The organism is Sulfuritortus calidifontis, assembly GCF_003967275.1.
Classification (GTDB): Bacteria; Pseudomonadota; Gammaproteobacteria; order Burkholderiales; family Thiobacillaceae; genus Sulfuritortus; species Sulfuritortus calidifontis.
This window is the reverse complement of the sequence record NZ_AP018721.1, coordinates 107,815-163,177: the sequence shown is the minus strand read 5'-3', so window position 1 is coordinate 163,177 and position 55,363 is coordinate 107,815. Positions and strand designations below refer to the sequence as shown.

57 protein-coding genes (2 of these 57 running past the window's edge) are annotated in these 55,363 nt (G+C 67.1%); 28 read left to right on the top strand and 29 right to left on the bottom strand.

Annotated features, from left to right (window positions below):
* The 5 genes from EL388_RS00910 to EL388_RS00890 all read left to right on the top strand — a co-directional run.
* On the top strand, positions 1 to 1,629 hold the 3' portion of the coding sequence (locus EL388_RS00910) for a transglycosylase domain-containing protein (protein ID WP_126458269.1). The gene continues 1,632 nt to the left of window position 1, outside the view; 1,629 of the gene's 3,261 nt are visible here — the last part of the coding sequence; its start codon lies beyond the left edge, outside the window; its stop codon occupies positions 1,627 to 1,629.
* Positions 1,630 to 2,035: 406 nt separating this feature from the next.
* On the top strand, positions 2,036 to 3,289 hold the full coding sequence (hemA, locus tag EL388_RS00905) for a glutamyl-tRNA reductase (protein WP_126458266.1): 1,254 nt from the start codon (positions 2,036 to 2,038) through the stop codon (positions 3,287 to 3,289).
* Between the two features lie 59 nt (positions 3,290 to 3,348).
* Positions 3,349 to 4,428 (top strand): peptide chain release factor 1, encoded by a 1,080-nt coding sequence (gene prfA, locus EL388_RS00900; protein WP_126458263.1) that lies wholly within the window; start codon positions 3,349 to 3,351, stop codon positions 4,426 to 4,428.
* A 163-nt stretch (positions 4,429 to 4,591) separates the two neighbouring features.
* The gene (locus EL388_RS00895; protein ID WP_126458260.1) at positions 4,592 to 4,957 is read left to right on the top strand and encodes a YbjQ family protein; all 366 of its coding nucleotides are present in this window, start codon (positions 4,592 to 4,594) and stop codon (positions 4,955 to 4,957) included.
* Positions 4,923 to 5,324, top strand: a complete 402-nt coding sequence (locus EL388_RS00890; RefSeq protein ID WP_126458257.1) for a hypothetical protein — start codon at positions 4,923 to 4,925, stop codon at positions 5,322 to 5,324. The genes EL388_RS00895 and EL388_RS00890 overlap by 35 nt, the downstream gene beginning before the upstream one ends.
* 47 nt (positions 5,325 to 5,371) lie before the next feature.
* On the opposite strand, the gene infA is transcribed toward EL388_RS00890, so the two are convergent.
* From infA to EL388_RS00875, 3 genes are all read right to left on the bottom strand, one after another.
* Complete coding sequence (gene infA / locus EL388_RS00885) at positions 5,372 to 5,638, bottom strand: translation initiation factor IF-1 (protein ID WP_126458254.1); 267 nt, start codon at positions 5,636 to 5,638, stop codon at positions 5,372 to 5,374.
* Positions 5,639 to 5,744: 106 nt separating this feature from the next.
* Positions 5,745 to 5,948 (bottom strand): cold-shock protein, encoded by a 204-nt coding sequence (locus EL388_RS00880; protein ID WP_126458251.1) that lies wholly within the window; start codon positions 5,946 to 5,948, stop codon positions 5,745 to 5,747.
* Between the two features lie 203 nt (positions 5,949 to 6,151).
* Entirely contained in the window at positions 6,152 to 7,678 is a 1,527-nt protein-coding gene (locus EL388_RS00875) for a methyltransferase regulatory domain-containing protein (protein ID WP_165919085.1), read from the bottom strand.
* Between the two features lie 59 nt (positions 7,679 to 7,737).
* Between EL388_RS00875 and prmC the strand changes: the two genes are divergently transcribed.
* Complete coding sequence (prmC, locus tag EL388_RS00870) at positions 7,738 to 8,616, top strand: peptide chain release factor N(5)-glutamine methyltransferase (RefSeq protein ID WP_232019144.1); 879 nt, start codon at positions 7,738 to 7,740, stop codon at positions 8,614 to 8,616.
* Between the two features lie 93 nt (positions 8,617 to 8,709).
* On the opposite strand, the gene EL388_RS00865 is transcribed toward prmC, so the two are convergent.
* The 16 genes from EL388_RS00865 to lipA form a co-directional block, all read right to left on the bottom strand.
* Entirely contained in the window at positions 8,710 to 9,081 is a 372-nt protein-coding gene (locus EL388_RS00865) for a hypothetical protein (protein ID WP_126458245.1), read from the bottom strand.
* A 77-nt stretch (positions 9,082 to 9,158) separates the two neighbouring features.
* Complete coding sequence (locus EL388_RS00860; protein WP_126458242.1) at positions 9,159 to 10,112, bottom strand: IS30 family transposase; 954 nt, start codon at positions 10,110 to 10,112, stop codon at positions 9,159 to 9,161.
* A 220-nt stretch (positions 10,113 to 10,332) separates the two neighbouring features.
* On the bottom strand, positions 10,333 to 10,638 hold the full coding sequence (locus EL388_RS00855) for a hypothetical protein (RefSeq protein WP_126458239.1): 306 nt from the start codon (positions 10,636 to 10,638) through the stop codon (positions 10,333 to 10,335).
* A 132-nt stretch (positions 10,639 to 10,770) separates the two neighbouring features.
* On the bottom strand, positions 10,771 to 11,082 hold the full coding sequence (locus EL388_RS00850; RefSeq protein WP_126458236.1) for a helix-turn-helix domain-containing protein: 312 nt from the start codon (positions 11,080 to 11,082) through the stop codon (positions 10,771 to 10,773).
* Entirely contained in the window at positions 11,066 to 11,377 is a 312-nt protein-coding gene (locus EL388_RS00845; RefSeq protein WP_126458233.1) for a type II toxin-antitoxin system RelE/ParE family toxin, read from the bottom strand. Before EL388_RS00845 ends, EL388_RS00850 begins: the two co-directional genes overlap by 17 nt.
* 160 nt (positions 11,378 to 11,537) lie before the next feature.
* Positions 11,538 to 12,569, bottom strand: coding sequence for a class 1 fructose-bisphosphatase (locus tag EL388_RS00840; RefSeq protein WP_172599372.1), 1,032 nt, complete (start codon positions 12,567 to 12,569; stop codon positions 11,538 to 11,540).
* A 235-nt stretch (positions 12,570 to 12,804) separates the two neighbouring features.
* Positions 12,805 to 13,686: an energy transducer TonB gene (locus EL388_RS00835; RefSeq protein WP_165919206.1), complete on the bottom strand. Its 882-nt coding sequence runs from the start codon at positions 13,684 to 13,686 to the stop codon at positions 12,805 to 12,807.
* A gap of 7 nt (positions 13,687 to 13,693) precedes the next feature.
* On the bottom strand, positions 13,694 to 15,532 hold the full coding sequence (locus EL388_RS00830) for a ribonuclease catalytic domain-containing protein (RefSeq protein WP_126458227.1): 1,839 nt from the start codon (positions 15,530 to 15,532) through the stop codon (positions 13,694 to 13,696).
* 8 nt (positions 15,533 to 15,540) lie between these two features.
* Positions 15,541 to 16,098: a YqiA/YcfP family alpha/beta fold hydrolase gene (locus tag EL388_RS00825; RefSeq protein ID WP_126458224.1), complete on the bottom strand. Its 558-nt coding sequence runs from the start codon at positions 16,096 to 16,098 to the stop codon at positions 15,541 to 15,543.
* 67 nt (positions 16,099 to 16,165) lie between these two features.
* Positions 16,166 to 16,786, bottom strand: a complete 621-nt coding sequence (locus tag EL388_RS00820) for an ABC-type transport auxiliary lipoprotein family protein (protein WP_126458221.1) — start codon at positions 16,784 to 16,786, stop codon at positions 16,166 to 16,168.
* Positions 16,783 to 17,655, bottom strand: coding sequence for an MlaD family protein (locus tag EL388_RS00815; RefSeq protein ID WP_126458218.1), 873 nt, complete (start codon positions 17,653 to 17,655; stop codon positions 16,783 to 16,785). The genes EL388_RS00820 and EL388_RS00815 overlap by 4 nt, the downstream gene beginning before the upstream one ends.
* A gap of 8 nt (positions 17,656 to 17,663) precedes the next feature.
* On the bottom strand, positions 17,664 to 18,437 hold the full coding sequence (locus EL388_RS00810) for an ABC transporter ATP-binding protein (protein ID WP_126458215.1): 774 nt from the start codon (positions 18,435 to 18,437) through the stop codon (positions 17,664 to 17,666).
* A 68-nt stretch (positions 18,438 to 18,505) separates the two neighbouring features.
* Positions 18,506 to 19,642, bottom strand: coding sequence for an ABC transporter permease (locus tag EL388_RS00805; protein WP_126458212.1), 1,137 nt, complete (start codon positions 19,640 to 19,642; stop codon positions 18,506 to 18,508).
* Between the two features lie 12 nt (positions 19,643 to 19,654).
* Positions 19,655 to 21,166, bottom strand: a complete 1,512-nt coding sequence (locus EL388_RS00800) for a Mur ligase domain-containing protein (RefSeq protein ID WP_126458209.1) — start codon at positions 21,164 to 21,166, stop codon at positions 19,655 to 19,657.
* Positions 21,167 to 21,239: 73 nt separating this feature from the next.
* Positions 21,240 to 21,527: an antibiotic biosynthesis monooxygenase family protein gene (locus EL388_RS00795; RefSeq protein WP_338057674.1), complete on the bottom strand. Its 288-nt coding sequence runs from the start codon at positions 21,525 to 21,527 to the stop codon at positions 21,240 to 21,242.
* A gap of 44 nt (positions 21,528 to 21,571) precedes the next feature.
* A complete protein-coding gene (gene lipA / locus EL388_RS00790; RefSeq protein ID WP_126458204.1) occupies positions 21,572 to 22,498 on the bottom strand; it encodes a lipoyl synthase in 927 nt (308 codons plus the stop codon).
* Between the two features lie 411 nt (positions 22,499 to 22,909).
* Between lipA and EL388_RS00785 the strand changes: the two genes are divergently transcribed.
* From EL388_RS00785 to hslV, 9 genes are all read left to right on the top strand, one after another.
* Positions 22,910 to 23,965, top strand: coding sequence for a CobW family GTP-binding protein (locus EL388_RS00785; RefSeq protein ID WP_126458201.1), 1,056 nt, complete (start codon positions 22,910 to 22,912; stop codon positions 23,963 to 23,965).
* Positions 23,966 to 24,556: 591 nt separating this feature from the next.
* The gene (dksA, locus tag EL388_RS14020; protein ID WP_197721841.1) at positions 24,557 to 24,934 is read left to right on the top strand and encodes an RNA polymerase-binding protein DksA; all 378 of its coding nucleotides are present in this window, start codon (positions 24,557 to 24,559) and stop codon (positions 24,932 to 24,934) included.
* A 37-nt stretch (positions 24,935 to 24,971) separates the two neighbouring features.
* On the top strand, positions 24,972 to 25,454 hold the full coding sequence (locus tag EL388_RS00775) for a hypothetical protein (protein ID WP_126458195.1): 483 nt from the start codon (positions 24,972 to 24,974) through the stop codon (positions 25,452 to 25,454).
* Positions 25,451 to 25,678, top strand: a complete 228-nt coding sequence (gene yidD / locus EL388_RS00770) for a membrane protein insertion efficiency factor YidD (protein ID WP_126458192.1) — start codon at positions 25,451 to 25,453, stop codon at positions 25,676 to 25,678. Before EL388_RS00775 ends, yidD begins: the two co-directional genes overlap by 4 nt.
* Positions 25,679 to 25,703: 25 nt before the next feature.
* The gene (locus EL388_RS00765) at positions 25,704 to 25,997 is read left to right on the top strand and encodes a hypothetical protein (protein WP_126458189.1); all 294 of its coding nucleotides are present in this window, start codon (positions 25,704 to 25,706) and stop codon (positions 25,995 to 25,997) included.
* A 65-nt stretch (positions 25,998 to 26,062) separates the two neighbouring features.
* Positions 26,063 to 27,394 (top strand): porin family protein, encoded by a 1,332-nt coding sequence (locus EL388_RS00760; protein WP_126458186.1) that lies wholly within the window; start codon positions 26,063 to 26,065, stop codon positions 27,392 to 27,394.
* A gap of 9 nt (positions 27,395 to 27,403) precedes the next feature.
* Positions 27,404 to 28,297, top strand: a complete 894-nt coding sequence (locus tag EL388_RS00755; RefSeq protein ID WP_126458182.1) for a metal ABC transporter substrate-binding protein — start codon at positions 27,404 to 27,406, stop codon at positions 28,295 to 28,297.
* Positions 28,294 to 29,049 (top strand): metal ABC transporter permease, encoded by a 756-nt coding sequence (locus EL388_RS00750; RefSeq protein WP_126458179.1) that lies wholly within the window; start codon positions 28,294 to 28,296, stop codon positions 29,047 to 29,049. Before EL388_RS00755 ends, EL388_RS00750 begins: the two co-directional genes overlap by 4 nt.
* Positions 29,050 to 29,059: 10 nt before the next feature.
* Positions 29,060 to 29,599 carry an ATP-dependent protease subunit HslV gene (gene hslV / locus EL388_RS00745; RefSeq protein ID WP_126458176.1) on the top strand — a complete coding sequence of 180 codons (540 nt, stop codon included), beginning with the start codon at positions 29,060 to 29,062 and terminating at the stop codon, positions 29,597 to 29,599.
* 33 nt (positions 29,600 to 29,632) lie between these two features.
* Here the strand turns inward: hslV and EL388_RS00740 are convergent, their stop codons facing one another.
* Complete coding sequence (locus tag EL388_RS00740) at positions 29,633 to 30,181, bottom strand: response regulator transcription factor (RefSeq protein ID WP_126458173.1); 549 nt, start codon at positions 30,179 to 30,181, stop codon at positions 29,633 to 29,635.
* Complete coding sequence (locus tag EL388_RS00735; RefSeq protein ID WP_126458170.1) at positions 30,178 to 31,431, bottom strand: ATP-binding protein; 1,254 nt, start codon at positions 31,429 to 31,431, stop codon at positions 30,178 to 30,180. Before EL388_RS00735 ends, EL388_RS00740 begins: the two co-directional genes overlap by 4 nt.
* A gap of 115 nt (positions 31,432 to 31,546) precedes the next feature.
* Between EL388_RS00735 and EL388_RS00730 the strand changes: the two genes are divergently transcribed.
* On the top strand, positions 31,547 to 32,008 hold the full coding sequence (locus EL388_RS00730) for a copper chaperone PCu(A)C (RefSeq protein WP_126458167.1): 462 nt from the start codon (positions 31,547 to 31,549) through the stop codon (positions 32,006 to 32,008).
* Positions 32,009 to 32,069: 61 nt separating this feature from the next.
* Here EL388_RS00730 and phoU read toward each other — a convergent pair whose 3' ends face one another.
* The 7 genes from phoU to EL388_RS00695 all read right to left on the bottom strand — a co-directional run bounded on the left by phoU (position 32,070) and on the right by EL388_RS00695 (position 40,181).
* Positions 32,070 to 32,768: a phosphate signaling complex protein PhoU gene (gene phoU / locus EL388_RS00725; RefSeq protein ID WP_126458164.1), complete on the bottom strand. Its 699-nt coding sequence runs from the start codon at positions 32,766 to 32,768 to the stop codon at positions 32,070 to 32,072.
* A 69-nt stretch (positions 32,769 to 32,837) separates the two neighbouring features.
* Positions 32,838 to 33,266, bottom strand: a complete 429-nt coding sequence (locus EL388_RS00720; RefSeq protein ID WP_126458161.1) for a hypothetical protein — start codon at positions 33,264 to 33,266, stop codon at positions 32,838 to 32,840.
* Positions 33,257 to 34,201 carry a Nudix family hydrolase gene (locus EL388_RS00715; protein WP_338057661.1) on the bottom strand — a complete coding sequence of 315 codons (945 nt, stop codon included), beginning with the start codon at positions 34,199 to 34,201 and terminating at the stop codon, positions 33,257 to 33,259. Before EL388_RS00715 ends, EL388_RS00720 begins: the two co-directional genes overlap by 10 nt.
* A 59-nt stretch (positions 34,202 to 34,260) precedes the next feature.
* Entirely contained in the window at positions 34,261 to 35,127 is an 867-nt protein-coding gene (locus EL388_RS00710) for an ATP-binding protein (protein ID WP_126458155.1), read from the bottom strand.
* 93 nt (positions 35,128 to 35,220) lie between these two features.
* Positions 35,221 to 35,487: a GIY-YIG nuclease family protein gene (locus EL388_RS00705; protein WP_232019143.1), complete on the bottom strand. Its 267-nt coding sequence runs from the start codon at positions 35,485 to 35,487 to the stop codon at positions 35,221 to 35,223.
* 75 nt (positions 35,488 to 35,562) lie between these two features.
* A complete protein-coding gene (gene argJ, locus EL388_RS00700) occupies positions 35,563 to 36,792 on the bottom strand; it encodes a bifunctional glutamate N-acetyltransferase/amino-acid acetyltransferase ArgJ (RefSeq protein ID WP_126458149.1) in 1,230 nt (409 codons plus the stop codon).
* A gap of 47 nt (positions 36,793 to 36,839) precedes the next feature.
* The gene (locus tag EL388_RS00695) at positions 36,840 to 40,181 is read right to left on the bottom strand and encodes a UvrD-helicase domain-containing protein (RefSeq protein ID WP_126458146.1); all 3,342 of its coding nucleotides are present in this window, start codon (positions 40,179 to 40,181) and stop codon (positions 36,840 to 36,842) included.
* A gap of 205 nt (positions 40,182 to 40,386) precedes the next feature.
* Between EL388_RS00695 and EL388_RS00690 the strand changes: the two genes are divergently transcribed.
* From EL388_RS00690 to EL388_RS00680, 3 genes are all read left to right on the top strand, one after another.
* On the top strand, positions 40,387 to 40,815 hold the full coding sequence (locus tag EL388_RS00690; RefSeq protein ID WP_197721840.1) for a pilin: 429 nt from the start codon (positions 40,387 to 40,389) through the stop codon (positions 40,813 to 40,815).
* A gap of 178 nt (positions 40,816 to 40,993) precedes the next feature.
* On the top strand, positions 40,994 to 42,604 hold the full coding sequence (locus tag EL388_RS00685) for a PglL family O-oligosaccharyltransferase (RefSeq protein ID WP_172599371.1): 1,611 nt from the start codon (positions 40,994 to 40,996) through the stop codon (positions 42,602 to 42,604).
* 318 nt (positions 42,605 to 42,922) lie between these two features.
* Complete coding sequence (locus EL388_RS00680; protein ID WP_165919205.1) at positions 42,923 to 44,638, top strand: O-antigen ligase family protein; 1,716 nt, start codon at positions 42,923 to 42,925, stop codon at positions 44,636 to 44,638.
* Here EL388_RS00680 and EL388_RS13780 read toward each other — a convergent pair.
* The gene (locus EL388_RS13780) at positions 44,571 to 45,008 is read right to left on the bottom strand and encodes a protein YgfX (RefSeq protein WP_165919204.1); all 438 of its coding nucleotides are present in this window, start codon (positions 45,006 to 45,008) and stop codon (positions 44,571 to 44,573) included. The two genes, EL388_RS00680 and EL388_RS13780, sit on opposite strands and share 68 nt — an antisense overlap.
* 69 nt (positions 45,009 to 45,077) lie before the next feature.
* On the opposite strand from EL388_RS13780, the gene dacB reads away from it, so the two are divergent.
* The 9 genes from dacB to EL388_RS00635 all read left to right on the top strand — a co-directional run.
* Positions 45,078 to 46,475, top strand: coding sequence for a D-alanyl-D-alanine carboxypeptidase/D-alanyl-D-alanine endopeptidase (gene dacB / locus EL388_RS00675; RefSeq protein WP_165919203.1), 1,398 nt, complete (start codon positions 45,078 to 45,080; stop codon positions 46,473 to 46,475).
* A gap of 312 nt (positions 46,476 to 46,787) precedes the next feature.
* Positions 46,788 to 48,962 carry a primosomal protein N' gene (locus EL388_RS00670; RefSeq protein ID WP_126458131.1) on the top strand — a complete coding sequence of 725 codons (2,175 nt, stop codon included), beginning with the start codon at positions 46,788 to 46,790 and terminating at the stop codon, positions 48,960 to 48,962.
* Between the two features lie 57 nt (positions 48,963 to 49,019).
* Positions 49,020 to 50,759, top strand: coding sequence for an arginine--tRNA ligase (argS, locus tag EL388_RS00665; protein ID WP_126458128.1), 1,740 nt, complete (start codon positions 49,020 to 49,022; stop codon positions 50,757 to 50,759).
* Between the two features lie 6 nt (positions 50,760 to 50,765).
* Positions 50,766 to 51,338 carry an SPOR domain-containing protein gene (locus tag EL388_RS00660; RefSeq protein WP_126458125.1) on the top strand — a complete coding sequence of 191 codons (573 nt, stop codon included), beginning with the start codon at positions 50,766 to 50,768 and terminating at the stop codon, positions 51,336 to 51,338.
* A 10-nt stretch (positions 51,339 to 51,348) separates the two neighbouring features.
* Complete coding sequence (locus tag EL388_RS00655) at positions 51,349 to 51,990, top strand: thiol:disulfide interchange protein DsbA/DsbL (protein WP_126458122.1); 642 nt, start codon at positions 51,349 to 51,351, stop codon at positions 51,988 to 51,990.
* A 75-nt stretch (positions 51,991 to 52,065) separates the two neighbouring features.
* On the top strand, positions 52,066 to 52,698 hold the full coding sequence (locus EL388_RS00650) for a response regulator (protein ID WP_126458119.1): 633 nt from the start codon (positions 52,066 to 52,068) through the stop codon (positions 52,696 to 52,698).
* On the top strand, positions 52,695 to 53,051 hold the full coding sequence (locus EL388_RS00645; protein WP_126458116.1) for a hypothetical protein: 357 nt from the start codon (positions 52,695 to 52,697) through the stop codon (positions 53,049 to 53,051). The genes EL388_RS00650 and EL388_RS00645 overlap by 4 nt, the downstream gene beginning before the upstream one ends.
* A gap of 329 nt (positions 53,052 to 53,380) precedes the next feature.
* On the top strand, positions 53,381 to 54,643 hold the full coding sequence (locus EL388_RS00640) for a TolC family protein (RefSeq protein WP_126458113.1): 1,263 nt from the start codon (positions 53,381 to 53,383) through the stop codon (positions 54,641 to 54,643).
* 10 nt (positions 54,644 to 54,653) lie between these two features.
* Positions 54,654 to 55,363, top strand: partial view of a heavy metal-binding domain-containing protein gene (locus tag EL388_RS00635; RefSeq protein WP_126458110.1) — the 5' portion only. 184 nt of this gene lie beyond the right edge of the window; 710 of the gene's 894 nt are visible here — the first part of the coding sequence; its start codon is at positions 54,654 to 54,656; its stop codon lies beyond the right edge, outside the window.

Sequence of the window (55,363 nt, the reverse complement as noted above, 5' to 3'; positions counted from 1 at the left end):
ACCGACAACCGCAGCCTCACCGCCATGCTCGAGGCGGCCATGGGCCGGATGTATTCGGCCGATCCCAAGGAGGGCTTCTTCACCGGCGGCGGCCTGCACCACTTCAACAACTTCAACAACGAAGACAACCGCAAGGTGATGGATCTGTGGGAGGCGACCCGCAACTCGGTCAACCTGCCCTTCATCCGCCTGATGCGCGACATCGTGCGCCACCTGATCTACCGCCAGCCCGGCGCCGCCGCCCAGGTGCTGGCCGATGCCGACCACCCCGAGCGCAAGACTTACCTGGAGAAGTTCGCCGACCGCGAAGGCCAGCTCTACCTCGGCCGCTTCTACAAGAAGTACAAGGGCCTGGCGCCCGAGCAGGTGATGGCGCAGCTGATCAACCACCTGGCGGCCAACCCGCGCCGGCTGGCGGCGGTCTATCGCTACATCCATCCCCAGCAGGACCTTGCGGCCTTCGGCGCCTTCATGAAGAGCCGCCTGGCCAATGCCGGGGCCTACGACGACAAGACCCTGGCCCGTCTCTACCAGGACTACGGCCCGGAAAAATACAGCCTGACCGACCGCGGCTACATCGCGCAGATTCATCCGCTGGAGCTGTGGCTGGCCGGTTACCTGATCGCCAACCCCAAGGCGCACTGGGATGACCTGGTCAGGAACGGCCGCGCCCAGCGGATCGAGGTCTACCAGTGGCTGTTCAAGGCCGCCGGCAAGGACGCCCAGGACAGCCGCATCCAGAGCCTGATGGAGATCGAGGCCTTCCAGGAGATTCACCGCCGCTGGCGCAGCCTGGGCTACCCCTTCGCCAGCATGGTGCCGTCCTATGCCTCGGCCATCGGCTCCTCGGCCGACCGGCCGGCCGCCCTGGCCGAACTGATCGGCGTCATCCGCAACGACGGCGTGCGCCTGCCGGTGGCCGCGATCAACCGGCTCGATTTCGCCGCCGGCACGCCCTATCACACCACTTTCGCGCGCAGGCCGCCGCAGGGCGAACGGGTGATCCCGGTCGCCGTCGCCCAGGTCGTGCGCAAGGCCCTGATCAACGTGGTGCAGGAAGGCACCGCCCGCCGCCTGAGCAAGTCGTTCCAGCTGCCCGAGGGCGGCCAGCTCGCCCTGGGCGGCAAGACCGGCACCGGCGACAACCGCTTCGAGGTCTACGCCCCGGACGGCTCGGTGCTCGAGTCGCGCGTGGTCAACCGGGTGGCCACCTTCGCCTTCTTTCTGGGCGACCGCTTCTACGGCGTGATCACCGCCTATGTCCCGGGCGAGGCCGCCGGCCAGTTCCGCTTCACCAGCGGCCTGCCGGCCCAGCTGCTCAAGCTGCTCGAGCCCAGCCTGCAGCCCCTGGTCCTCGCCGGCGGCCCGCAGCCCGAGGCGGCCAAGCTGCCGCCGCCGGCGGAGAAAGCGCCGGTGACCCAGCCTGTGCTGCCGGCGCCGGCCGCACCCGCAGTGCCGAGCGCCCAGCCCACCCCGGCCTTGCCTGAACCGGCCAAACCGGCCAAACCCGCGGCGCCCGCCGCCAAGCCGGAGGCAAAGGCCGAGCCAAGGCCGGAAAAACCGGAGCCGCCCAAGACACCGGAGCCGGCCTGGCCGAATCCGTGGCGAGGCGAGGGCTACTTCTTCTAACAGGCCGTTGAAAAACTACTGCGGCGGGCCGTCTGCGGCGTTGCGCGGTGTTGGCTTCGGCCGCTTCGCTTAACATCGGCTACGCCGATGTTAGCCTGCGCCGAAACTGCGTTTTGGCTTCGCCGAAACTGCGTTTTCGCTCCCTCGCCTATCTGCTTGATATGTGGCTGCGCCGAAACTCACTTCGTTCGTTTTCTCGGTCGCTGCGCCCCAATCGCCTTGCATCTGGCCATCCTCGCTACGTTTTCAACGGCCTGCCAAGCCCGCCGACGGGCCGATCCGGCCCGGCATCACGGGCAATTTCGCGTAAAATGCCGGTATTCTGTTTTTGCTGACTTTTTAGTTCCGGCATCACGTTTGCACGGCAAACATGAGCCTCCACTGAAATCTGACGATTTTCTGCCCGATGCAGCTATTCGCCTGCGGCGTCAACCACCATACCGCGCCCGTCGCCATCCGTGAGCGCGTCGCCTTCCCGCCCGACATCCTCGAGCGGGCGCTGGTCGACGTGACCGGCAATCGCGTCGCGCGCGAGGCCGCCATCCTGTCGACCTGCAACCGGACCGAGATCTACTGCAATACCGAGCAGCCCGAGGCGGTGGCCGAATGGCTGGCCGACTTCCATTCCCTGCCGGCGAAAGAGGTCAAACCCTACCTCTACCTGCTGCCGAGCGACCAGGCCGCCAACCACGCCTTCCGCGTCGCCTCCGGCCTCGACTCCATGGTCCTGGGCGAGACCCAGATCCTGGGCCAGATGAAGCAGGCCGCGGAGCGGGCGAAGGACGCCGGCACCCTGGGCCTGCTGCTCAACCGCCTGTTCCAGCGCACCTTCTCGGTGGCCAAGGAGGTGCGCACCGCCACCCAGATCGGCGCCAACACCGTGTCCATGGCCGCCGCCGCGGTCACCCTGGCCGAGCGCATCTTCCCCTCGATCGAGGACCAGTCCATCCTGTTCATCGGCGCCGGCGAGATGATCGAGCTGGTCGCCACCCACTTCGTCGCGCGCAAGCCGCGCCGGGTGATGGTGATCAACCGCACCATCGAGCGCGCGCGCGAGCTGGCCCATAAACTGGGCGGCGAGGCCGCGGCGCTCACCGCTCTGCCCGAGCTTTTGCCCGAATTCGACATCGTCGTCACCTCCACCGCCAGCCCGCTGCCCATCCTCGGCCTGGGCATGGCCGAACGGGCGGTGAAGCTCAGAAGGCACCGGCCGATGTTCATGGTCGACCTGGCCGTGCCGCGCGACATCGAAACCGAGGTCGGCGAGCTCAACGACGTCTTCCTCTACACCGTGGACGACCTGGGCGAGGTGGTGCGTGCCGGCCATGACTCGCGCCACGCCGCGATCAGCCAGGCCGAGGCGATCATCGCCGCCAACGTCAGCGAATTCATGCACTGGATCGACAGCCGCCGCGCGGTGCCGGTGCTGCGCAGCCTGCGCGACCATGCCGAGCGCATGCGCCGGCACGAGATGGACAAGGCCGTGAAGGCCCTGGCCCGCGGCGACGACCCGCAAGCGGTAATCGAGGCCTTGAGCCGCGGCCTGACCAACAAGCTGCTGCACGACCCCAGCCACGTCCTCAACCATGCCAGCGGCGAAGAGCGCGAGGCCCTGGCCCAGCACCTGGCCCGGCTCTACAACCTGCGCGACGACTTGTAGGTCGGGCCCCGCCCGCCTTCGGCCTTAGGGCCGGCCCGCAACCGGCTTTTCCCACAGACATGAAACCTTCCCTTGCCGCCAAACTGCTGAGCCTCGCCGAGCGCCACCAGGAACTCAACCTGCTGCTCGCGGCCGAAGACGCCGCCGCCGACATGGAACGCTTTCGCAAACTCTCGCGCGAGCATGCCGAACTCACGCCCCTGGTCGAGCATTACCAGGCCTACCGCCAGGCCCAGGACGATCTGGCCACCGCCGGGGAGATGCTGGCCGACCCCGAGCTGCGCGAACTGGCCGAGGGCGAGATCGCGGCCGCGAAGGCAAAGATCGCGCAGCTGGAGATCGAATTGCAGAAGCTGCTGCTGCCGAAGGATCCCAACGAGGAGCGCAACATCTTCCTGGAGATCCGCGCCGGCACCGGCGGCAACGAATCGGCCCTGTTCGCCGGCGATCTGTTCCGCATGTATTCGCGCTATGCCGAGCGCCAGGGCTGGCGCGTGGAGGTGGTGTCGGCGAGCGAAGGCGAGGTCGGCGGCTACAAGGAGATCATCGCCCGCATCGTCGGCCAGGGCGCCTATTCCAAGCTCAAGTTCGAGTCGGGCGGCCACCGCGTGCAGCGGGTGCCCGAGACCGAGACCCAGGGCCGCATCCACACCTCGGCCTGCACCGTGGCGGTGCTGCCCGAGGCCGACGCGGTGGGCGAGATCGACATCAACCCGGCCGATCTGCGCATCGACACCTTCCGCGCCAGCGGCGCCGGCGGCCAGCACATCAACAAGACCGATTCGGCCGTGCGCATCACCCACCTGCCCACCGGCCTGGTGGTGGAGTGCCAGGACGACCGCTCGCAGCATCGCAACAAGGCCCAGGCCCTGTCGGTGCTGGCGGCGCGCCTGAAGGACAAGCAGCTACAGGAGCAACAGGCGAAAGAGGCGGCCACCCGCAAGTCGCTGGTCGGCAGCGGCGACCGCTCGGACCGCATCCGCACCTACAACTTTCCCCAGGGTCGGGTCACCGACCACCGGATCAACCTCACCCTGTACAAGATCGACGCCATCATGGATGGCGACCTCGAGGAGCTGATCGGCGCGCTCACCACCGAGCACCAGGCCGAGCAACTGGCGGCGCTGGGCGGGGATTAAGTCATCCAGACGCACCGCGGCGCCAGCAGGCAATTCCGCGAATTGCCAAGAAAAATATTCTCCCGTATAACTGCCTCGCTGCTGGCTGAACGGCGGCGAGATTAGAGACAACAATCAAAGGGGATTCGTAATGAAATCTACACGGTCGAGCATCGCGTCCCGCTTGGCGCTTATTCTGATTCCGGCCGCCCTGAGCGGCTGCTCCACCTGGTCGGCAAGCGATGTCAGCAACGTCAAAGCCGCCGATGTCGCCCCGGTAAAGACCGCTCCGAACCAGGTCCTGGTCACCGAGGCCGACATTACCGATCGGCCCTATACCGTGCTCGGCGACATTTCCGTTACGGTCAACAAAACCACCATCTTCAATGCCGATCCGACGCGCGAGATGGTCAATGCCAAGCTCCGCGAAGAGGCCGCCAACCTGGGCGCCGATGCCGTGATCTTCGTTCGCTACGGCACGGTGGGCATTTCGATGATGAGCTGGGGCAGCCTCGATGGCAAAGGCCGTGCGATCAAGTTTACTCGCTAGCCTGCTGGCGCTTGCCGGCCTGGCCGGCTGTGCGCAGCCAGCAAGGGAATTGCCCCCGAACCTCAGCGCCAGGCCGGCACCCGAGCGCTTGTTGGCGGAGGACAAGCAGAGCAGGGAATATGCTTTGCCTTGCACTGAATTGCACCGTGAGCTGACCCTCGCCAATCATCAGGCTGCCGAACTGGATCAGCGCCTCAGGGCGGCGCAGTCCGACAACCAGGGCAAGGGCATCGCAGGCATCCTGATCTTTAGCCCCCTGATGCTGACCATGGATCAGCAAGAGGACACCAGGAAGCTTTTGCTCGAGCTCGAAACCCGAAAGGATCGCCTGCTGCGGATTTCACAGGCGAGGAACTGCCAGGCCTAAGCGGCTAGAAAAAAGGGGGCGCACGCGCCCCCTTTTTTCAACCGCCCTTAGCGGCGGCGGAACTGCGGCGCGGCGCCGGTCGCGGCCGGGCGTTCGTCCTTGTGGCGGAAGGTGATGCGGGCCTTGGTCAGGTCGTAGGGCGACATCTCCAGGGCAACCTTGTCGCCGGCCAGGATGCGGATGTGGTGCTTGCGCATTTTGCCGGCGGCGTAGGCGGTCACCGCCACGCCGTTCTCCAGCGTCACCTGGAAGCGGTTGTCGGGCAGCACCTCGGCGACCACGCCTTCCATTTCGAGCAGTTCTTCCTTGGCCATCGTTTCATGTCCTTCTGGCTGCCGGCGGGTTCTACCCGCCGAGCGAATTTCGAAAATGAAAAAAGCCCGGCGGGGCCGGGCTTTTCTCGCTGGGACGACAGTCCGGTCAGGCCGGAACGATGTTCGACGCCTGCTTGCCCTTGGGGCCGGTGGTGACGTCGAAGCTGACCCGCTGATTTTCCTTCAACGACTTGAAGCCGTTGCCCTGAATCGCGGAGAAGTGGGCGAACAGGTCCTCACCGCCCTCGTCGGGGGTGATGAAGCCGAAACCTTTGGAGTCGTTAAACCATTTAACGGTACCCAGTGCCATGGTGTGTATTCCTTATACAAAATTGAGATGCCGACAAAGATCGGCGGCTACGGACTCTCAGGACAGGGGAATAACGGACAACTGGACAACCGACTAGCAGCGAGACACAGCTGGCGAATTACTCTGACTACGAGAAGCGCCCACGCACTATGGGTGCCAATGGCAGGCGAGTCAAGCATTATTTCGCGCCGACCGAAAATAATTCAGGCCAGCAGCCCGGCGCGGCCCAGGGTCCACAGCAGTTGCTGGCAGGCCGGCCGCAGCGCCGCGCGCGCCGGCGCATGGCCCAGCCTTTGCAGCTCGGCCAGCAGCCAGTCGACCAGCTCGTCCAGGGCGCGCGTGCCATCCAGCTGCCGCACCAGCAGCGCGCCGAATTCGTCCAGCTCCACCGCGGCATGGCGCACCGAGGCGAGCACCCGGCCGCGCTTGGCCTGGGCCCGGGCCAGGGCATGGGCCGCCGGCCGCTCGGGCAGGTCGACCGGATAGGTGCGCGCCTCGGCTGCAATGCGCACGCTCTGATAGGCCACGAGGCTGAACCATTCGGTCTTGAACGCGGCCACCTCGCCTATGAACTTCTCATCGCCATGCTCGGCCACCAGGGCGCTGGCCGCCGCCAGCAGCGGGTACCAGCCCAGAGCGGACGGATAGCGCAGGGCCAGGGTCATCGCCGCGGCCTTGGCCAGCGGGTGGGCGATGCGGCATTCGCCGCCGCTGGCGAGACGGAAGCTCTGCGGCCTGTCGCTGGCAAGGTCGATCTCCTCATCCGTATTCAAATCGGCGTGGAAGGCCAGCGCCTCGAAGGCATCCAGATCGGGCGCCACGTTCACCGCCACTTCGCGCCGCACCAGCAGGGTGCGGCGGAATTTGCGCAGGCGGGCGTAGTCCATCAGCTGCTCGACCCGGATGCGGTCGTTCAGGCCGGAAAGCGCGCGCGCGGTCGCATCGCCCAGGGTGGCCGGCAGCATGGTCGAAAGCACGGCGTCGGCCAGGTAGGCCAGGCCCGCGGCATCCGCCCGCGCCATGAACTCGCTGAACCAGAGCGGCTCGTTGGTCTCTTCCAGGTACTCGTGATAGAGGTAGGAGGCCGGCGCACGGCGCAGGTATTCGATCTCCGCCAAAAGGCCGCGGGCCTCGGGCGTGTCCTGCAATTGCAGCGCCGGCGCCAGCAGGTCGAACAGGGCATGGGCCTCGTTCAGCCGCACCGAGGCGCGCGCGCGCTTGTCGCAGAAGGCCAGCAGCATGTCGCGCAACGGGGCGCGGGCGTGCCAGCCGGGCAGGGTGTTGTAGCTCACGTAGGCGATGCCGTGCTGCGCCAGCTGCCGACCGCACACCGCGAGCACCTTGTCCTGCACGACGCGCGGCACCCAGGAATACAGACCGTGGGCGACGATGTAGTCGAATTCGCCCAGGTCGGACAGATCGTCGGTCACGCTGCGGTGCAGCACCCGCACGTTGTTCAGGCCCAGCTCGGCGATCAGCGCATTGGCCTCGTCGACGTGCTGCCGGGCCAGGTCGATGCCGACGAATGAACTGCCCGGCAGATAGAAGGCCATGGGGATCAGGTTGCCGCCGCCGGCGCAGCCCAGCTCCAGCACCCGGCATTGGCCGGCCGGCCGGGCGTTCACCCCGAACAGCCGGGCGATGGCGCGCAGGCCGTCCGGGTGGGTGTCGGTGATCGGCACGCTGTCGTAGGGCAGGTCGTCGTAGCTGGCTAGCGTGGTGTCGGTCATGGTTATCGGTTCGCGCAATCGCCGCATACAATACCGCATCGCCCCCTGGAGACGCACCCGTGTCCACCCTCGACGACCTGCTGCGCCACGGCGCCCACGGCTTCCAGCACAAGCTCGGGCTCGACCCGGCTGCGGCCCGGCTGGAGGCCCAGGCCCTGGCCGCCCACGCCCTCGAGGTCACCCGCGTCTGGCTCGTCGCCCACGGCCGCGACCGCCTGGCCGGCGAGCTCACGGACAAGATCGAGGCCTTGTTCCGCCGCCGCTGCGCGGGCGAGCCGGTGGCCTACCTCATCGGCCGGCGCGAGTTCTACGGGCGCGAATTCCAGGTCGGCCCTTCTGTCCTCATCCCCCGGCCCGAGACCGAGCACCTGGTCGAGGCGGCGCTTACCCGACTGCTCCCCCTCTCCCCCACCCCTCTCCCAAAAGGTGAGGGGAATAAAATTAGCGTGCTCGACATCGGCACCGGCAGCGGCTGCATCGCCATCACCCTGAAGCTGGAGCGGCCCGACCTCAGCGTCACCGCCGTCGATGTAAGCCCCACCGCGCTCAGCCTCGCTCGCGCCAATGCCGAGGCATTGCATGCGGAGATTGAATTCATCGAGAGCGACCTGTTCAGCGCGCTCGCTGGACGCCGGTTCGAACTCATCGTCAGCAACCCGCCCTACATCCCCACAGCCGACGAACATTTGTCTCAAGGCGACCTGCGCTTCGAGCCGAAGAATGCCCTGGCCTCCGGCCCGGACGGGCTCGACGCCATCCGCCTCATCATCGACCAGGCGAAACGCCACCTCGCCCCCGGCGGCTGGCTGCTGTTCGAGCATGGTTACGACCAGGGCGAGGCGGTGCAGGCTTTACTGAAAACGGCGGGCTATGCCGAGGTGTTTCTGGAGCAGGACTTGGCGGGGCAGCCGAGGGTCAGCGGCGGGCATTTATTGTAGGGCGACAATAGGCGAAAGCCGTATTGCGCCGAATGGCGGTATGCCGCATACGGCGCAATGCCCTTCGGTTATTGCGCCCTACCTGAACTCAGCTCAAGTAGTAACCACTTTGGTTGCGAGATAAGCAAGCAGGCCAAGGCCAGTCCAGTGTGACAGAATTGCCAAGACGCCAAATGTCCACAGAATGTAATTGGCCTTCCTGGGCTGCTTCAGTTCGTTCTTTCTTCCTCCCCTGAGCCAACTTAGCCAGTGCCGGCTGTGTAGATCAGAAGCCAAGACGCCGCCAAAAACGACTGCCACTGCAAGAATCATTGAGGCGACAAGAAGAATCCAAGACAAGTGCAATAGATTGAGGCAGGCGGGGAAGAGGACGGGGTGCTCGGGCCGCAGGAATGCTCCAATTGAGAGAGTTAGGGCGCCGCCACTGATAAGTAATATGGCGCGCACCAAACCATCGGCGCGCATTCTTGTGTCGCGTGCGAAGGCGTTATACAACTCCCATGCTTTGTTTCGTTCCTCGGCTTTCTTTACCTCCGGCGGATTCAACCACGAAGTGCAACACGGCTGAATGATTGCATAAAAACCTGATGCGGGGTTTTCCAGCCCAGGCGTTTTCTGGGGCGGTGGTTCAGGCGCTCCATGATCATGGCCAGTTCCTCCTGGGTGACGGTGTGAAAGGGCCTGGATTTGGGCAGGTACTGCCGGATGAGGCCGTTGGTATTCTCGTTCGTGCCGCGTTGCCAGGAGGCATAAGGGTCGGCGAAATAGGACGTGGATTCGAGTGCCCGGTCGATCTCGCCATGGCGGGCGAACTCCAGGCCATTGTCGAAGGTGAGCGTCTTCACCCGGGCCTTGAAGGGTGAAAGCAAGCGGATGATGGCCTCGCTTACCGCCTCGCTGGTCTTGTTGCGCACGTGGGCCAAGAGGCAGAAACCCGACTTGCGCTCGGTGAGGTTGACGATGGCCTGTTTGCGGCCAGCGCCGATGAGGGTGTCACCCTCCCAATGGCCGACCAGGCTGCGCGACTCGACGGCCTGCGGGCGCAAGGCAATCGGCCTGCGACCGGGGATTTGGCCGCGCAGGCTTCGGCCCGAGGCATAGCGTTTGCGACGCTGTTTCTGGCATCGGAGGTGGCGCCACAATGTGCCGCCGGCTCGCTTGTCGGTATAGGCGCGCTGATAGATCGCCTCATGGCTGATCGGCAGATGCGCGGCGATCTGCTCGGGGCTGTGCTGCAGGGCAAGTCGTCTTTGGGCTTCCTCCCATACTTCCGGCAGGATGCGCGGCGCGTTGCGGCTATTGGCCGCCCGCGCCTCGGACAGGCGCTGCGCCTGCCGGGGCCGGTAGCCGCGTAATCCGCTGTTGCGGGCAAGCTCGCGGCTGATGGTGGAAGGGTGGCGGTCGAGCAACTGGGCGATCTCGCGCTGTGTATGGCCGGCTTTGAGGAGGACGTAAATTTGGTATCGTTCGTTCTGGGTCAGATGGGTGTAGTTCATTGGGCAACTTCGACTTGGCGGTTGATGGAGCAAAATGCTCACGCATTCTGACCCACCTTCCAGTTAATCAAAATTGCACTTCGAATTTGAATCCACGTCCAATTCTTGGCTCTTGATATGTAATTCAAGTTCTCTTAGGTTGTCCTCAATCCCCATGGCTACTCCCTATAATATTTGTCTGGCCGTTTACAAACCCCGGGGGTGCTCCTACAAGGCCAGCTTATTTGCTGAGCCGCATCGCTGGAATGGCAAGCAATTCGGCATCACTTTCAGGCTTGCGCTCGGCCTTTGTCTCTTTTCTGGGCCTCATTGCCGGAATGGCCAGCAGATCGGCATCGCTAACCGGCTTACGCTTGGCCTTCGCCTCTGCCGCTGCCTGCTCTTTGGCTGGGTCTTTTTTGCGCTTTACCTTCTTCGGTTGCTTTTTGATGGTGATTACAATGCTATTCTCATCTTCTACCACCTTTACATCATCGGCGAGAGCCGGGAACGCTACTAGACACAACAACAAAACCCATTTTTTCATCGTCTTCCTTTCTCTCCCTCTGGCTAGGGGCTACCTTGTCGCTTGGGGACGCACTGCGGATTATCTGGTAGAGCTCGTAGGGCACATTAGCCGACAGGCGTAATGTGCCGAATGTGCATCGCGTCACCGCACTCAGGCGGCCAACTCCTGCAGCACCTCCGGATGCCGCTCGGCCACCTTGATCAGGGTCTTGGCCGCGCCGCTCGGCTGCTTGCGGCCCTGCTCCCAGTTTTGCAGGGTGCGGACGGAAACGCCGATGAGCGCGGCGAATTGCGACTGGGACAGGCCGGTCTTCCTGCGCGCCTCGATCACCGGCGAGGTGACTACGGCGACCTTGCCGGCCTTCATTTCGCGCACGGACTGCAGCAGTTCGGCGCCGAGGTCGCGCTTGGCTTCGTAGGCGGCCAATTCGGCTGGGCTGAGTTTCTTACTCTTCGAGGGCACGGCGTATCTCCTTCAATTGGGGGCCGGTGAGGTTGTCGGTTTTCGACTTCGCATACAGCGTGAGCAGGACGACCTCGCCTTCGGCGTTGCGAACGAAATAGATCACCCGCACGCCGCCCGATTTGCCCGAACCCGCCCTGCCCCAGCGCACCTTGCGGATGCCGCCGGAGTCGGGCACGACATCACCGGCCTTGGGGTGCTGCGCGATGTAAGCGGCGAAGGCACCGCGTTCCTCTTCCGTCCAGTAGAGGGGCCATTGCCGCTGGAACAACAGGGTTTCGACGACGGTGTGCACGGTTCGTTTATACGCCTTGGGCGTATAGTTGTCCAGCGCCCAACCCCGACCAAAACAAAACGGCCCGCCTGTTGCCGGGCGGGCCGTTTTGTTAACCGCGGGAAGAACGGAAGCTCCCCCTCCCGGCCTCCCCCATAAATGGGGGAGGGGCGCTACCGCCTTAGGCGGCGGCGGCTTCCGGGCTGGTGTGGTAGCGGGTGATCAGCTCGACCTCGTTCTTCGAGCCGAGCACCACGGGCACGCGCTGGTGGATGCCCTTGGGCTGCATCTCCATGATGCGCTCGCGCCCGGTGGTGGCGGCGCCGCCGGCCTGCTCGACGATGAAGCTCATCGGGTTGGCTTCGTACATCAGGCGCAGCTTGCCGCCCTTTTCCTTCAGCTTGCTGTCCATGGGATACATGAAGACGCCGCCGCGGGTGAGGATGCGGTGCACCTCGGCCACCATGGAGGCGACCCAGCGCATGTTGAAGTCCTTGCCGCGCGGGCCGGCCGATCCCTTGAGGCACTCGTCGACATAGCGGCGCACCGGCTCTTCCCAGAAGCGGTAGTTCGACATGTTGATGGCGAACTCCTTGGTGTCGGCCGGGATGGTCATGTTTTCGTGGGTGAGCACGAACTCGCCGACGTTGGGGTCGAGGGTGAAGCCGTTGACGCCGTGGCCGGTGGTCAGCACCAGCATGGTGGACGGGCCGTAGATGGCGTAGCCGGCGCAGACCTGCTTGACGCCGGGCTGCAGGAAGGCCTCGACCGGGGTGGGACCGTCGACGTTCTCGCCGCCCGGGCAGCGCAGGATGGAGAAGATGGAACCGACCGAGACGTTGACGTCGATGTTGGAGGAGCCGTCGAGCGGATCGAACAGCAGCAGGTACTTGCCGCGCGGGTTGCCGGCCGGGATCTGGTAGACCTCGTCCATCTCTTCCGAGGCCATGGCGGCGAGATGCCCCGCCCACTCGTTGCGCTTGAGGAAGATCTCGTTGGACAGCACGTCCATCTTCTTCTGCTCTTCGCCCTGGACGTTCTCGGAACCGGCCGCGCCCAGCACGCCGAGCAGGCCGCCGTGGTTGACGCCGTTGGAGATCATCTTGCAGGCGGTGACGACGTCATTCAACAGGCCGGTGAAGTCGCCGGTGGCGCCTTTGACGTGGCGCTGTTCCTCGATCAGGAATTGGGTCAGGGTGGTACCGATATGCATGCTGCCCTCGCGATGGCTCAAAAATGAAGAATCGCGAATTTTATCAGAGCATTAGGGTTTTTTATAAGCATTCTGTGACTAGGGCGAAATCATCCCCCTCCCTGCCTCCCCCATAAATGGGGGAGGGGTTCGGGCCAAACAGGAGGCGGGCGCGAGGCGTTCCCTCCCCATTCATGGGGAGCCCCCGCTTCGCGAGGATAAAGGCCAGGGTGGGGATTGCCGGAGCGCCCCAGGCTTATTGCGTCGTCAGTTGATCGGACCGCGTGAACGACCAGGTGCGGGTGATGCTGAGGATGTCGACCTTCTTGCGCATCTCGACCGGGAAGGCGGAATAGGGCCCGGCGTTCTCGACGATCTTCACCGCGGCGGCGTCGAGCAGCTTGGAGCCGGAGGGGCGATCGACGTGGACGTCGATCACCCGGCCGTCCGAGCCGATCTCCACGGTCAGCACCAGTGTGCCGTACAGGCCCTGGCGCCGCGCCTCTTCCGGATAGTTGTTGTTGCCGTAGCGCTCGACCTTCAGGCGCCAGTCCTCGACGTAGCGGGCGAAGACGAACTCCTGGGCGCGGGCGCCGACGAAGGCGCGACGCGGTCGGTTCTGGTTGGCCTCCCACTCCTGGTCGATGCGGGCGGCGAGCTTGGCCATCTCCAGGCTGCGGGTGACCAGGTCGGCCGGGGCGACGTTGGGCTCGGGTGGCCGCGGCGCGCTGTCCGGCCGGCTCTTGGGGTCGCGCACGGCGTAATTGGATTTGGCCTGCTGCATGAGCAGCCGGGCCTGTTCCTCCAGGGCCTGAGCCCGGGCGGTCAGGCGGTTCTCGGCCGAGGCGGCGCTGTCCTGGGTGAGCGCGGGCAGGGGGTTTTTCGCCTGCAGCTTGGCGTCGACATCGCCACCGCCGTCGAGGTTGGCCTGGGCCAGCACGTCGGGCTTGAGCGGCTTGTCCGGGCTCATGCTGTTGACCAGCACCACCTCCATGGGCAGCTGGCTTTCGAACAGCTTGGAATTGGCCGGCACGAAGTGGATGCCGAAGATGACGACGACGTGCGCGATGATGGACAGGATGATCGCCTGACTGAAGCGGTCATCCCAATCGGTCGAGGTCATCTGCGTATATGTCACGCGCTGATTATGCCTCCAAACGGGTGACGAACTGGCAGGCCAGCTCAACATCGAGCAGGTCGATGGCACCCACCGTCAGCCGCACCCGCTCGCCCGGGTTGAGCGCCGGGGCGCCGGTGAGCTTGGCGATCAGCGGCATGCCGTCGAAGCGCACCAGGTTCTCGCGCCAGACCGTGGCCTCGGTCTCGTGCACGCCCTCCTGCTGCAGCCAGCGCAGGCACCAGTAGCGCTCCATCCGGCGCTGGAACTCGGCATAGGCGTCGTAGGCCAGCTCGAAGTCGCGCACGTGGGCGAACAACATGGGGTCGTTGCCGGCGTAGGCCGGGGGCTCGCCCCGGCTGACGGCCAGGATCTGGCGCTGGTTGATCAGGTCGACGTAGCGGCGCAGGGGCGAGGTGCTCCAGGTGTAATGCTCGACACCCAGGCCTTCGTGCGGGGCGGGCTTGAGGGTCAAACGCACCTTGCCCTGGATCTGGGCCCGGTAGATGCCGGTCACCCCGCTCTCGGCCAGCAGGCGGCCCCAGCGACTGTTGGCCAGGATCATCAGCTCGGACACCAGCTTGTCGATCGGGTTGCCGCGCACCCGGGGCAGGATCTGCACCCTGTCGTCCTCCACCTTGAACACGTAGTCCAGGCGTTGCACCTGATCGGCCTTGCCGCGCGCCGCCTCCAGGTGACAGGCGAAGCCCCAGAGCCATTCCAGCTCGCGCCGGAAGGGATAGTCCGCGCCACCGGCGCCGATGGTGTCCTCGTTGAACAAGGGCTCGAGGGTTTCGTGCCGCAGGTTGGCGGCGATGCGGATGACGTCGGCCTGGGTCTGCAGCTCGCGGATGCCGTAGTCGGGGCCGACCTCGACATAGAGCGAGAGCGCGGCGCAGTCGCGGTTCTCGGCCAGGGTGTAACGCTCGACCAGGGTCTCCGGCAGCATGGTGATCTTGCCGCCCGGCATGTACACCGTGGACAGCCGGCTGGCGGCGATGCGGTCGAGCTCGCTGCCGGGCGCGATGCCGAGCGCCGGCGCGGCGATGTGGATGCCGACCCGGACCGAGCCGTCGGGCCGGAAGATCACCGAGAAGGCATCATCGATCTCGGTGGTGGCGGCATCGTCGATGCTGAAGGCCGGGGCGTCGCCGGCCGGCAGCTCGGGCGGCGGCGGCGGCGCGTGCAGCTCGGGAAAGCCGATGCCCTTGGGGAAGTGCTCGAGCAGGAAGGCCTGCAAATGGTAGTCGTGGCTGGAGGGGATCGCACCGCAGCGGTCCAGGAGCCGCACCGGGGTGAGGCCGGTTTCGGCGCAGGCCTCGCTCAGGGCCTTGAATTCGAGGCTGTTCTTGTCCGGCTTGTGCAGCAGGTGGAAGACCTGATGGCGGAAGGGTTCGGGCAACTGGCCGGCCTTGAGCTGCGCCACCCATTCGGCCTTCTGCGCCGCCTCGCGCGCGCGCCGCTCGAGCGCGGCCTTGGCCGCGGCCAGGGCCTCGGCCGGCGCCGCCTTGTAGCGGCCCTTGCCCTTTTTGTAGAAGTAGATCGGCGAGCCGTGCAGCTTCATCAGCACCGCCCCGGCCTCGGGCGCGGTGGGCTCGTGGCCGTAATACTCGCGGGCGAGCTCGGCAAAGCCGAATTCGGCCTCGCCCGCCACTTCCCACAAAAAATCGGGGTCGAGCTCTTCGCCCAGCCGGCGCGCGCCCTCCATGGCGGCCGCCGGCGCCGGCTCCTTGAAGCGCAGCAGGATATGCGCGGCCTTCAGCTTGGTCCGCTTGCCGTGCTGCGATTCCAGCTGCACCGAGGCCTCGTTGTCGGCCAGGAGGGTGCCGGCCTTGATGTCGCCATCTTCCTCGTAATAGACGTACATGATGGCGTTCAGAACTCCAGGATGGTCGGGATGTATTCGGCGAAGCGGGAAAAGCCGTGGTCGCCGCCTTCCAGCACCACCTGCCGGGCGCCGGCGAAATAGGCCACCGCCTCGCGGTAGTCGAGCACTTCGTCGCCGGTCTCGACCAGCAAAAGATAGCGCTCGGGTCGGCTGATCGCCGGCACCTTGAGCGCCGCGAGCTCGGCCAGGTGCTGCGCGGTGAATGTGTATGCCTCGCCGCTGTGCCAGTTCTTCTGCATCTTGCCCACTTCGGCCGCCAGCTTTTCGTCGCAGCGCACGCAGGGATTGATCTGCACCGCCTTGAGGCCGTGCCGTTCGGCCAGATAGGTGGCGTAAAAGCCGCCGAGCGAGCTGCCCACCAGCTTGGCCGGGGTCGGGCTTTGGGCGATGAGGTTTTCCAGCAGGGCGATGGCCGCGGCCGGGCGGTGCGGCAGGTCGGGGCAGAGGCAGTCGCCGGCCCGGCCGCGCTCGGCCAGCCAGGCCTGAAGCTCGCGCGCCTTGCCGGACTGCGAGGAGCTGTTGAAGCCGTGGATGTAAATCAGCATGGATGGGCGGCAGCGCGGCGATGCCGCGCAGGAAAAGCCCGAATGCTACCCGAGCTGGCCCTCGGCGTCAGCCGCGCGGTTGCCTGGCCAACCAGGCCTCAAGCTCATCGAGCAGCCGGCCCAGGGCCTGGTTGAAGCCGAGGCTGGCGCCCTTGGCGTCATAGCTGGCGGCCGGCGCCGTCGCCCGGAAGGTCTTTTGCGCGATCAGGCGTCCGGCATCGCGCCGAACCAACTGGACGTCGAGCTCGATCACCGCCTGGCCCGGCTGGCTGGCGGCGTCGTGATACAGCTCGAGCAGGCGCAGGGAGAGCAACTGCTCGCCGGTCAGGCCCTCGCCGACCAGGGCGACCTGGCGATAGTGGCAATCCTGACGCAGGCGGTCGCGCAACAGGTGGCCGATCTGGCTGGTCGGGCGGTCGGTCCACTGGGCGTATTGATAGTGACCTCGGCTGCCGGGGCCGCGGCTGAAGGCGAGATTGGTGCCGTTGTAGAAGGTGGCCGGCATCTGCACGTCGATCAGCAGGCCGAGGCCGCCGGCCGGCTTGGGACAGGGACTGCGGCCACCGGCTTGGCCGCCATGGCCGTTGTCTTCGAGCACGTAGAACTGCTTGGCCTTGGGCTCGACGTCGAGATTGACACAAGCGGCGAGCAGGCCGGCCAAGAGCAAAGCGGACCAGATCTTTTTCATGGTGCCGTCTCCCCCGGGCCCAGACTGTCTTCGGCCGGGCCGAACAGGGCGCCGGCCGGCTCCTTCAAGGTGCGCGCGGCATCGCCCACGGCCTGGCTGGCGTTGCGCAGGGCGCGGCCGGTGGTCTGCAGCTCCTGCAGGCCCAGGTCGGTGGTCAGGCGCAGCTGGGCGGCGGCCTGGCGGGTGTCGTCCAGGGTCGCCTCCAGCTTGGGGCCGAGCCGGGCCAGTTGCTGGTTTGCCTGCACCGCCGCCTCGCGGCTGGCCTTGAGCGTCGCCTGCAACTCGGGCATGCCCCGGGCCACGGCGGCGCTGGTGTCGTTGAGATTGCCCAGGGTCTGCTCGACCGTCGCCAGATTGCGGTCGGACAGCAGGGTGTTGAGCCGACCCAGCGTTTCGTCCGCCCGCTCGGCCACGCCTTCCATGCGCTCGGCGAAGCGGGTGAGCTTGGCCTTGCCTTCGCTCAGCACCGGGTAGGGCTCGCCCTCGGGCGCCTTGGTCAGCAACGGCGCCTTGCCGGCCTGGTTGTTCAGCTCGATGCTGGCCAGGCCGGTGAGCAGGTTGCGGTTGACCATGGCCACGGCGCCCTCCATCACCGGGGCCTTGGCGTTGACCTCGATCACCACGCGCACGTTCTTGGCTTCGGTCGGCAGGATCTGATAGTCCACCACCTTGCCGACCTTGATGCCGTACATCTTCACGTCGCTGTTGAGCTGCAGGCCGTCGAGCGACTGCTGGCGGAAATAGATGGTGAAGCGGTTGAAGTCATGGTTGCCCAGGCCGCCGTGCAGCCAGAGCAGGCCGGCGGCGACCAGTGCGAGCAGGCCGACGATGACGGCACCGACCCAGGCGTAGCGCGCTTCCGATTCCATGCCTCCCCCTATCCGCCGCGATGCGGCACATGGGCTGAAAAATACGACTGAATCCAGGGCTCGGCAACCTTGGCCACCTCGGCCACCGGCCCGTCGGCGATGACCTTGCCGCCGCTCAACACGATCACCCGGTCGACCACGCCCCAGAGGGTGTCGAGATCGTGGGTGTTCATGTAGACGGTGAGGCCGAAACTGTCGCACAGGGTGCGCACCGTCTGGTCGAAGGCGCGGGCGGCGATGGGATCGAGGCCCGAGGTCGGCTCGTCGAGGAAGAGTATCTCCGGCTCCAGCGCCAGGGCGCGGGCCAGGGCGGCGCGCTTGCGCATGCCGCCGGACAGTTCGGCCGGCAGCTTGTTCAGCGCCGCCAGCGGCAGGCCGGCCAGGCTCAGGCGGAACTCGACCAGCTGCTGGACCAGGTGCCGGGGCAGCCGGGTGTGCTCGCGCAGCGGCGCGGCGACGTTCTCGGCCACGGTGAGCGAGGAGAACAGGGCGCCATCCTGGAACAGCACGCCGAAGCGCTGGCGCAGTTTATTCAGCGTTGGATGATCGGCGACGCCGACATCGACCCCGAGCAGGCGGGCGCGGCCGGCGGTGGGCCGCATGAGTCCGATCAATTCATTGAGCAGCACGGTCTTGCCGCTGCCGCTGCCACCGATGAGGGCGACCAGCTCGCCCCGGCGCACCTTGAAGCCGATGCCGTCGTGGACCCAGACCCCGCCCAGACGGGTGCGGATGCCTTCGGCCTCGATCACGCATGGCGCCCCGGCGTCGCCATGCGACACCGCGTCCCCCTCCCCCTTTGGGGGAGGGCCGGGGTGAGGGAAACGGGCAGGGCCCTGACCGTTCGGGTTCACAGGTCGAGCTCGCTCAGCAGGATGGCGAAGAAGGCGTCGATCACGATCACCGCGACGATGCTCTGGACCACGGTGGCGGTGGTGGCGAGGCCGACGCTGCGGGCATCGCGGCTGACCCGCAGGCCGTTGTGGCAGGCGATGAGGCCGATGGCGGCGGCGAAGAACGGCGCCTTGCCCAGGCCGATGATCACGGTCTTCATCTTGAGCACCGCCTGCATGCGCTCGAGGAAGGCGAGGTGGCCGATGTCGAGCTGGACATCGGCGACCAGCATGGCGCCGTAAATGCCGGCCAGCCCGCCGACGAAGGTGAGCAGGGGCATGACCAGGACGAGGGCGAGCAGGCGCGGCAGCACCAGCACCTGGAAGGCCGACAGGCCGAGGGTGATGATGGCGGCGATCTCGTCGGCGACCTTCATGGCGCCGATCTGGGCGGTGAAGGCGGCGCCCGAGCGGCCGGCCAGCAGCACCGCCACCAGCACGGGCGCCAGCTCGCGGAAGATGCCGAGGCTGGCGGCATCGACGATGAAGATGTTGGCGCCGAACTTCTGGATCTGGATGCCGGTGAGATAGGCGATGACCATGCCGATCAGGAAGTTCATCGCCATCACGATGGGGATGGCGCGCAGCCCCACCTGCTCGAGCTGGACGAACAGCTCGCGCGGCCGCATCTGGCGCGGCTGGTAGAGGGCATGGGCGAAGGTGGCCGCGGCGTGGCCGAGAAAACGCAGGCGGCTGTGGGCATCGCTCAGCTGCATCGACACCCAGCGGCCGAGCCGGGCCAGGCGGCCCAGTTCCTGGCGCGGCTGGTAGACCGCCTGCTCGAAACGCTCGTCGACCAGGTTGAGCAGCTCGACCTGGCGCGGCGGAATGGCCTGGAAGCGGACGTTGGCCCAGGCCACGCCGGCCTGCCAGAGCCGGCGCACCAGCAGCATGGCGCCGGCGCTGTCGAGTGCCGCAAGTTCGCTGCCGTCGAGGGTGACGATGGCGTCGCGCGGGATGCTGAGGCCGGGAATGGCGGCATCGAGGACGGCGAGCTCGTCCAGGCACCAGCGGCCGCGCAGGCTCAGGGTGCAGCCCGCGGCCTCTTGCCGCAGTTGATGCCAGGGTGTGGATGCCGCCGCTTGTGCGCCCAAGCCAGCTCCCGCTTAGTGGGCCAACCTCGCCAGCAGTTTGTCGTGAATGCCGCCGAAGCCGCCGTTGCTCATGATCAGCACATGGTCGCCGCTCTTGGCCGCGCGCGCAATGGCCTCGATCAGGGCATCGAGGTCCTGCTGGACCATGGCCTTGTCGCCCAGGGGCGCCAGGGCACCGGCCACGTCCCAGTCGACCCCGCCGGCATAACAGAACACCGCATCGGCACCCTTGAGGCTGGCGGGCAGCTGGGCCTTCATGGTGCCGAGCTTCATGGTGTTGGAGCGCGGCTCCAGCACCGCCAGGATGCGGGCGCCGTCCACCTTGGCGCGCAGGCCGGCCACGGTGGTCTCGATCGCGGTCGGGTGGTGGGCGAAGTCGTCGTAGACGGTGATGCCATTCACTTCGCCGCGCAGCTCCAGCCGCCGCTTCACGTTCTGGAAGCGGCCCAGGGCCTCGATCGCCGCCTTGACCGGCACCCCGGCGTGACGGGCGGCGGCGATCGCCGCCAGGGCGTTCATCCGGTTGTGCTCACCCAGGAGTTCCCACTCGACCCGGCCCTGCAGCTGGCCGCAGAACAGCACGTCGAAGGCGTTCGGCCCCTGCTCGACGGCCTGCCATCCCCCTCCCTGCCCTCCCCCACAAGTGGGGGAGGGTAACTGCCCTTGGCCCCCTCTTTCGCAAGCGGGAGAGGGCTGGGGCGAGGAGGAACCAAAACGCTCCACCGGCGTCCAGCAGCCGCGGGCGAGCACCCGCTCCAGGCTCGCCTCGCGGCCGTTGGCGATGATGAGGCCGTTGCCCGGTACCGTGCGCACCAGATGGTGGAACTGGGTCTCGATCGCGCCGAGGTCCGGGAAGATGTCGGCGTGGTCGTATTCCAGGTTGTTCAGCACCACCGTGCGCGGCCGGTAGTGGACGAACTTGGAGCGCTTGTCGAAGAAGGCGGTGTCGTATTCGTCCGCCTCGATGACGAAGAAGGGCGATTCGGTGAGCCGGGCGGAGACCCCGAAGTTGCGCGGCACGCCGCCGACCAGATAGCCGGGGTTCAGCTTGGCGTCTTCCAGAATCCAGGCCAGCATGCCCGAGGTGGTGGTCTTGCCGTGGGTGCCCGCGACGGCAAGCACCCATTTGCCTGGTGTGCGCACGTTTTGGCTTCGGCCGCCGCTCTGCGGCTTAACATGCGCTTCGCGCATATTAGCCTGCGCCGAAACATCCTGGGGTCCCAGGATGTTTTCATACAACCACTGCGGGCCGGAGATGTAGGGCAGGCCGCGGTCGAGGATGGCCTCCATCAGGGGCTGCTTGCCGCGGGTGACCACGTTGCCGATGACGTAGACATCGGGCTTGAGTTCGACCTGCTCGGCGCCGAAACCCTGGATCAGCTCGATGCCTTGGGCTTCGAGCTGGGTGCTCATCGGCGGATAGACATTGGCGTCGCAGCCGGTGACCCGGTGGCCCGCCTGCTTGGCGATGACGGCGATGCCGCCCATGAAGGTGCCGCAGATGCCGAGGATGTGAATGTGCATTTGTAGTTATCGAATCAGAAAATCCGTGGGCGCATTATCCACCATGAAGCCGCGCCCAGCGTGCAGGATGCCTCTATTCATGTTTGCCATAGGCCCGCTCGACCTTGGCCACGCGCACCTCGTAGTCTTCGTACCAGGCACGCTTGCCCTTCTCCTGGGCGACAAGATGTTCCGCGTTCACCTGCCAATGCCTGATCGCCTCAATCGAGGCCCAGTAGGAGACCGTGATGCCGAAGCCGTCCTGCTCGCGCGCGCTTTCCATGCCAAGGAAGCCGGGTTGCGCTGCCGCCAGCTCGACCATCCTCTCGGCCATTTGCCTGTAGCCCTCATCGCCGGGGCTGCGCCGCGAGGAAAAGATCACGGCGTAATAAGGTGGCTCCGGCGTCCTGGCGATGCCCGGCACGATTACACCCCTGCCGCCTGCCGGTCAGCATGATAGGAACTGCGCACCATCGGCCCGCAGGCGGCATTCCTGAATCCCATCGCATAGGCCTGCCGTTCGAACTCGGCGAACTGCTCGGGCGTGACGTAGCGCTCTACAGACAAATGGTGGCCCGAGGGCTGCAGATACTGGCCGATGGTGAGCATGTCCACATCGTGCGCGCGCAGGTCGCGCATGACCTCGATGACTTCTGCGTCGGTCTCGCCCAGGCCGAGCATGATGCCGGACTTGGTCGGCACGTTCGGCAGCCGCGCCTTGAACTCCTGCAGCAGCTTCAAGGAATGGGCGTAATCGGCGCCCGGCCGGCAGGCCTTGTAGAGGCGGGGCACGGTCTCCAGGTTGTGATTCAGCACGTCCGGCGGCGTGGCGGCCAGGATGTCGAGGGCGACCTCGAGCCGGCCGCGGAAGTCCGGCGTCAGGATCTCGATCCGGGTGCCGGGCGAGGCCTCGCGCACGGCGCGGATGCAGTCGGCGAAGTGCTGGGCGCCGCCGTCTCTGAGGTCGTCGCGATCGACGCTGGTGATGACCACGTATTTGAGCCGCATCGCGGCCACGGTCTCGGCCAGGTGGGCCGGCTCCTTGGGATCGGGCGGCAAGGGTTTGCCATGGCCGACGTCGCAGAAGGGACAGCGCCGGGTGCATAGGTCGCCCAGGATCATGAAGGTGGCGGTGCCGTGGCGGAAGCACTCGCCCAGATTGGGGCAGGAGGCCTCCTCGCACACGGTGTGCAGGCCCTTGTCGCGCAGCACGGCTTTCAACTCGGCCACCTCGGGCGCATTGGGCGACTTGGCGCGGATCCAGGCCGGCATCTTGAGCCGGGGCTTGGCCACCACCTTGATCGGGATGCGCGCGGTCTTGGCCCGGCCCTTGTGCAGTTCTAAATCGGCCATATCTGGAAATGTCTTGAAAAACCGCATTTTACGGCAATCGGCTATCATGACCCGCCTTTTCAACCTCCCCACCCCTGCCCTCCCCACAAGTGGGGAGGGAGTTTTGCACCTCCCCACTCGTGGGGGGAGGCCGGGAGGGGCTCAATCCAGGCCCAGCCTCAGACCCCTCCCCCATTTATGGGGGAGGTCGGGAGGGGCTCAAACCCAGCCCAGCCTCAGACCCCTCCCCCATTTATGGGGGAGGTCGGGAGGGGGAGCTTGTGAATTGTCCGCATAGATGAACGAACCCATTCCTGTCACGCTTTTGACGGGTTTTAGCTCCGGCCGGCCTGCGGCCTTTAACATGCCTTCGGCATGTTAGCCTGCACTGAAACCCGTCAGGGCCTGAGTTAACACTACATCATCTCGACTATGAACGATCCCATTCCTGTCACGCTTTTGACGGGTTTTCTGGGCAGCGGCAAGACCACCCTGCTCAACCACCTGCTGCGCCAGCTGCCGCTCACCGCCGTGGTGATGAACGAGTTCGGCGAGATCGGCCTCGACCATCAGCTTTTGGAAGAGAGCCGCGGCCCGCTCGCCCTGCTCTCGGGCGGCTGCGTCTGCTGCCAGGTGCAGGGCTCGCTCGCGCCCACCCTGAAGAACCTGTACATGGCACGCGAGAAGGGCGAGATCCCGAAATACGAGCGCATCATCATCGAGACCACGGGCATCGCCGATCCGGCGCCCATCCTCGACACCTTATTGAATGACCGCTGGCTGGCCAGGCGTCACCAGCTCGACGGCGTGGTCACCACGGTGGACGCGGTGCTGGCCGAGCCGCAGCTCGACAGTTATTTCGAGGCGGTGCGCCAGGTGGCGGTGGCCGACCGGCTGCTCATCACCAAGAGCGACCTGGCCGGGCCCGAGCTGACCGAGGCGGCCAGGGCCAGGGTGGCGGCGCTCAACCCGGCCGCCCCCATCCACACCGTGCTCAAGGGCGAGATCGATCCCGCACTCATCCTCCACGTCGGCCTCTACGACCCGGAGCGCAAGCACCCGGACGTGCGCCGCTGGCTCAACGCCGAGCGCTACAAGCCGGCACGCGCGGCCGGCCTGCTGGGCAAGCCGGCGACGGCCGGGCTGCACGACGAGCGCATCCGCGCCTTCAGCCTGCGTTTCGACCGGCCCCTGGATTGGACCGGGGTGCACAGCGCCCTGGAGATGCTCACCGCCTTTCGCGCCCAGAACCTGTTGCGCATGAAGGCCATCGTCAACATCCAGGGCGAGCCGGGGCCGGTGGTGCTGCATGCGGTGCAGCACGTGGTCTATCCCCCGGAGCGCCTGACGGCCTGGCCGGATGCCGACCACAGCAGCCGTTTTGTCTTTATCGTCAGCGACTTGGAAGAGGCCTTCGTGGCCAAGCTGCTGGACGACTTCACCCAGGCGGCCGGCCAGGGGGTTCTCAATCGACCATCCGTGGCATAATGCACCGCCAATTTTGTACCTTCATACAAAAGCAGGAGGAACGCCGTGGCTACTGCAAGCAAGAAGGCATCCGCTAAGGCCGGCAGCAAACCCGCTGCCAAGAAGGCCGCGCCCGCGAAAGCGGGCAAGCCCGTGGCCAAGAAGGCGGCACCGGTGAAGGCCAGCGCCAGCAAGAAGGCGGCGCCCGCGAAGGCGAGCAAGCCGGCGACCAAGAAGGCCGCCCCCGCCAAGGCGAGCAAGCCCGCTGCCAAGAAACCGATGCCGGCCAAGGCCAGCACAGCCAAGAAGGCGGCGCCCGCGAAGGCGAGCAAGCCGGCGGCGAAAAAGGTCGTGGCCAGCAAGGCCGCCCCTGCCAAGAAGGTCAGCCCCACCCAGGCCGTTGCCAAGCCAGCGGCCAAGAAGCCGGCACCCGCCAAGGCCGCCGCCAAGCCGGTGGCCAAGAAACCGGTGCCAGTGAAAGCAACCCCGACCGTGAAGAAAGCAACACCTGCCGTGACCAAGACTGCAACCGCCGCCCCGGCCAAGCCGGCCAAGGCCGCTCCTACCAGCCAGCCCAACGCCTCCGGCCTGAGCGAGGCCGATATCCTGAAGATGTCCGACAAGGACTACATGAACGACAAGCAGCTCGGCTTCTTCAAGGCCAAGCTCTTGGAGATGCGTGCCGAGATTCTGGACAACGCGCGCGAGACCGGCGAGCACCTCAAGGAAAACGAGGTCTTCGCCGACCCCAACGACCGCGCCACGGTGGAAGAAGAGAACATGCTCGAGCAGCGCGTGCGCGACCGCGAGCGCAAGCTCCTGAAGAAGATCGAATCCGCCCTGCGCCGCATCGAGTCGGGCGAATACGGCTACTGCCTGGAGACCGGCGAGCCGATCGGCTTGGCCCGCCTGATCGCCCGGCCGACCGCCGAGTTGTCGATCGAGGCCCAGGAGAAGCACGAGCGGCGCGAGCGGCTGTTCGCCGACTGAAACCCGGCCGCCCGGCCGCCGCCGTGGCACAAGCATCGTGCTGAACCTGGAAACCTGGGAGTTCCTCAGCTACGTCGTCACGGTGGTCGGCCTGCCCCTGGCCATCTTCGTCTTCCTCTGGGAGCAGCGGCGCGAGCGCCTGGCCGAAGAGGAAGAGCTGCACCAGCGACTGTCCAACGCCTACACCGATTTCCTCAAGCTGCTGCTGGACAACGCCGACCTCCACCTGCTGCGGCAGCGGGCCGAGCCACCGGTGCTGAGCGAGGAACAGGAGGAGCGCCGCTTCCTGCTGTTCGGTATCCTGATCTCCATCTTCGAGCAGGCTTACGTCATGGTCCATGAAGCGCGCATGAGCCACCAGCGCCAGCGCCTGTGGCAGAACTGGGCCGACTACATGGAGGAATGGTGTGCCCGCGCCGACTTCCGTGCCGCCCTGCCCGAACTGCTGCGCGGCGAGGACCCCGAGTTCGCCGACTACCTGCGCCGCATGGCGGCATCGGCCCAGACCAAGCAACCATGAACCCCATCCAACGCCTGCTCGTCGGCCTGATCCGCCTCTACCAGATCGCCCTGTCGCCCTACTTCGGCAGCCAGTGCCGGTTCACGCCGACCTGCTCCGAATACGCCAAGGAGGCGGTGAAGCGACACGGCGCGCTCAAGGGCGGCTGGCTGGCGATCCGCCGCATCGGCCGCTGCCACCCCTATCACCCCGGCGGCCACGACCCGGTGCCGCCGCCGAAGTAAGACCGGCAGCCGTTATAATCCAGCCATGATCGGCCAGGCCCTGCGCATTTTCTCGCTGCTCCTGCTCCTGCTCGCCCTGCAGTGGGGCGGAGCGGCGCATGCGCTCTCCCATTTCGACGACGACCACGATCGTGCGCACACTCCCTGCGAGCTGTGCGTGGCCTATGCCGCACTCGACCACGGCCTGGCCGACACCACGGCCAAGCCCGAGGCCGTTGCCCAGGCCTATCCACTCGTCCAGTCCTCGGCCTATCGGGCGCTGCAGGCCGTCGAGGCCCGGCCCTACCTCAGCCGCGCCCCGCCCACCCACCTCATCTGAACTCTCGACCCGACCGACGTCACCACGCCGGTCGATTGCATTGTCGTTCATGATGAGGATGACCCATGTTCAAGCGCACCCTGCTTGCTTGCGCCCTTCTGACTGTGGCGCAGCCCAGTTCCGCCGAAGGCGATCTCGATGCCATCCGCCAGGAGATCGCCCAGATGAAGGCCCAATATGAGGCCCGCATCGCTGCCCTGGAGGCCAGGCTGAAAGAAGCCGAGGGCCGGCCCGTCGGCAGCACCGCCAACACCGCGGCCAGCCACGATCACGACCACGGCCGTGGCTTCAACCCCGATGTTTCGCTGATCCTGCAGGGCCAGTATGCCCAGCGCAAGGACATCCCGGAACGCACCATCACCGGCTTCCTGCCGGCCGGCCACGTCCACGGCAGCGAGCGTGGCTTCAGCGTCGACCACACCGAGCTGGTGCTGAGCGCCGACATCGACCCGACCTTCCGCGGCTATGCCAACTTCGCCCTGATCGACCAGAGCGTGTCAGTGGAAGAGGCCTGGTTCCAGACCCTGGGGCTGGGCGAGGGCTTCAGCCTGAAGGCCGGCCGCTTCTATTCCGGCCTGGGCTATCTCAATGAGCGCCATCCCCACGCCTGGGACTTCGCCGACGCCCCGCTGATGTACCAGGCCCTGTTCGGCGAGCGCTTCGCCCACGACGGCATGCAGCTCAAATGGCTGGCGCCGACCGAGACCTTCCTCGAATTCGGTGTCGAGGCCGGCAACGGCAATGCCTTCCCCGGCGCCAACGGCAACAGCAGCGGCATCGGCGCCTTCAGCACCTTCGCCAAGATCGGCGGCGATCTTGGCGCCTCCCACAGCTGGCGCGCGGGCCTGGCCTATCTCTCGGCCAATCCCAAGGCGCGCACGGCGCACTGGGAAGACGCCAACGGCGACGCGGTGGGCACGACCTTCACCGGCGATTCCAAGGCCTGGATCGCCGACTTCGTCTGGAAATGGGCGCCCCAGGGCAATCCGAAGACGCGCAACCTGACCTTGCAGGCGGAGTATTTCCGGCGCGAGGAATCGGGCCGGCTTGCCTGCGACGGCGCCGGCACCCTGTGCGCGGGCGATCCCAGCGATCGCCACCGCTCCAAGCAGTCCGGCTGGTATGCCCAGACCGTCTACCAGTTCATGCCACGCTGGCGTGCCGGCCTGCGCTATGAGCGGCTCGACTCCGGCACGCTCGACTTCGGCGGCCTGCCGCTGGATGCGCCCGACTACAACCCGGACAAGACGAGCCTGATGCTCGACTGGTCGCCCTCGGAGTTCTCCCGCATCCGCCTGCAGTTCGCGCGCGACCGCTCGATGCAGGGCATCGACGAAAACCAGGTGACCTTGCAGTACATCATGAGCCTGGGCGCCCACGGCGCGCATAAGTTTTAGGAGGCGAACATGCGCAAGTACTTGTTGCTTTGTCTTGCCGCGCTGGCGTGGCCGGCCCAGGCCGCGCTCAAGGTGCTGGCCTGCGAGCCGGAGTGGGCGGCCCTGGTCACGGAACTGGCGGGCGAGCGTGCGGAGGTGGCTGCGGCCACCAGCGCCTGGCAGGACCCGCACCGGATCGAGGCCCGACCCTCGTTGATCGCCCGTGCCCGCCGGGCCGACCTCGTGGTCTGCACCGGCGCCGGGCTGGAGATCGGCTGGCTGCCGGTGCTGCTGCGGGAATCGGCCAACCCCCGCATCCAGCCCGGCCGGCCCGGCTATTTCCTGGCGGCCGATTTCGTCGCCCTGCTCGACAAGCCGCAGCGCGTGAGCCGGGCCGAGGGCGATGTCCACCCCGAGGGCAACCCGCACATCCAGACCGACCCGCGCCAGATCGCGCGCGTGGCCGAGGCCCTGGCCCAGCGCCTGGCCCGGCTCGAGCCGGATCAGGCGGCCTGGTACCAGGCCCGGCACGCCGACTTCACCCGGCGCTGGCAGGCCGCGCAACAGCGCTGGGAGACCCGGGCGGCCCGGCTCAGGGGCGTGCGCGTGGTGTCGCAGCACAACGGCTTTCCCTATCTCTACCAGTGGCTGGGGCTGGTCGAGGTGGCCACGCTCGAGCCCAAGCCGGGACTGGAGCCCTCGGTCGCCCACCTGGGCGCGGTCACCGAGGCGCTCAAGGCCCGGCCCGCCAGCCTGATCGTGCGCGCCGCCTATCAGCCGGCGCGGCCGAGCGAGTGGCTGGCCGAGCGCACCGGCCTGCCGATCGCGGTGCTGCCCTTCACCGTGGGCGGCTCGGACCGGGCGAGCGATCTCTTCGGCCTGTTCGACGACACCCTGGACCGCCTCTTGGCGGCGGCGCGATGAACTGGCAACTCGATCTGCCGCTGCTCGCCGCACCCTGGCTCGCCGGCCTCTTGGTGCTGGCCAGCCATGTGCCGCTGGGGCGCGAGGTGTTGCGCCGCGGCGTGGTCTTCGTCGATCTGGCCGTGGCCCAGATCGCCGGCCTGGGCGTGATTGCCGCCCACGCTTTGGGCTGGGAGCCGGCCGGCTGGCGCGTGCAGGCCGCCGCCTTCGGCGCGGCGCTCGTCGGTGCCGGGCTGCTGGCCTGGCTCGAGCGCCGCTGGCCGCATCTGGCCGAGCCGCTGATCGGCGTGGGCTTCGTGCTCGCCGCCAGCCTGGCCGCCCTGGTCTCGGCCCACGACCCGCATGGCGGTGAACATCTGCGCGATCTGCTGGTCGGCCAGATCCTTTGGGTGAACTGGCCCCAGGTGGCCTGGCTCGGCCTGCTCACCGGCCTGGCCCTGCTTGCCTGGCGCGTTTTGCAGGGCCGGCGCTGGGGTTTCTATCCGGTGCTGGCCCTGTGCGTCACCGCCTCGGTGCAGGTGGTCGGGGTCTGGCTGGTGTTCGCCAGCCTGATCCTGCCCGCGCTCGCCGTCGGCCGGCGGCGCGGCGGCGCGGCCTGGGGCATCGGCCTCGGGCTCGGCGCGCTCGGCTATGGTGCCGGGCTCGCTCTGTCGGCCTGGCTCGACTGGCCAGCCGGTGCGGTGATCGTGCTCATGCTCGCCCTCTGCGCCCTGTTCGCCGCGCGTATAATCGCGGCATCCCGCAACGACTGAAGCCCATCCCATGCGCAGCGACACCTGGCACGGCACCACGATCCTCAGCGTCCGCAAGGGCGAGGCCGTCGCCATGGGCGGCGACGGCCAGGTGACTCTGGGCAACGTGGTGATCAAGGCCACCGCGCGCAAGGTGCGACGGCTGTATCAGGACAAGGTGCTGGCCGGCTTCGCCGGCGGCACGGCCGATGCCTTCACCCTGTTCGAGCGCTTCGAGGCCAAGCTGGAGAAGCATCAGGGCCAGCTGGTGAAGAGCGCGGTGGAACTGGCCAAGGACTGGCGCACCGACCGCATGCTGCGCCGGCTCGAGGCCATGCTGATCGTGGCGGACAAGACGGCCACCCTGGTCATCACCGGCAGCGGCGACGTGCTGGAGCCGGAATACGGCATCGCCGCCATCGGCAGCGGCGGCGCCTATGCCCAGGCCGCGGCCCGGGCCCTGATCGATCACAGCGCGCTGGCGCCGCGCGAGATCGTCGAGAAATCGCTGGAGATCGCCGGCGACATCTGCATCTATACCAACCGCAATTTCACCATCGAGACTTTGTAAGCGCCGGACGGCGGCGGCTTCGTCGCGCCGGCTTCAATCGTCGGCACCGACCGGCTTCTTGCCCAGTTTCCGCTGCAGGGTGCGCCGGTGCATCTTGAGCGCGCGCGCCGTGGCGGAGATGTTGCCGTCGTGCTCGGCCAGCACCCGCTGGATGTGTTCCCATTCCAGCCGCTTCACCGGCAGCGGCGCCTCGGCCGGTTCCACCCCGGCATCGCCCTGGTCGCGCTGCAGGGCGGCGAGGATCGCGTCGACCTCGGCCGGCTTGACCAGGTAGTGCGTGGCGCCGAGCTTGATCGCCTCGACCGCGGTGGCGATGCTGGCATAGCCGGTCATAAGCACGATGCGCATGTCCGGCCTGAGCGCCTTCAGGCGTTCGATCAGCGTGAGGCCGGACTCGCCCGGCAGGCGCAGATCGAGCACGGCCGCCTCGGGCGGCTGCGCCTCGGCCAGCTGCCAGGCCGCTTCGACATCGGCCGCCTGGCGCACCGTCAGGCCGCGCCGGCTGAGGGCGCGCGCCAGCACCAGGCGCAGGGCCTCGTCGTCGTCGACCAGCAGCAGGTCCTTGAACGGCAGCTTTTTCATCGCGCCTTTAGGGCAATCAAGGGCACGGTCACCCGGGCCAGGCTGCCGCCGCTTGCGCGCGGCAGCAGGGTCGCTTCGCCGCCCAGGTGCTCGATGCCGGCATGGGTGAGCAAGAGGCCAATGCCGCGGCCCGTGCCCTTGCTGCTCCAGGCCAGGCGGCCGGCCGCCTCGGCCAGTTCCGGACTCAGGCCCGGACCGCGGTCGAGCACGCGCACCTGCAGGCGCGTGGCATCCCACTCGGCCTCGATCGCCACATCATCGGGCGAGGCATCGGCCGCATTGTTGTAAAGACTCACCAGGGCCTGGGCCAGCACCGGGTCGGGCCGGATCGACGGCACCGGCCGTACCCCTTCGATCCGGCGAACCACGACGATGCTCGGCCGCATCAGCTGCCAATGTTCGATGGTTTCGTTCAGCCAGGCGTCGAGCGGCACCGGCGCGAGTTCGCGGCCGACGCCGGCGCTGACGGTGAGCCGGGTGAGCAGGGTCTTGCAGCGCTCGGCCTGCTGGATGAGCAGGTCCAGGCCCTCGACCAGTTCGCCGTCCTGCCGGTGCTCCTCCTTCAATTCGCGGGCCAGCACGGTCATGGTCGCCAGCGGGGTCGACAGCTCGTGAGCGGCACCGGCGGCCTGCATGCCGAGAGCGAAAACGCCGGCGTCGCGCAACGCCCTCTCGCGCTCGGCCGCCAGCTCCTGCTCGCGTCGGCGCAGACTGCCGGCCAGCTGCACGACGAACCAGGCGACCAGGGCGGCACTGATCAAGAAGTTGAACCACATGCCGAGCAGGTGCAGGTTGAAGGCATCGAGCTCGCCTGCCGCCGGCAGCGGCACATGCCAGACGATGAGCAGGCTGTAGACGGTGCCGGTGAACAGGGCGGCGAGCCAGGCGTAGCCGGCCGACAGCGCGGTGGCGGCGAGAATGACCGGCAGCAGCAAGAGCGAGACGAAGGGATTGGCATAACCGCCGCTGAAGAAGAGCTGGCCGGCCAGGGCCATGGTGTCGGCGGCGAGCTGGGTGAACACCTCCGGCTGGCTCGCCGGCCAGGGCTGTTTCAAGCGCCACCAGGTCAACGCATTCAGCAGCAGCAGCAAGCCGGTAATGGTCAGCATGGGCGCCAACGGCAAGGGCATGCCCAGGCCGAGGACGACCACGACGATGGCCAGCAGCTGGCCGACGATGGCCAGATTGCGCAGCCAGGCCAGGCGCCGAAGCAGGGTCGCGGCCGGGGCCGGGGGGTCTCGGGTCAACATGGCCGCATTGTACTGTCCCGTCGCGGCGCCGCGCGGTGCGACGAAATGCCGCAGCCGTTGCTAGTGGTTTTCCCTACAATTGCGGCATTCGATGCGCACCCTTCAGGAGAAACCTATGTCTTTGCGCCACTGGATTGTCTTTGCCGGCCTGCTCGTCTCGACCGCCGCCAGCGCGGCGGGGATCAAGATCGAGAACGCCTGGGCCCGGGCCACGGCCCCCGGCCAGAAAGTCGGCGGTGCCTTCCTCACCCTGACCGCCGATACCGATGCCGCCCTGGTCGGCGCCGCCAGCCCGGTGGCGACCGAGGTCGAGCTGCACAGCATGGCCATGGACAAGGGCGTGATGGTGATGCGCCGCATGGAGCGGATCGACCTGCCCATGGGCAAGGCGGTGACCCTGGAGCCGGGCGGCCTGCACATCATGCTGATCGGGCTCAAGGCCCCGCTCAAGGTCGGCGAACCGCTGCCGCTGGTGCTGACGGTGCGCGATGCCAAGGGCAAGACACAACAGATCAAGGTCTCGGCCGAGGTGCGCGAGCCGGGCGGCATGCCCATGCAGCACGGCCATCAGCACTGAGCCTCGCGCCCACAACGAAAAAGCCGGCAATGCCGGCTTTTTCGTTTGGCGGGAAGGCCGGTCAGGCCTCTTTTTCCAGTTCCTCGATCGAGGTGTGGCGCACGTCCTTGCCCTTGACCATGTAGACCACGTATTCCGACATGTTCTTGGAGTGGTCGCCGATGCGCTCCAGCGCCTTGACCACGAACAGAAGGTCGATCACGGTGGAGATGGTGCGCGGGTCTTCCATCATGAAGGTGATCAGGTGGCGGGTGATCATGTGGAATTCCTCGTCCACCTCCATGTCCGCCCGGGCCAGCTGCGCCGCGACCGAGGTGTCGAGCCGGGCGAAGGCGTCCAGGGCGTTGTGCAGCATCTTGATGGCGAGGCCGGCCATGTACTTGATCTCGCTGTAGCGTGGCCCGGTCAGGCGATCGCCCTCGTAGATCTTCTTGGTCATGCGCGCGATCTTCGAGGCCTCGTCGCCGATGCGCTCGAGATCGGTCACGGTCTTGATGATGGTTAGGATCAGGCGCAGATCGCTCGCCGCCGGCTGGCGCAGGGCGATGATGTGGGTGCAGTCCTCGTCGGTCGCCACTTCCAGGGCGTTGACCTTGTGGTCCATGGCCATCACCTGGTCGGCCAGGTCCATGTCGCCACTGACCAGGGCATCGACCGCGCGGTTGATCTGTTCTTCGACCAGACCGCCCATTTCGAGGACGCGCGCGCGCACCGCCTCTAGTTCGGCATCGAATTGTTTGTAGGTATGTTCCGTGGGCATGACGTCCTCTCTGTAGTTCTACCGGCGGCAGGGCCGCTCACCCCATTATAAACGCGGCCGGCAGGCGCATTATGACAACTCGGTGACAAAGGGCAGCTCGATTCGGCGGCCGTCGATTTCCAGCGACATCACCCAGTCGCGCCGACCGCTGACGCAGACCGGCAGCACGATGCGGGCGCGGAACACCCCGTCGGCATCCGGCCGCAGGGTATAGAGGTTGAAGCCCATGTCCATGCCGGCCATTGTGAAATGGGCCTGGACCCGGCGCGCGCCCGGCGCCTTGAGCCAGAGCTGGAAGGGCTTGAGCACCCGCAGCTCGCCCTCGACGCCGACCGTCGCGCCATCCAACGGCAGCGAGCAACCTGCCCGGAGATCGGGGCACGACACGACCCTGGCCGGCTCGGGCGCGCGCATCTGCCAGGCGGCGAGCAGGGCGACGATGAGGCCGATGACCAGCCAGGGCGCCGCCAGCAACAGTTGTCGACGGCTCAGCGCCATGCCCAGCCTTTGAGCGCCACGCCGTGGGCGCCATGGCGGCGGGCGAGGTCGAGGTCGTTTTCCGCCAGGCCACCGAGTGCGAAGACCGGGATCGGGCTATGCGCCACCAGCTCGGCAAAGCGCGGCCAACCCAGGGTGGGGGCGCCCGGATGCGAGGCGGTGGGCAGCACCGGCGAGAGCACGGCCAGATCGGCGCCGAGTTCGACGGCGCGCGCGAGTTCCCCGGCATCGTGGCAGGAGGCGCCGACCCAGCTCAGCTCGGGCCGCTGCTTCAATTCGAGCCACTGCTTCGAGCCGAGGTGGACGCCGACGCCCAGCGCGCGCGCCAGTTCGATGTCGCCGTTGATCAAAAGCTGCGCCCCGGCGGCGCGGCAGCGCTCGGCCACGGCGCGCGCCAGCGCCTCGAAGTCCCTGGATGGCATGGCCTTCTCGCGCAGTTGCACCAGGCGCAGGCCGGCCGCGAGGCGCTCGTCCAGGCGCTTGAGGAAGATGTCGACGCCGAGGTTCTCGGCATCGGAGATGGCATAGACCAGCGGCAGCGACAGCCCGCGCAGGATGGGGCCGTTGGCCGGCAGGATGGGTTCGACCTCGGGCCGGCTGGCGTGGGTCCAGGCCAGCTGCTGGCCCTCGTGCGGCTGCGGCTCGCCCTGCCAGCCGGTGACCCGGAAGAAGCGCAGGTTCACCTGGGCGTGGGGGTAGTCGTAGCAGCGGCTGATCCAGGGATAGGCGCCGGTCACCGCGATGCCGAGCTCCTCCTCAAGCTCGCGCACCAGGGCCTCGCGCGCGGTCTCGCCGGCCTCGACCTTGCCGCCGGGGAACTCCCACCAGCCGGCATAGGCCTTGCCCTCGGGCCGGCAGGCCATGAGGAAGCTGCCGTCGGGCCGCTCGATCACCGCGGCCGCCACTTCGGTACGAGGAGCGTCGCGCAGCGACACCGCGTCCCCCGCTCCCGCTTGCGGGAGAGGGCAGGGGTGAGAGGGCGCAGGCCGTTGATTCATTTCTTCAACCCCCGCCGCCCGACCCAGTCGGCGGCGAACTGGCGCGCCACCCGGCCGCTGCGGCCGCCGCGCAAGATGGCCCATTGCAGGGCCTCGCGGCGCATGGTCGCGTCGACCTCGCCGCCGAGCGCGACAACCCAGCTTTCGACGATGTCGAGATAGGCGTCCTGGTCGAAGGGGAAGAAGGACAGCCAGAGGCCGAAGCGGTCGGCCAGCGACAGCTTCTCCTCGGTGCTCTCGCCCGGATGCACCTCGCCGCCGTGCCGGCTCGCCTCGGCGTTCTCGCTGAAGAACTCGGGCATCAGGTGGCGTCGGTTCGAGGTGGCGTAGATCAGCATGTTCTCGGGCGCGCCGGCGATGCTGCCGTCGAGCGCGGCCTTCAGCGCCTTGTAGGCGGGGTCGTCGGCCTCGAACGAGAGATCGTCACAGAAGACGAGGAAGCGATAGGGCTGGCCGGCGATGGCCGCGGCGATCTCGGGCAGGTGCACGAGGTCGGCCCGGTCCACCTCGATCAGGCGCAGGCCCTGTTTGGCATGACGGCCGAGCATGGCGCGCACCAGGGAGGATTTGCCGCAACCGCGACTGCCGGAGAGCAGGGCGTTGTTGGCCGGCAGGCCGGCCACGAACTGCCGGGTGTTGCGGTCGAGTTCCCTCTTCTGCTCATCGATGCCGCGCAGGCTCTTCCAGGCCACGAGCTGCGGCGCGACCACCGGCAGCAGGGCGCCGTGCTGGAAATGGCGCTGCCAGCGCGCCGCCAGGGTTTTTTTCCAGTCGATGGCCGGCGCTGCCGGCGGCAGCCAGGCATCGAGCCGATGGAGCAAGGTTTCAGCACGTGCAAGAAATTGGGAAAGCGGGTCGTTCATAATCGTCATTATTCTGGATTCCCGCCTACGCGGGAATGACGGGATGCGTTGACGAGTAACCATATCGTCGCTCCCGCGCAGGCGGGAGCCCAGTCAGGCAATGGTTTCATACAAATCCTGCCACTCCGGGTTCGATTCCTCGATGAGTCGCAATTTCCATGCACGGTTCCATTTCTTCAATTGCTTTTCCCGGACAATGGCCGACTCCATGGTCTCATGAAGTTCATGCCAAATCAGGGTGTGCACAGCATGGCGGCTCGTAAAGCCCTCGACCAAATCATTCTTGTGCTGCCAAACACGCTTGACCAGATCGGATGTCACGCCGATATAAAGCGTCCCATTCCTTCGGCTGGCGAGCATGTAAACACAGGGCTGCATGGCCTAGCACTCCCGTAGTCTGCCCCCGAGCGCTTGAGTCGGGGGCGGGAATGACGATTAGGTGCGGTACTCGGCGTTGATCTTGACGTAGTCGTAGGAGAAGTCGCAGGTCCACACCGTGGCGGCGGCCGGGCCGCGATTGAGTTCGATGCGCACCAGGATGTCGGATTCGGCCATCACCCGGCGCCCGTCCTCGTCGCGGTAGCTGGCGGCACGGCCGCCGTTTTCAGCCACCACGACGTCACCCAGATACAGTTTGATCTTGCCGACGTCGAGGTCGTTGATGCCGGCATAGCCGATGGCCGCGAGGATGCGGCCGAGGTTGGGGTCGGAGGCGAAGAAGGCGGTCTTCACCAGCGGCGATTTGGCCACGGCATAGGCAACCTGCCTGCACTCGGCCTCGCTGCGGCCGCCTTCCACCCGCACGGTCATGAACTTGGTGGCGCCTTCGCCGTCGCGCACGATGGCCTGGGCCAGTTCGATCATGAGATCGGTCACCGCATCGCGCAGCGGCACGAAACGCGGGTCGCCGTCGTCCATCAGCACCGGTGCCTGGGTCACGCCGGTGGCGATGAGGAGGCAGGAATCGTTGGTCGAGGTGTCCCCGTCGACGGTGATGCAGTTGAACGATTTGTTCACGGCGTAGCGCAGGATGGCCTCGAGCGCCTCGCAGGACACCGGCGCGTCGGTGGCGACGAAGGCCAGCATGGTCGCCATGTTGGGGTGGATCATGCCCGAGCCCTTGGCGATGCCGGTCACCACGAACTCGACGCCGTCGAGCGTGACCTTGCGCGAGGCGGCCTTGGGCACGATGTCGGTGGTCATGATCGCCTCGGCGGCGCTCGCCCAGTTGTCCGGCCTGAGGTCGGCGCTGGCGGCAGGCAGCGCGGCGATGATCTTGTCGTGCGGCAGCGGCTCCAGGATGACGCCGGTGGAGAAGGGCAGCACCTGCTGCGGCTTCAGCGCCAGCTGCCGGGCCAGGGCGGCGCAGGTCTCGCGCGCGCGCATGAGGCCATCCTCGCCGGTGCCGGCGTTGGCATTGCCGGTGTTGACCAGCAGGGCGCGGATACCCGACTCACCGTGCAGATGCTCCCGGCACAGTGTCACCGGCGCGGCGCAGAAGCGGTTCTGGGTGAACACGCCGACCACCTCCGACTCGGGCGCGAGCCGCATGACCAGCACGTCCTTGCGGCCCGGCTTCTTGATGCCGGCGGAGGCGATGCCCAGCTCGACGCCGGGCACGGGCAGAAGACTGGCGGGATCGGGGGCGGAGAGTTTGACCGGCATGTTCGCTGCGCTTTCGAAAGGGACGAAAGCGCCATTTTACGCCGGCCTCAGTCGGCGACGTAGAACCGGCCGTCGGTGAAGACCAGGGCGGCGCGCACCGGCCGCTCCGGGTAAAGCGCGGCCACCGCCTGGCGGTAGTCGGCGATCTGGGCCAGATGCGGCGCGGCGCGGCGGGCGAGGTCGGGCTCGTCCAGGCCGCCGGTCTTGTAGTCGAGCACCCAGACCTCGTCGTCGAATTCGACCAGCCGGTCGATCCGGCGCAGCGCGCCGTCGGCGCCGAGGTATTCCAGCTCGTTGCGGGCGCGGCGGTATCGGCCGGCATCGAAGAAGCGGGCCAGCGCGGGCTGCGCGACCATGCGCTCGGCGGTGAGGCGCGCCTCCTCCTGCAGGGCCGGCGCCGTCGCCAGCTCCTGCGGCGCCAGGGCCGGACCGCCGGTCAATGCCTCGAGATGGCGATGCACCCAGATGCCGAAATCCGCCTCCGCACCGGCCGTCGGGCGCAGGCGGCCGACCGGCCGGCTCGGGGGCAAGCTGATCGGCCCCGCCGTTGCCAGGGACGGCGCCGCTGCGTTTGCCTGCCAGGCCATTTCGGGCCAGACGGCCTTTTGGGCCATCTCCAGCGCCGCCTGCAGTCCCGGCAGCCAACCCTTGCCGGTATCCAGCCCGGTGACGAACAGCGCCTGCTCGGCCCGGGTCAGCGCCACATAGAGCAGGTTCAAGCGCTCGCGCTCATACAGCTGCCGCTCCTGCTCGAACAGGGCATCGCGGCTGCGGCCGCGCCAGTTTCTGGCGCCGAACAGCGAGAAATGGCGCGGCCTGTCCTCGGCCGCCGGCCAGTCGATCAGGGCGCCGTAGTGTTCGCGCTCGCCGCCCTCCTCGTCGGCCTTGATCAGGAACACCACCGGCGCCTCCAGTCCCTTGGCCGCGTGGATGGTGAGCATGCGCACGGCGTCGCCGTGATCGGCCACCGCCTCGTCCGGCGCGTCGCCGCCGGCCTTGTCGCGCAAGGCCTTGAGTTCGTCGAGCAGGCGCGGCAGGCTGGGGTAGCGGCCGCCGCCGACCTCGAGGCTAAGGGCGAGGAAGGCGCGCAGATTGGCCAGCACGCCGGGGCGCAGGCGCTCGGGCACGGCAGCCGCGTAGCGCGCTTCGAGCTCGGCCTCGTGGAAGATGCGGTCGAGTAGGTCGTGCGCCGGCAGCCGGCCGGCCTCGGCCAGCCAGCCGGCGAGCAGGCGGGCCGCGCGCTGGATGGGTGCCATCGCCTGCGGCGCCCAGGCCTGCAGCCGCGCATACCAGGGCCCTGAGCCGCCTTGCGCCAGGGCCATCAGGTCCGCGTCGTTCAGGCCGAAGATCGGGCTCTTCAGCACCTGGGCCAGGGCGAGGTCGTTGAACGGCATGGTCAGGAAGGTGAGCAGGGCGATGAGATCGCCCGCCTCCAAGGTGCCCAGCAACTCGCCGCGCCGGTTGCCGACGAAGGGGATGCCGGCCTGCTTGAAGGCCGCCTCGAACACCTCAAGCTTCGCGCGCGTGGCCGAGAGCACCAGGATGTCGCCGTAGCGGGCGGGGCGCGGCTGCGCGCCGACCTGCAGTCGACCGACGATGGCCTGGATCTTCGCGGCCACGGCCTCGGCTTCGTTGGCACGTTTTTCCGGCTCCTCCGGCGCGGGCGTGGTCAGCGGGTTGCGAAACTCCCCACCCCTATCCTCCCCGCCAGCGGGGAGGGGGTTTTCCCCTCCCCCACACGTGGGGGAGGCCGGCAGGGGGACCGCGATCACCTCGCACCAGCCAGGCAGTTGCGCCTGGTGCGCTGTATGTTCGGCGAAGATCGGGTAATCCGCCCGGCCGCCCAGCATGGCGTTGACCCAGGCGACCACCCTGGGCGCACAGCGCCAGGTCTCGTTCTGGGGAAAGTATTTCGCGTCGAAGTGGCGTTCGAGAAAGCCGCGCGCCTCGGCCAGCACCCGCGGCTCGGCCCGGCGGAAGCGGTAGATCGACTGCTTGGGGTCGCCCACCACGAACAGCGTCGGCCGCTCGCCGGCGCCGCCGTAGGCCGCGAGCCACTGGCGCAGGATGCGCCACTGCAGCGGGTTGGCGTCCTGGAATTCGTCGAGCAGCAGGTGCTTGTAACGGGCGTCCAGCTTCATCTGGATCGCGGCGGCGGTCTCCTCGTCGCCGAGCAGGCGGCAGGCCTCCCACTCGGCATCGGTGAAGTCGAGGCCGTCGCGCTCGGCCTTGAGTTGCTGGTAGAAATCGAGAAAGGCGAGGCCGGCGGTCAGGCCCCAGCGGTTGAGTTTCAGCGCGTCCTGTTCGTCGAGTCGCGCTTGGGTGGCGAGCACGCGATCGCACAGACGGCCATGCAGCTCCAGGAACTGCGCGCTCGTGGCCGGCGCCAGGCGCTTGTCCATCTCTTTCGAGGCCTTCCAGGCGCGCGGCTCGCCTTTTTGGGTGAGCAGAGCGGCCTGCAACAACTCAAAACACTCCCTCACCCCTACCCCTCTCCCGGAGGGAGAGGGGATGTTCCCCCCTCCCCCCTCGGGGGAGGGGCCGGGGGTGAGGGAAGGGTTGCCAGCCAAGTGGCTTAACGCCTTTTGTAAATGATCCGCCCGCTCCGCGGCCTCCTTCACGCCCTCGCCGTTCTTGGCCAGCAGCGGCAAATACTCGCGCAGCGCTGCCGCGAAGATCTCATCGGCCATAAGCGGCGTCAGCACATCGTCCGATTCGTCGACGCCGGCCAGTTCACTCAACCCGGCCACCGCCTCGGCCAGCGGCTCGGTCCGGCCCTCGGCCCAGGCCCACCACTCGGCCCGCTTGTGCACGAAATTACTCAAGAGCTCACGCACGCTGGCCAGCGGCAGCTCGGTGACCAGGGCGCGGAAGGCGGCCTCCTCGGGCGCGCCCGGCTTGTCGCGCAGCGACTCGGCAAAGCCCAGCCAGGCCTCGTCCAGCAGCAAGGCGGTGCTCTCGATCAGCATGGCCGGCGGCCGCTGCATGAGCGGGGCGTGGGCCAAGAGCTTCAAGAACCAGCCGTGGAAGGTGGTGATCTCCGGCCCCGGCCGGGCATCGACCACGGCGGCGAACAAGCCGCGCGCCTTGGGCAGCAGCGCCTTCGCCTCGGCCGCGCTCAAGCCGCGCTGGGTGAGGAATGCGAGCACCTCGGCCTCATCGGCCAGTGCCAGATGTTCCAGCCATTCCAGCAACCGCGCCCGCATCTCGCCCGCCGCCTTGCGGGTGAAGGTGATCGCCAGCAACTCCGAAGGCTCGACCCCGGCCAGCAGCAGCCGGATCATGCGCGAGACCAGCAGCCAGGTCTTGCCGCTGCCGGCACAGGCCTCGACCACGGCATTGGTGCCAGGGTCGAGGGCGGCAATCAGGGGAGACGGCGCGGCGGTCATGGCGGGATTGTAATCGGCCGGGATTGACGTGCCCGGTCAGTCGAAGTGACGCAAATTGTCAGTCCTCAAGAGCATTTCTACCACGCAATCTGCGTAACTTATTGATTATATTGTGATCGACGAGGCTGGCACGCTTCTGGCTGCACATACCGGGCCGCGCCAAGCGGTTACCCGCTTATTTTTTAGGAGATTCACTATGCAAGCCATGCGCAAAGTCCAAGCCGGCTTCACCCTGATCGAACTTCTGATCGTGGTGGCCATCATCGGCATCCTCGCCGCCGTCGCCATCCCGGCCTACCAGAGCTATACCGCCCGCGCCCAGGCGTCCGAGGCCTTCATCCTGCTCGACGGCATCAAAGCCAGCGCCGCCGAGGCCTTCCAGAACAATGGCACCCTGGCCAGCTACACCGTGCCCAGCACCGCCACCACCACTGGCAAGTATGTCAACTCCATCGCCGTTTCCGGTAGCCCGACTGCCTCGCAACTGATCCTGGAGGCCACGATGAAGACCACCGGCGTCGCTTCTGTCATCTCCGGCGATACCGTACAACTACAAACCAACGATGGCGGCAAAACCTGGGCCTGTAATGGTGGCACGCTAGAACCTGATTACCGCCCCACGGCCTGCCAATAATGGATTGAGCCTTTCGATCAAACCGCCCTTAGGGGCGGTTTTTTTTGCCCGACGAAACATGAATCAACTCAAGCCCTTCGAATTGCTCGGCCTGGCCGGCCTGTTCTGTCTGCCCTTTCTCGCGCCCAGCCATCTGCCGCCCATCCCGAGTTTCTATAACGAGTGGCTGGCCGGCGCCTTGGGCCTGCTGGCCCTGCTGCCGCTTATCGCGGCGCACCATGGCGGCGAACTGAGGCTGCCCGGTGTCATCCTGCTGCCCCTTGGCTTGATTTTGCTGCTGACCGTTCAAGCGGTACTGGGCCTGATTCGCTACCCCGGCCAGGCTTTTCTGGCCGTGCTCTACTTGGCTTGGGGCATGCTGCTGATGCTGGCCGCGCGATCGCTGCTCGACCGAATGGGCCTGAGCCGATTGTCGGCCCTGATCGCCTGGGCCCTGCTGATTGGTGGCTGCCTCAACACCCTGGCCGCCGTGCTCCAGACCTGGCAAATCCACAGCTTTCTCGATGCCATGGTCACCAACAAGGCGCCCGGCATACCCGCCTATGGCAATCTGTCCCAGTCGAATCAGTTTGCCGACCACCAGGCGCTTGCCCTCGGCTCCCTGCTCTATCTGTCGGCAACCCGACGCCTGCACTGGGGCCTGGGCATGACTCTCGGCCTGGGCCTGTTGTCCGGCTTGGCCCTATCTTCTTCCAAGAGCAGCTGGCTCTACCTGGGCACCTTGGCAGTGCTTGCCCTGCTGCTGCACCGCAAGCAGGGCAACGCCGCCAGCCGCTGGCTGACCTATAGCAGCCTAGTCTGCCTGCCCCTGTTCTTCGGCATCCAGGAAATCCTCGCGTCCTGGGCCGCCGTCGTGACCCCCAATGTGCGCCTGGCCTCGGCCAGCGGCCTGGGGGCCAGGGAAGAAATTTGGGCCCACGCCTGGTCGATGTTCAGCCACTCACCGTGGCTGGGCGTCGGTTACCAGAACTTCGCCTGGGAGAATTTTCTCCGCGTGGCGGCGGCCCCCACCAGCGCCCTGCAACTGCAGCCCTACAACAATGCCCACAACCTGCCCATACACTTGATGGCCGAGTTCGGCCTGGGCGGCATCGCACTCGTCCTCGGCGGCGGCTATTGGCTGTACCGCAACATGAAATCGTCGCTTTCGATCGAACGATGGTGGTTGTGGTCGCTGCTAAGCATTCTCGGCATCCACAGCCTGCTCGAATTCCCTCTCTGGTATGCCCACTTCTGGGGGCCTGCCGCCGTCTTGCTGGCCATCGTCGACGATTCGTCCCTGCCGCCGAGATTAAGGGCACAGGGTCTGCGCGTCCTTTCGACCCTGACATCCTTGCTGGGCATCGGCCTGCTGGGTTTATGGCTTCATGCCTATAGCAGCCTGGAGCAGGCCTACCAGCATAGGCCGCAGGGGCCGGGCCATTCAGACCGGCAGCGCCTGATCGGATATTTGACCGACGCGCAGCAGGCGCGCATATTCCAGCCGCAAATCGACGTCTTTTTCGCCTTGTTGCCGGTTAGCCTCGAACGGCCGCAAGAATGGCCGATGATGCTGCAATTCAATATCCAAGCCATGCACACCATCGCGGCGCCCGGCTATGTCTATCGGCAAGCCTTGCTACTCAGTTTGGTCGGCGAACAGGCTCAGGCTCAGGCTCAGCTTAAACTCGCGATGCGCGCATATCCTTCCTATCTGCCCACCTTCATTGGTGGGCTCGGGCATGCCGCTACTGAGCACCCGAGCATCCGGGATTTGCTCCATCTGGCCAGTGATGCCGCAGGAAAATAATCTTCTGGCCATTCGAGCGACGGCAGATACCGCGGTCGCTCTCAGTACAGCCAGACACAGGGCCATTCCATGATGCCAATCGGCCTCATAGCCGCCTTCAGCTTTTTGCAGCATGCGGTTTATCCCATTTGCCTGATTGTCCTGCTCTGGGGCGTCATGAGGCTCCTCCGGGCATTGGGGCACAGTTCGCGATTCGATCACTGGGATTTGCTCCTGGCGCTCTGGCTAGGGTGGCTAATCGTAGCCCAATGGCTAACAGAAGCCCCCGCCGCAGGCACCTTCCTGGAGTGGTCGCTGCTGCTGTTCGCGATGGTCTTTTTGGCCTGGCGCCGCCATCAGGATTTATCCTCTGCCCGCTGGCCGACCTTGCACCGCTGGCTCTGGTTCTTCGGCATTGCCCTGGCCATCTGGGGCCTGCAGCAGGATCCGGCCAACACCTACAGCAACAAGATATCCGGCCCCTTCCTCGACCCGAATCTTTATGCAGCCTCGCTCAACCTGTTCTGGCTGCCGTTGGCCGCACTTTTTCTTGGTCAGATGTCTGCCAGCAAGTGGCGCAGCGCTGCCGCGCTCGCGGGACTTGGATTGATCGCCACGGCGTTTTTCCTTGCGGCGTCACGTGGCGCCACCCTAGCGGCCCTGCTGCTGTCTCCCCTGATTGTCTGGCATTGTCGCGCCACTCCCGGTTTTACCAGGCGTGCGATGCAGCTCGCCTCGGTCACCCTGGCGGCCTATGCCTATGCACGCTGGGCCAGCCCCCACGACGTGGCTGCCCGGCTCATCGTCACCCTTAGCGATGGCGATAACTCGCGCCTGATGCTGTGGAAAGCCACCTTCGATCTGATCCTCAACGCCCCCTGGCATGGCATCGGCCTGGGCGGTTTCCGCTCGGCCTACCCGCTCACCCGGATGCCGGAGGAGAACCTGACCGCCGGCATCTGGAGCCACAACGACTACCTCCAGCTCTGGCTCGAAGGCGGCATCATCACCCTGCTCTTCGTGCTGGTCTTCTTCGGCGTCTTTGCCTGGCTGGCCTTCGATGCCTTGCGCCGCCGGGCGGACGCCGCCGCCATCGAGCAGCTGGGCCTGGCCTGCGGGGCGCTGGCGTTGTTCATCCACGCCGGGGTGAACTTCATCCTCTATTTCGCCTTCGTCAACGTCTTTCTCGGCCTGTACCTGGCGCGCGCGCTGCAATTACGCGGCAGCACGCCGGACAAGGGCTGGGTGTTGCCGGTGCGGCCCATCGTGGCGCAGACGGCGGTGCTCGCCCTGGCCTTCGCCGGCCTGCTCAATCTCGCCGGCCACCTCGGCATGCAACTCTTCCTCGGCGGCTCGCAATACGGCATGCAGGCGATCCGCGCCCTGGGCCACGAGCCCAACACCTATGAGATCGCCCATCGCCTGGCCCGGCTGCTGCCGGATGCGCCGGCGCCGCGTTACGTCATGGCCAAGCAGATGGAGAACGTGCTCAACGCCGGCGGCACCGGCAAAGCCGAGATGGACCGCGAGGCCTTCGAGCTGGCGACCGAGCATTACGAGGCGGCGCGCCGGCTGGCGCCCTGCCATGTCAGCTTCGGCATCGCCGAGGCGGACTTTCTTCGGCGCCATGCCCGCCATGGCGCGCCGGGTCAGGCACAGCGCCTCGCGATCGAGGTGTTGCGCGACAACCTGGCCTGCAATCCGCGCCACGGCCTGAGCCTGTACTTGCTGGCGCGGCAACTGGCGCAGCAGGGCGACGAAAACGGCGCCCGTACCCTCCTGGTGTTCGGCATCCGCAATGCTTTGTTCGGACCGGAAAGGCTGGTGCTGATCGCTGCGCTGCGCGGCCTCGACCATCCGGCCTTCGCCGCGCCTTATGAACAGCTGGCCACGGAGATGGGCCAGCGGCTGTTCTATTACGAGAACAATCCCACCGCCCGGGAGAAGACTGATTTCTGGCAGGAAAAGCAGCGGCAGCTGGCCCGGCTCAGAGCCGAGGCACTGGCCACCGAGGCGCGCTTGGCCAAGCCGCCCGCCAGCGCAGCCAGACCCTGAGCCGGCGGTAGCCTTCGCCATCCAGGCTGTCCGCCAGCACGATCACGACGCGCGCACGGCCGTCGATGCGCAGGTGAAGGACCGTGCACATCGGCGACACCAAACTGCCCGCTCTGATTTCGCACAGCTGCCAGTCGTTCGCGCCTTCTGCCATGAGCAGGTTGCCGTCGGCCAGACAGCGCAACCTGACTGGCGGCCGGCGCCGCAACGCCAGGATTGCACTGAGCGCGACCAGCCCGAGGCCGGCCAGTTGCAGTGGCCAGCCGATATCGGCCGACGCCACGCCCAGCGCGGCCAGGCCATGCAGACCGAGCGCGAGCACGGCCAGCCTGCGCGAGGCGCGGATCGTGCAGCTCAGCATTTCGTTCATGGCTCACCACCCTCATTTTCTTCGGCCTTATTTTCCTTTGGCCGGCCAACTTTGGTTACCCTAACGATTATGCGCCTTCGTCTTTTGCTCGCCTGTCTCGTTTTCTCCCACCTTGGCTTCGCCGACGCCTTGCCGCCGGAGATCGGTGCTGCGCTGCAGCAAAGCGGGATCCCGGATACGCACCTAGGACTCGTGCTGCAGCCGCTCGATGCCGCCGCGCCGCAGTTGGCCTGGGGCGAGCAGCGCTCGCTCAACCCCGCCTCGGTGATGAAGCTGGTCACCACTCTGGCCGCGCTGGACAGCCTGGGCCCGGCGCACAGCTGGAAGACGCGCGTGCTCTACGAGGGCGAGATCGCCCACGGCGTCCTCAAGGGCACGCTGATCTTGCAGGGCGGCGGCGACCCCTCGCTGACGCTGGAGCGCTTCTGGCTGCTGCTGCGCGAGCTGCGCCAGCGAGGCATCCGCGAGATTCGCGGCGACATCATGCTCGATCAGACCTTCTATCTGATCGAGCCCGTCGACCCCGGCCGCTTCGACCAGCTGCCGCTCAAGCCCTACAACGCCGCCCCGGCCGCCTTGATGGTCAGCCAGAATGCCGTTGCCCTGCGCCTGGCGCCCGAGGGCCGCAAGGTGCGCGCCGCCCTGGAGCCGACACTCGCCACGGTGACCGTGCACAATCAGCTTGGCCTCGACGATCAGGCCTGCAACGGCTGGCAGGACGGGCTTGGCCTCAGCCTGGACGGCCGCGCCCTGCGCCTCATGGGGCGCTACCCCTCGTCCTGCGGCGAGCGCACGCTCTGGCTCAACCTGCTGCCGCCTAACGAGACCGTCGCCGAGGTCTTCGCCGCCCTTTGGCGCGAACTGGGCGGCACGCACAAAGGCCGCATCCTCCCTGGCCCGGCGCCTGCCGCGGCCCAAGCCCTGTTCGAGTTCGACTCCCAGCCCCTGTCCCTTATCGCGCGTGACATCAACACCTACAGCAACAACGTCATGGCCAAGATGCTGCTGCTCAACCTCGGCGCTGCCCGCTATGGCGCGCCGGCCTCCTGGGACAAGGGCGTCCGCGCGATCCGCGCCTGGCTGGCGGAAAAGCGGCTGGAGATGCCCGAACTGGTGCTGGAAAACGGCGCCGGCCTGTCGCGCATCGAACGCATCTCGGCCGCCTCGCTCGCCCGGCTGCTGGCCTGGGCACCGCAAAGCCCGGCCTATTACGCCTTCGCCGCCTCGCTGCCGGTGCTCGGCCAGAACGGCACCCTGAAGAGCCGACTCAAGGACAGCCCATACGCTGGCCGGGCCTGGCTCAAGACCGGCAGCCTCAATGGCGTGCGCAACCTGGCCGGCTATGTGTTGGATGGCCAGGGCCGGCGCAAGGTCTTGGTGCTGCTGATCAATCACGACAAGGCCGAGGCGGCCGGACCGCTTCAGGAAGCCTTGATCCGCCTGGCGGTACATCCGTACCCCCAATAAGCAGGCGGCTCCCAGGGTAATTTAGCGAATACTTATGCACATAGCGCAATGAAAATCTCCATGCCCTGTCAAGGGCTTGAGATAATTTTCAAATCAAATTTAACTTATTGAATTTAAATGACAAAAACTTTGCGCATTTTCTGGGCTGAAGCGCATAAAGGCCCTGCCCACAAGCCTTTTTTGCATATTTGCGACAGCTTTTCCACAAAGTTATCCACAGATTTCGTGGACAAGTGGAAAACTACCTTGGCTCCGTTGGGGTTTGCGCCAATCCTGAAGATTTCACTTTAACTTCCAGCCCTAACATCAGCGATGTCCATCGTCCGCGTCGCCCTCGACGTCCCCCTGCCCAAGCTGTTCGACTATCTGGCCGAGGGGGCCGGGCGCGCCGACATCGGCCGTCGGGTCATCGTGCCATTCGGCCAGCGGCGCCAGGTCGGCCTGATCGTGGAACTGGCCCAGGCCAGCGAGGTGCCGGCAGCCCAGCTCAAGGCGGTGATCGCCATCGACCGCGACCTGCCCCCCATGCCGGCGGAGTGGCTCAAGCTCGCCCGCTTTGCCGCGACTTATTATCAGCACCCGCTCGGTGCCACCCTGCTCTCGCTGCTGCCGCCGGCGCTGAAGCGGCTCAGGCCGCCGCGGGCCGAGGCGCCGACGGCCTACGTCCTGACCGCGGCCGGCCTGGCCCATATCCCCGAGATCAACCCGCGGGCCAAGGCTCAGCGGCAACTGGCCGAACGTTTGCAACAAGGCCCCCTGCCCGTGAGTGAGGCCGGCCCCTGGCGCGGCCAGTTGCGCCTGTGGCACCGGACCGGCTGGGTCGAGGCCGCCGAGACGATGCCTGCCAGCCCGGCCACGCCTTCGGCCAAACCCGAATTGACGCCGGACCAGGCGGCGGCGCTGGCCGCCGTACGCGCGGCACCGGCCGGCTTTGCCGCCTGGCTCTTGCACGGCGTCACCGGCAGCGGCAAGACCGAGGTCTATCTCAGGCTGATCGAGGAGGCGCTCGCCGCCGGCCGCCAGGCCTTGGTCCTGGTGCCCGAGATCCACCTCACGCCGCAGACCGAGGCCGCCTTCCGCAACCGCTTTCCCTCTGCCCGCCAGATCAGCCTGCACAGCGGCCTGGCCGATGGCGAACGCCTGCGTGTCTGGCGCGCCTGTCTCGACGGCCGGGTCGATCTGGTGCTCGGCACCCGCCTGGCGGTGTTCACACCGCTCAACCGCTTAGGGCTCATCGTGGTCGACGAGGAGCACGACGCCTCCTACAAGCAGCAGGAAGGCCTGCGCTATTCGGCGCGCGACGTCGCGGTCTGGCGCGCGCGCCAGCTCGACATTCCGATCGTACTCGGCTCGGCCACGCCGGCGCTGGAGACCTGGCGCAACGCCGCACGCGGCCGCTACCGTAGGCTGGAACTGTCCGCGCGCGCCCACGCCGAGGCCGTGCTGCCGGCGGTGAAGCTGATCGACACCCGGGTCGACCGGCCGCGCCTGGGCCTGAGCGCCAGCCTGATCCGCGCCCTGCAGGACCGTCTGGCGCGCGGCGAGCAGAGCCTGCTGTTCATCAACCGGCGCGGCTACGCTCCCACCCTGTATTGCAATGCCTGCGGCTACGTCGTGCCCTGCCCGCGCTGCTCGGCGCATCAGGTGCTGCATCGCAAGGGCGAAAAATTCGAGCTGCGCTGCCACCATTGCGGCCTGCTGACGCGCCCGCCCGAGGTCTGCCCCGACTGCGGCAGCCCCGACCTGCGCCCGGCCGGCCAGGGCACCCAGCGCCTGGAGGAAACCCTGGCGACGCAGTTTCCCGAGGCGCGCATCCTGCGCATCGACCGCGACACCGCCTCGAGGCGCGGTGCCTTCGCCGCCATGCGCGAGGCGGTGAACGCGCGCGCGGTCGACATCCTGGTCGGCACCCAGATCGTGACCAAGGGCCACGACTTTCCCCACCTCACCCTGGTCGGCGTGCTCGGCGCCGACCAGGCCCTGCTCTCGCCCGACTTTCGCGCCACCGAGCGCCTGTTCGCCCAACTCATGCAGGTGGCCGGCCGCGCCGGCCGCGCCGGGCGACCGGGCGAGGTGCTGGTGCAGACCGGCTATCCCGGGCATCCGCTCTATCGCGCGCTGCAGGCCCACGACTTCGCCCGCTTCGCGGCGCAGATGCTGAAGGAGCGGCGCGAGATGGAGTTCCCGCCATTCAGCCACCAGGCCCTGCTCCGGGCCGAGGCCGAACGGATCGACGTTGCCCTCGCCTTCCTCGACAAGGCCAAGCAGGCGGGTCTTGCCCTGGCGCGGCAACACGGCGTCAGCCTGTTCGACCCCACCCCTGCCCTGCTCGCCCGCGTCGCGCGACGCGAGCGGGCCCAGCTCCTGGTCCAGGCCGGCAGCCGCGGCCATCTGCAAGACTTTCTCGGCCCCTGGCTGGAGGCGGTGCGCGGCCTGCCGGCGCGCACGCTGAAGTGGAGCATCGACGTCGATCCGCTGGACTTCTAGCCCGGTCGAACCGGCATGATGCAGCTATAATTCGCGGAATTTCCCGAACGCGCCGTCATGAGCACCGCCTACCTCGACCCCAAATCCCATCTGGCCGACCTGTTCGGCCAGGCCCTGCAGCGCATCGCCCCCGACGCCCGGCACAGCATCGAGCTCGACCGGCCCAAGCAGGCCGCCCACGGCGACTGGGCCTGCAACCTCGCCATGCAGCTGGCCAAGGGCCTGAAGCGCAATCCGCGCGAAGTGGCGGGCGAACTCATCGCCGCCCTGCCGGCCTCGGACATCGTCGACAAGGTCGAGATCGCCGGGCCCGGCTTCATCAACGTCTTTCTCAAGCCGATCGCCAAGCAGCGGCTGGCCGCGCACATCCTGAAGCAGGGTGCCGAGTACGGCCGCACCGGCCTGGGCCGGGGCGAGAAGGTACAGGTCGAGTTCGTCTCGGCCAACCCGACCGGCCCCTTGCATGTCGGTCACGGCCGCGGCGCCGCCTTCGGCGCCAGCCTGGCCAACGTGCTGGCCTTCGCCGGCTATGACGTGCAGCGCGAGTACTACGTCAACGACGCCGGCCGGCAGATGGACATCCTGGCCCTCTCGACCTGGCTGCGTTATCTGGAGCTGTGCTCCGAGTTCCTGCCCTTTCCCGGCAACGCCTACCAGGGCGACTACGTGAAGCGGATGGCCGAGGGCATCTTCGCCCTGCACGGCGAGCGCTACCGGCGGCCGGCGGCGGCCTTGCTCGAAGGCGCGCCCGATCGCGGCGAGGCGCCGGAGGAGCACCTCGACCACCTGATCGCCTGTGCCAAGCAGCTGCTGGGCGATGACTATGCCTACATCCACAACTACGCCCTGACCGAACAACTGGGCGACTGCCGCAACGACCTGACCGAGTTCGGCGTGCACTTCGACAACTGGTTCTCGGAGAAATCGCTGCACGAGGCCGGTCTGATCGAGCGCGCCGTCGAACAACTGCACAAGAACGGCCACATCTACGAACAGGACGGCGCGCTCTGGTTCCGCTCGACCGAATTCGGCGACGAGAAGGACCGCGTGGTGCGGCGCGAAAACGGGGCCTGGACCTATTTCGCCGCCGACATCGCCTATCACCTGAACAAGTTCGAGCGCGGCTTCGATCGGGTGATCGACGTCTGGGGCGCCGACCATCACGGCTACATCCCGCGCGTCAAAGGCGCGCTCAAGGCCGCCGGCGCCGAGCCGGACCGGCTCACCGTCGCCCTGGTCCAGTTCGCCGTGCTCTACCGCAACGGCCAGAAGGCCTCGATGTCCACCCGCGCCGGTGAGTACGTCACCCTGCGCGAGCTGCGGGCCGAGGTCGGCAACGATGCCGCCCGCTTCTTCTACGTGCTACGCAAGTCCGAGCAGCACCTGGACTTCGACCTCGACCTGGCCAAGTCGCAAAGCAGCGACAACCCGGTCTATTACATCCAGTACGCCCACGCCCGCATCGCCAGCGTGCTCGGCGGCTGGGGCGGCGACGTCGTCGACCTGATGGATGCCGACCCGTCACGGCTGGAGCATGCCAGCGAACTTGCGCTGCTCGCCCGCCTGGCCGAGTTCCCGCAGATCTGCGATGCCGCCGCGCGCGAGCTGTCACCGCACCTGATCGCCTATTACCTCAAGGACCTGGCGGCCGACTTGCACGGCTATTACGTCAACTGCCAGTTCCTGGTCGAGGACGAGGCGCTGAAACAGGCGCGCCTGATGCTGATCGCCGCCACCCGCCAGGTGCTGGCCAGCGGCCTGGGCCTGCTCGGCGTCTCGGCGCCGGAGAAGATGTAAGCGTCCATGGCGCGTTACGGTTCCCGCTCCCGCAAGGAGGCCGAGGCCAAGCCGCGCGCCCGACGCGGCGGCCTGTTCACCGGCGTGATGGTGGGCCTGGTTCTGGGCCTGGTCATCGCCGCCGGCGTCGCCGCCTACATCTACCTGACCCCCATCGCCTACAAGGGCGGCGAAGCCAAGGACGCCAAGCCGGCGCCGGCCGCGCCCGAGGCGAAGCCGGCGCCCAGCGCGCCGCCCACCGTGGAATCGAGCCCGAAGCCGGCGCCCGACTACACCTTCTATCACATCCTGCAGGGCGGGGCCGACGCCAAGACGCCGGTGGCCAACCTGCCGCGCGAGCTGTACTGGCTGCAGGTCGCCGCGCTCAAGAGCCCGGCCGATGCCGACCGGCTCAAGGCCAAGCTGGCCCTGCTCGGCATGGACGTCGCCGTGCAGAAGGTGGACAGCGCCGGCGTCACTTTGCATCGGGTCCGGGTCGGCCCGTTCAAGACCGAGGATGCTGCCATCGCGGCCATGGACACCCTGGCCGCGAACCAATTCGAACCCCGCCTGATCAAAGAAGCGACCAACACCAAATAAGGAGACTGCCATGCCCCGCACCCGCCTCGTCGCCAGCCTGCTCCTCGCTTTCAGCTTGATCGGCACCCCGCTCGCGGCCCGTGCGGTCGACGAGGGCGTCGACTACCTCACCCTGGCGACTCCGCGGCCAACCGAGGTGCAGGGCAAGGTCGAGGTGCTGGAATTCTTCTGGTATGCCTGCCCACACTGCTACCGCCTGGAGCCCGAGCTCAACGTCTGGGCAAAGAAACTGCCCAAGGACGTCGTGCTGCACCGCATGCCCGCCATGCTCAACGCCGACTGGGAACCGCTGACCCGCGCCTACTACGCCCTGGAAGCACTGGGCGTGGCCGACAAGCTGCATGCCAAGGTGTTCGAGGCGATCCACGTCGACGGCATCAACCTGAACAAACCGGAGAAGTTCTTCGACTGGGCCGCCAGGCAGGGCGTCGACCGGACCAAGATCGCCCAGGCCTACAACTCCTTCAGCGTCAACAGCAAGATCATGCGCTCGCGCCAGGTCGTGCAGGATTACAAGCTCACCGGCGTGCCCGCCTTCGCCGTCAATGGCAAGTACGTCACCTCGGCCTACATGACCGGCAGCAACCCGGCCCTGTTCGAGACCCTGGACCACCTGATCAAAAAAGAACAGGGCGGCGGCAAGCGCAAATAAGCCGGCCGCCGCGATGCGTTCGATGGCCGGGCTTGCGTTATGATGCGACCTGGGTCGGAGACAAGCATCGATAACATGAATCCCGTCAGCGTCCTCATCATCGACGATCATCCCCTGCTGCGCCTGGGCGTGAAGCAGGCCTTGGAATCCCAGGAAGGCTTCAAGGTGGCCGGCGAATGCGCCGACATCCGCTGCGTGCAGACCTGGCTGGAGAGCAGCCAGCATGCCGATGTCGCCCTGCTCGACCGCTCGCTGCCCGACGGCGATGGCCTGAGCCTGGTGCCGGCCCTCAAGCAGGCCGGCATGAAGGTGATCGTGCTCACCGTCGAGGACGCCGACGAGGAGATCCGTGCCGCCATCGACACCGGCGTCGACGGCTACCTGCTCAAATCCTCCGACATGGAGCAGATCCTGCACGCCATCGGCATCGTGCTGCAGGACGCCGGCGCCTTCCCCGCCCATGTCCTGCAGAAAATCTCCCGCGGCGACAGCAGCGATCCGCTGGCCAAGCTGTCCCAGCGCGAGATGGAGATCGCCGAATACGTCGCCCAGGGCCACAGCAACAAGGTCATCGGTGCCAAGCTGAACCTGTCCGACAACACCGTGCGCAACCACCTGGCCAACATCATGCAGAAACTCGGCTTCCATAACCGGGTCCAAGTGGCTACGCTGGTACTTCAGCACCTGAGACGGCACAAACGGATATGAACTTACTTAGCCGGCTGCACCGCCAAGCCTGGGCGCGCTCCCTGCGCCTGGTGCTGGCCTGCATACTGGCTATTGGGCCGGCCAGCCACAGCCTGGCCATGGCAGCGGTCGCCGCGCAAGAGGCGCAGGCCATGCCCTGCCATCATGTGGAGTCTGCCGACGATTCCAATAAGCCTTCGCTCACCGGCTGCCATTGCGGCAACGCCGTCCAGTGCACGTGCGCCATGGCGCCGACCCTGCCGGCACTGCCCATGTTCACCGGCAGCAACGAGGCCGACGACTACACCGTCGTGCGCATCAGCCTCAACACCCACCTCCCCCCCGCCCCAGAACCGCCGCCGCCCCGCCTCTGACGTACTGATCTAAGAGCCCATTTCAGCAGGAAACATGCCCCGCGCCGGTTACCTGCGGGTGCAGTGCGAGGCGCGGGGGGGGGGAAGTGTAGTCATTCTCCACGAGCCACCCGCAACGCGGCAATGCACCCGCAGGCAGCCGGCCCTTCGGGTTGAGGTCAGGATCGGATGGATGCAAGGCACGTCGCGCAGTCGATGGTCGTTCCATCGACAAGCGGCGTAACGCCGCAGGCGCCGATCCTGACCTCAACCCGAGGCATGTTTCCTGCTGAAATGGGCTCTACTGCATTCCCGGCCGGCTACGCCCGGTCGCTCAGTACGGAGGCATCATGCATACGCCCTGCTTCGCCCGCGGCCCGTCGCCGTGGCTTGGCGCGCGCACCCTCGCCTGGCTCGCGGGTGCGGCGCTCTTCTCCTCGGCCGTCTCGGCGGCCGAACCCGGCCTCGGCCTGCTCGAGGCCGGCCGGTTGGCGCTCGAACGCCAGCCGCAATTGACCGCGCAGGCGGCCATGGTCAGCTCGCTTCAGGAAAACGCCGTGGCCGCCCGCCAATTGCCCGACCCCAAGCTCATCCTCGGCGTCGAGGGCGTGCCGGTCGACAGCTTCAGCCTGACCCGACAGGAGATGACCCAGACGGTCATCGGTTTCTCCCAGGCCATCCCCGGCGGCGACAAGCTCGCCCTGGCCGGCCGACGGCTGGAGCAGGAGGCGGGCCAGAACCGCCTGCTGCTCGCGGCCGGCGAGCGGCGCATCGCCCGCGACGCCCGCCTGGCCTGGCTCGAGGCCTATTGGCCGACTGCCGCCGGCCGTCTGCTGGCTGAGATCGAGGCGGAATACACCCGCCAGGTGGAATGGAGCGAGGTGGCTTACAAGACCGGCCAGCTGTCGCAGGCGGAGACCTTGGCCATGCGCGCCATGCTGGCCGAGACCCGCAACCGCCGCGCCGAGCTGGCGGGCCAGCAGCGCCGCGGCCAGGCGGCGCTGGCCCGCTGGCTGGGTGCCGCCGCCAACCGGCCGCTGGCGGCCTTGCCCGATCAAGCGCCGCCACCCTCGCTCACCGAGCTGGAAGCCAGACTGACCGAGCATCCGGAACTGGCCGCGCTGCGTCAGGGGGTCGAGGCCGCCCGCACCGACACCCAGCTCGCCCGCCAGGCCTACCGGCCGGACTGGAGCGTCGACCTGTCCTATGGCATCCGCGGCAACGACCGGGCCGACACCGTCAAGCTGATGGTCGGCGTCGACCTGCCGCTGTTTCCCGGCAAGCGCCAGGACCGCCGGCTGGCCGCCCGCCACGCCGAGCTCAATCAGCAGGAGGCGATGCTGGAAGACCGCCGGCGCATGCTCGAGGCCGACTTGCGCATGGCCTATGCCGACTGGCAGGTAGCGCACGAACGGCTGGAACGCATCGAGCGTGAAATCCTGCCGCTGGCCGCCCGCCGCGTCGACAGCGCGCTGGCCGCCTACCGCAGCAACCAGGCCAGCTTCGACCGCGTGATCGAGGCGCGCCGCGCCGAGGCCGAGGCCCGGCTCGAGCACCTGACCCAGGCGGTGGCCCAGGCCCGGGCCGCCACCCTGCTGACCTATTTCGAATAAGGAGTCCGCCATGGACACCCGGATCAAGATCGCCCTCGCACTCACCCTCGGCCTCGCTGCCGGCGGCGCCGGCAGTTGGTTCGCCCTCAAGCAGTCCGGTCACGAAACGGCCGGCAACGCCCCAGCCGCCGCCGCGGCCGGCGAGCGCAAGATCCTTTACTGGTACGACCCGATGGTGCCGGACCAGCATTTCGACAAGCCGGGCAAGTCGCCCTTCATGGACATGGAGCTGGTGCCCAAATACGCCGACGAGGCCGGCAGCGCCGGGGTGGCGATCGATCCGCGCACCGTGCAGAACCTCGGCGTACGCACGGCGGTGGCCGAGCGCGGCCGGCTCTGGCGGCGGATCGACACCGTCGGCTACGTCCGCAACGACGAAAACCGCGTGGCCGTGCTGCAGGCCCGCAGCGAAGGCTGGATCGAGCGCCTGCACGTGCGGGCGCTGAACGAGACGGTGCGCGCCGGCCAGCTGATCGCCGAGGTCTACAGCCCGGCGCTCTACGCCGCCCAGGAGGAATACCTGCTCGCCCTGCGTCAGAACGAGGATGCGGCCTGGCGCCAGGCGGCGCGGCAGAAGCTGTCCTTCCTCGGCCTCGCCGAGGCGCAGATCGCGCGCCTGGAGAAAGCGGGCAAGGCGCAGCGACGGGTGGCCTATCACGCCCCGCTCGCCGGCGTGGTCACCGAGCTGCCGGCCAAGGAGGGCGCCGCCATCTCGGCCGG

Excerpts from the sequence above, each read along its gene's own strand:
- hemA (WP_126458266.1), top strand. The coding sequence starts at position 2,036 with ATGCAGCTATTCGCCTGCGGCGTCAACCACCATACCGCGCCCGTCGCC.
- prfA (WP_126458263.1), top strand. The coding sequence starts at position 3,349 with ATGAAACCTTCCCTTGCCGCCAAACTGCTGAGCCTCGCCGAGCGCCAC.
- EL388_RS00890 (WP_126458257.1), top strand. The coding sequence starts at position 4,923 with ATGGCAAAGGCCGTGCGATCAAGTTTACTCGCTAGCCTGCTGGCGCTT.
- infA (WP_126458254.1), bottom strand. The coding sequence starts at position 5,638 with ATGGCCAAGGAAGAACTGCTCGAAATGGAAGGCGTGGTCGCCGAGGTG.
- EL388_RS00880 (WP_126458251.1), bottom strand. The coding sequence starts at position 5,948 with ATGGCACTGGGTACCGTTAAATGGTTTAACGACTCCAAAGGTTTCGGC.
- EL388_RS00875 (WP_165919085.1), bottom strand. The coding sequence starts at position 7,678 with ATGACCGACACCACGCTAGCCAGCTACGACGACCTGCCCTACGACAGC.
- EL388_RS00865 (WP_126458245.1), bottom strand. The coding sequence starts at position 9,081 with ATGCGCGCCGATGGTTTGGTGCGCGCCATATTACTTATCAGTGGCGGC.
- EL388_RS00860 (WP_126458242.1), bottom strand. The coding sequence starts at position 10,112 with ATGAACTACACCCATCTGACCCAGAACGAACGATACCAAATTTACGTC.
- EL388_RS00855 (WP_126458239.1), bottom strand. The coding sequence starts at position 10,638 with ATGAAAAAATGGGTTTTGTTGTTGTGTCTAGTAGCGTTCCCGGCTCTC.
- EL388_RS00840 (WP_172599372.1), bottom strand. The coding sequence starts at position 12,569 with ATGCATATCGGTACCACCCTGACCCAATTCCTGATCGAGGAACAGCGC.
- EL388_RS00830 (WP_126458227.1), bottom strand. The coding sequence starts at position 15,532 with ATGTACGTCTATTACGAGGAAGATGGCGACATCAAGGCCGGCACCCTC.
- EL388_RS00825 (WP_126458224.1), bottom strand. The coding sequence starts at position 16,098 with ATGCTGATTTACATCCACGGCTTCAACAGCTCCTCGCAGTCCGGCAAG.
- EL388_RS00820 (WP_126458221.1), bottom strand. The coding sequence starts at position 16,786 with ATGAAAAAGATCTGGTCCGCTTTGCTCTTGGCCGGCCTGCTCGCCGCT.
- EL388_RS00815 (WP_126458218.1), bottom strand. The coding sequence starts at position 17,655 with ATGGAATCGGAAGCGCGCTACGCCTGGGTCGGTGCCGTCATCGTCGGC.
- EL388_RS00800 (WP_126458209.1), bottom strand. The coding sequence starts at position 21,166 with ATGCACATTCACATCCTCGGCATCTGCGGCACCTTCATGGGCGGCATC.
- lipA (WP_126458204.1), bottom strand. The coding sequence starts at position 22,498 with ATGGCCGATTTAGAACTGCACAAGGGCCGGGCCAAGACCGCGCGCATC.
- EL388_RS00785 (WP_126458201.1), top strand. The coding sequence starts at position 22,910 with ATGAACGATCCCATTCCTGTCACGCTTTTGACGGGTTTTCTGGGCAGC.
- dksA (WP_197721841.1), top strand. The coding sequence starts at position 24,557 with ATGTCCGACAAGGACTACATGAACGACAAGCAGCTCGGCTTCTTCAAG.
- yidD (WP_126458192.1), top strand. The coding sequence starts at position 25,451 with ATGAACCCCATCCAACGCCTGCTCGTCGGCCTGATCCGCCTCTACCAG.
- EL388_RS00765 (WP_126458189.1), top strand. The coding sequence starts at position 25,704 with ATGATCGGCCAGGCCCTGCGCATTTTCTCGCTGCTCCTGCTCCTGCTC.
- EL388_RS00760 (WP_126458186.1), top strand. The coding sequence starts at position 26,063 with ATGTTCAAGCGCACCCTGCTTGCTTGCGCCCTTCTGACTGTGGCGCAG.
- EL388_RS00755 (WP_126458182.1), top strand. The coding sequence starts at position 27,404 with ATGCGCAAGTACTTGTTGCTTTGTCTTGCCGCGCTGGCGTGGCCGGCC.
- EL388_RS00750 (WP_126458179.1), top strand. The coding sequence starts at position 28,294 with ATGAACTGGCAACTCGATCTGCCGCTGCTCGCCGCACCCTGGCTCGCC.
- hslV (WP_126458176.1), top strand. The coding sequence starts at position 29,060 with ATGCGCAGCGACACCTGGCACGGCACCACGATCCTCAGCGTCCGCAAG.
- EL388_RS00740 (WP_126458173.1), bottom strand. The coding sequence starts at position 30,181 with ATGAAAAAGCTGCCGTTCAAGGACCTGCTGCTGGTCGACGACGACGAG.
- EL388_RS00735 (WP_126458170.1), bottom strand. The coding sequence starts at position 31,431 with ATGTTGACCCGAGACCCCCCGGCCCCGGCCGCGACCCTGCTTCGGCGC.
- EL388_RS00730 (WP_126458167.1), top strand. The coding sequence starts at position 31,547 with ATGTCTTTGCGCCACTGGATTGTCTTTGCCGGCCTGCTCGTCTCGACC.
- phoU (WP_126458164.1), bottom strand. The coding sequence starts at position 32,768 with ATGCCCACGGAACATACCTACAAACAATTCGATGCCGAACTAGAGGCG.
- EL388_RS00720 (WP_126458161.1), bottom strand. The coding sequence starts at position 33,266 with ATGGCGCTGAGCCGTCGACAACTGTTGCTGGCGGCGCCCTGGCTGGTC.
- EL388_RS00710 (WP_126458155.1), bottom strand. The coding sequence starts at position 35,127 with ATGAACGACCCGCTTTCCCAATTTCTTGCACGTGCTGAAACCTTGCTC.
- EL388_RS00705 (WP_232019143.1), bottom strand. The coding sequence starts at position 35,487 with ATGCTCGCCAGCCGAAGGAATGGGACGCTTTATATCGGCGTGACATCC.
- argJ (WP_126458149.1), bottom strand. The coding sequence starts at position 36,792 with ATGCCGGTCAAACTCTCCGCCCCCGATCCCGCCAGTCTTCTGCCCGTG.
- EL388_RS00695 (WP_126458146.1), bottom strand. The coding sequence starts at position 40,181 with ATGACCGCCGCGCCGTCTCCCCTGATTGCCGCCCTCGACCCTGGCACC.
- EL388_RS00690 (WP_197721840.1), top strand. The coding sequence starts at position 40,387 with ATGCGCAAAGTCCAAGCCGGCTTCACCCTGATCGAACTTCTGATCGTG.
- EL388_RS13780 (WP_165919204.1), bottom strand. The coding sequence starts at position 45,008 with ATGAACGAAATGCTGAGCTGCACGATCCGCGCCTCGCGCAGGCTGGCC.
- dacB (WP_165919203.1), top strand. The coding sequence starts at position 45,078 with ATGCGCCTTCGTCTTTTGCTCGCCTGTCTCGTTTTCTCCCACCTTGGC.
- EL388_RS00670 (WP_126458131.1), top strand. The coding sequence starts at position 46,788 with ATGTCCATCGTCCGCGTCGCCCTCGACGTCCCCCTGCCCAAGCTGTTC.
- argS (WP_126458128.1), top strand. The coding sequence starts at position 49,020 with ATGAGCACCGCCTACCTCGACCCCAAATCCCATCTGGCCGACCTGTTC.
- EL388_RS00660 (WP_126458125.1), top strand. The coding sequence starts at position 50,766 with ATGGCGCGTTACGGTTCCCGCTCCCGCAAGGAGGCCGAGGCCAAGCCG.
- EL388_RS00655 (WP_126458122.1), top strand. The coding sequence starts at position 51,349 with ATGCCCCGCACCCGCCTCGTCGCCAGCCTGCTCCTCGCTTTCAGCTTG.
- EL388_RS00650 (WP_126458119.1), top strand. The coding sequence starts at position 52,066 with ATGAATCCCGTCAGCGTCCTCATCATCGACGATCATCCCCTGCTGCGC.
- EL388_RS00645 (WP_126458116.1), top strand. The coding sequence starts at position 52,695 with ATGAACTTACTTAGCCGGCTGCACCGCCAAGCCTGGGCGCGCTCCCTG.
- EL388_RS00640 (WP_126458113.1), top strand. The coding sequence starts at position 53,381 with ATGCATACGCCCTGCTTCGCCCGCGGCCCGTCGCCGTGGCTTGGCGCG.